Here is a 40,485-nt window from a genome sequence, read left to right as displayed (position 1 = left end):
TCCAAGGTGATGTGAACCTGAGATGAATCGCATTGCGCCGTTCTCAACGGCGGCATCGTCGATCGCGAGCCAGACGGTAACAGTCTTGGAAGGGGAGAGGGGCCAGTAACCGGCATCTTGATGCCAACCGACAGTTTTCGGATCGTGCGGCATTTTGCAGAAGTAGTGCGCGCCCCAACCGATAACATCCTCGCCGATCAAGTCTTTCACACAGGCGACGATCTTTGGGTGCGTGAGAAGGTCATAGACCTTTCCGTATTTCATGTGTGCGGAGATAATCGAGTAACTGCTTCCGCCTTCTGCCATGACGCTTGCTAACAGGGTATCAAAGTATTGACGGTGTTCACCGATTTCGTCTTCATCGAAAATCGGGATCCCTTTGACATTCTGGGTTAACACCTTTGGATGTTCGGTGACGCTTGGATAAAATTGGAGATCGCGCCCCATTTCGGCGAGTTGTTCCCATGTCGGCATAATTTTGTCAGTTTTATAGGTTACACCTTGATTCGACATTGTTGCTCCACCTCGCTTAAATTCTGATTGTATCTTACCATAAGTATAACGAAAATGGTATAATATATTGTTGTATTCACTGACGAGGTTAACCATACCGAGTCGGTATAGACATCATATTTATAGGACTCATAGAAACAGACTACATTTTGAAAGTGAGATTAATTAATGGCGCACGCCTATACCCCGGGTCTGAAGGTTACCGAGCGGATGACAATTCAGAAAGAACGCCGGCTTCCGCTTCAAGGCGAGGTTCTCGTTGAAGCCGGTACGACGGTTCAGGCAGAGGACGTCGTTGCGAAGGCAGATTTGCCGGGCAACGTCCAACTGCTGAATGTTGCCAACCTGCTCAGTGTCTCCGCAGAAGAAGTTATAGAATATATGCTCAAACCTGTCGGTGAAGCTATTGCCAAAGATGAGATTATTGCCACGACCAAAGGGTTGTTTGGGCTTTTCAAATCGCAGGCGCGTTCACCGATTGACGGCACAATCGAAGCCGTGTCCGATGTCACAGGACAGGTTATCCTCCGCGAACCACCGATTCCTGTGGAAGTCAAAGCCTACACAGATGGCACAGTAACGGAGATTGCTCCAAACGAGGGTGTCACAGTAGAGACTTACGGCACCTACATCCAAGGCATCTTCGGGGTTGGCGGCGAAACAGTCGGGAATTTGACTCTCGCTGTTTCTTCTCCGAGTGATGAGCTGACTGTCGGACAGATTCTGCCTGAGCATCAGGGGGATATTCTGGTCGGTGGTTCACTGGTCACGACTGAGGCAATCCAGGAAGCGGTTCAGCAGGGAGTGAAAGGCATTATTGCTGGAGGGATTGACGACGCGGATCTGCGGGAACTTCTCGGCTATGAACTCGGTGTTGCGATTACGGGGTCTGAGGAGATCGGGATTACGCTGGTTATCACGGAAGGGTTCGGAAGCATCGCGATGGCGGAGCAGACGTTTACACTTCTAAAAGCGCGGGAGGGCATGAAAACCTCTATCAACGGTGCAACGCAGATTCGTGCTGGGGTCGTCCGTCCGGAGATAGTGATTCCGTTGGTATCAGAGGGTGTAGAAACGGTGGAAGAGGGGAAGACTGAAAGCATGGAGGGCATTTTGGAGGTTGGCAGCTCGGTCCGCATCATTCGGGAGCCGTATTTCGGCAAATTAGGACGCGTCACGGAACTGCCAGTGGAACTTCAGAACTTGGAGACAGAGGCACAGGTGCGGGTGTTGCGTGTCGAACTCGAAGATGGTCACCAGATCACTTTACCCCGCGCGAACGTTGAAGCGATTGAAGGATAGTTATCAGATCGCGAGCGGTTCTCAACTGGACTGGTTTTCATACCACTTGACGTTGCCGGTGCTGAGACCGCTGGCGACGATGTCCAGTCTGCCGTTCCCGTTCATGTCCAGGACGTGCATCTGTCCGACACCTAAACCGCCATCGTCGATTGTCTCTTTGCTCCACCGATTTTGTGCCAGATCCTCTGGACGGTAGAGATGTAAACTCGTGCCTTCGCCGTTGTAGCCACAGATAATCTCAAGCACCCCATCATCATCAACGTCAACAGCGGCGAGGGAGTGCCCTCTGTTGAGTGTGTCGTCAATGAGAAAGCGGTGCCACGGATCGGTTCGTAGATCTCCAGTGGCTTTATACCAGACGAGATTGTTCCCGTGCCACGGCTCAATCGCTAAAATCTCGTTGATACCGTCGCCATCAATGTCAGCGGCGAATGTATCGCTACACTCGCGGTCGCTGATGACCCATTTACCCCAATCGTCTGTCATGGGTGCAACAGGCGGTTCATACCAGATTAATCCTTCCGAGCAACTAATCAGGACATCATCACGTCCATCTTGGTCAACGTCATTGATACTCAAACCGTGGTTGATGTGGAGGGAATCATCAAGGAGGTGGGATTGCCAAGAGGTAGCTTCACGCGGGGTATCCGACAATTCATAGCACCAGAGGGAACCGGGACTATGCCATTCGCCGGGCTTACCGTCCTCACCGCGAATCGATGCAACGATGAGAAAGGGACTCGATGTTGATGCGTTCTTGGAGAGGTTTGCGAGTGCGATACGGTGGATAAAAGGGACATCGGCGATGCGATAACTTTTCCAGTTCTGTCCGTCTTGTGCAGGTGCTTCAAGCCATTGGAGGTATCCACCTGCGGCGTTGACGCCGCGATTGAAGCCACTTCCGACAATGAGGTCAGGCGCGCCGTTACCGGTGAGATCGTAAGGCGCGATGGTGATGTGTCCGCTTCCCTGATCGGTGACGAGATGCCTTTGCCAATGGGGTGCCTCGTACCAAGCGATAATGGGTTCGCCTGTAGAGCCAGCGATGATGTCGAGTTGCCCGTCTCCGTTTATATCGGCGACTGCGAGCCCATAAACGCTATTGAAGGTGTTGTCCAGTTGATATCCTCTGAATTTCACGGTAACTAACCTCCTCGTATGATGGCACACGGTGTATTTTCTAAGGATTGCGGAAAAACCTGAGTATCCCAGGCTCTATCTCATACCCGACGCTCGACCAGAATGCAGTCGCCCACGGATACTTCTCTTCTACGAGTGCTGTGATGCGTTTCGCTCCCTGTTTTGTTAAACATTTCTCGCCTTCCTCAACTAAGGCTCGTCCAATGCCACGCCGTCGGTAGCCAGGATGAACTGCGATCCGATACATGTTCCCTCGCCACCCATCGAAAGTAGCGATTAAGGAACCCACAATACGTTGATCTGCTTCAGCAACGAGGACCGACGCGAGACTGTCTATTGCAGCTCGGATGTCTGTGATAGTATCTGTGATACTCGGAGATGTTCCAGCAGCCTGCCACAATATGAGAAGTGCCTCCGCTTCATCTGGAAGGCACTCTCGTATGAAGAAAGTATCTGTTCCGTTGGATAAATCCATCTGATCGGTGCCTTTGAAAACCGCACCTACTTTGGCTGGGGAAAGTCTCTTCTACTCGTCAAGCCAGCTCATCATGCTGCGCAGATTTTTGCCGACCTCCTCAATCTGCAATTCCTCTTCTTGTCGGCGAAGTGCACCGAGTACGGGTTGATTCGCTTCATTCTCCAAGACCCACTCACGTGCGAAGACACCACCTTGAACGTCCTTCAAGATTTGGCGCATCTTTTCCCGGACGCTATCATCAATAACCTGGGGACCGCGTGTCAGGTCGCCGTATTCGGCGGTGTTGCTGACATCGTTCCGCATCTTGCTCAATCCACCTGTGTAGATTAGGTCTACAATCAGTTTCAATTCGTGCAAACATTCAAAATAAGCCATCTCAGGCTGGTAACCCGCTTCAACGAGTGTATCAAAAGCGGCTTTGATGAGTGCGGCGGTTCCACCGCACAGGACAGCTTGCTCACCGAAGAGATCGGTTTCGGTTTCCTCACGGAACGTGGTTTCGATGACACCCGCACGTGTGCCGCCGATGCCTCTTGCATACGCGAGTGCGACATCGCGTGCGAGACCTGTGGTATCTTGATGTATAGCGATGAGACACGGCACGCCACCACCGCCTTCAAATACCTCGCGGACAAGGGATCCAGGTCCCTTTGGGGCAATCATTGCGACATCGATGTCACTGGCAGGTACAATCTGTCCAAAATGGACGCTGAACCCGTGTGAGACGAGGAGCATATTTCCCGATTCCATGTTCGGAGCAATCTGATCGCGATAGACGGCTGCATGTCGCTCATCAGGGATGAGAATCTGAACGATGTCTGCCATTGCGGCGGCTTCTTCAACGGTTTTGACGGTCAAGCCTTCGGCTTCCGCTCGCGCTTTTGAGCGGCTGCCTTCGTATAATCCGACGACAACGTTTGCTCCGCTGTCTTTGAGGTTTAGGGATTGCGCGCGTCCTTGCGCGCCATAACCAACTACAGCGACAGTGCGCTCTTTCAATAAATCAAAATTGGCATCACTATCGTAATAAATCGTTGCCATTTTTCTAATTTTCCTTGCGGTTCGTTTTGGAAGGTTTGCGTAGGACCGTTTCCTTCCGTATATCCGCCTGCGTGTATTTGCTTGGGTGTTTCTGCGTATTGTTGCAGGCTACAATTTGAGTTTAGGGGTTTGTTCTTAACCAGGAACCTGCGCGTAATGGAATGGAGCGCAGCCCATAGGTCCATAAATTAAAATTCGGAGCCACGGAGCATCGCTATTTTACCGGTGCGTGCTAACTCAAGGATACCGTATGTATTGAAAATATCAATCGCTGCTTTCAATTTACCCTCATCACCTGTAATTTCAAGGACAAGTGAAGCGGGTTTCATATCAATAACCCGACCCCGGAAAACTTCCGCGACTTGTAGAATCTCGGTGCGTTTTTGAGGATCATCGGTAGCAATCTTGATGAGGACAAGTTCTCGCTCAACATGGGTGTCGGTGGATAGGTCTGTTACCTCAATAACGTCAATAAGTCTGTTGAGATGATGGTAAATCTGTTCAATAATTTGGGCATCGCCGTGCGTGACAAGGGTTATCTGCGAAATGCTCCTGTCATGGGTCTCGGCGACATTGAGACTGTCGATGTTAAAGCCCCGCCCACTGAAGAGGCCTGCAACACGTGCGAGGACTCCAAATCGGTTTTCGACCAAAACGGAAAAAATATGTCGTTCTTCTGAATTCATTTTTTTATAGTTGTCAGTTGTCGGTTGTCAGTTGTCGGTTACAAGAGGGCATTGTTAAACGATCCTCTCTTGACTGAAAACTGAAAGGTTTTTCGGAGAAAAACCGCATTCTGCGCAAGCCTATAAAGGCTTTTGGGACAATGCGAAGCAAACTGACAACCATTCCTCTAAGATAACCCGCGGATAACATCTCCGAGTCCAGCTCCCGCTGGCACCATCGGGAACACATTCTCTTCTTCATCAACAATGAAGTCAATGACGACGGGACCATCGGTAATCCCTTGTGCTTTCTGGAGTGCCGGCACAACATCTTCGGTGTGTTCAACCCTTAAGCCTGTGGCACCGAATGCTTGTGCGAGTAAGGCGAAATCTGGATTATCGTGATAATCGACAGCGGAATAGCGTTTGCCGTGGAACAATTCCTGCCATTGGCGGACCATTCCCAAGTACATATTGTTGATAATGAAAATCTTGAGTGGCAGCTTCATGGTAACCGCAGGCACCAATTCTTGGATCGTCATGATATAGGAGCCATCGCCGTTGATGTTGACGACGGTTTTGTCCGGACATCCAAGTTGCGCACCGATTGCGGCGGGGAGACTGAAGCCCATCGTCCCGAGACCGCCGGAGTTGAGCCACTGCCGGGGTTCGGTGAATTTGAAGTATTGCGCTGCCCACATCTGGTGCTGTCCGACATCCGCCACAACAATCGAATCACTGAAATGTTCATAAATCTGCTCAATGACGTATTGCGGCATCACTTTATCGGCTTTTTGCTCGTATTCAAATGGGTACTTCTGCTTCCATTCCTGAATCTGATCGCGCCACGGGTCGATATCCGCTATGCCGACCTGTTTATTCAGTTCGGTCAGGACATTTTTTGCGTCACCAACGATAGGAACGTCTACTGGGACATTTTTCCCGATACACGACGCGTCGATATCAATGTGGATTTTCTTCGCGTTCGGTGCGAATTTAGTGAGATCCCCCGTAACGCGGTCATCGAACCTTGCACCGATAGCAATAACAAGGTCTGCATCAGTAAACGCGTAATTTGCGCAGCAAGATCCATGCATTCCGGGCATTTCCATCGCCAAAGGATGTGTTTCGGGGAATGCACCAAGCCCCATCAATGTAACAGTAATCGGGATCTGGGTTTTGAGCGTGAGTTGTCGCAGTTCTTCAGTGGCATTGGCGAGTACGACACCGCCACCGGCATACAGCATCGGGCGTTTTGCTTCCTTAATCAGTGCCGCTGCCTTAGCAATTTGCGCTGGATCGCCGTCAACTTGCGGTTTGTAACTGCGGATGTCCACCGTTTCTGGATATTGAAACAGTGCTTCATGCATCTGGGCATCTTTAGCGATGTCAATAACGACGGGACCAGGTTTCCCCGTCTTCGCGATGTGAAACGCCTCAGCGACGACATCTGCGACCTCGTCGCTATTTTTGATGAGATAACTATGCTTACAGACCGGACGCGTTACACCGATAATATCGCATTCTTGGAAGGCATCGCTGCCGATATAGTGGGTGAACACCTGTCCGGTGATCGCGACCATTGGAATCGAATCCATATAGGCGGTTGCGATACCGGTTACGAGATTCGTTGCGCCGGGACCAGAGGTTGCGAGTGCGACCCCGACGTCCCCAGTGACGCGTGCGTAGCCATCGGCGGCATGGGAAGCCCCTTGTTCATGCCGCATCGGAATCAATTTGATTTCAATCGGCATCGCCGCGCCACCGTTCACACCAAAAATATATTCGACACCTTCCCGTTTGAGACTGTCAACAAGGATTTGCGCTCCTGAAAGTTCCATGCCAATTTTCCTCATAAGTGATAGGGTCGAGGGGTGTGGACCCCGTTCCCTATAGGGTAGGGAATAGTTGAAATTAAAAAACCTTCTCGTTCCAATTTTGGAGACGAGAAGGACATTTACAGTGACCTTACCGTGGTACCACTCCAATTCTCTTTCTCATTTTCATTCAAGTTATCGGGCAGACAAAGCCCTGTTACAATGAGAAAAAGCACTCTTTGGGATGCGTTAACGGGCATCACACCGACCCATCCTACTGAAGTCCTACAGACTTGTTCAGATAAGCAGCTCGGGGGCGACCTTCAGCCGTGGGAACTTGAGGAGACCTTTCAGCCTATGAATCTCCTTCTCTCGCAAGCCCGGATGACTTACTCCTCCCCTTCAACGCTTTTTGAGGGTAATCTATTTAATATTTTAATTGTGCACGCTGCTTTGATAGAGCGTCGCGAACGTGCAAAAAAGAATCATATTTATACTTTAAGTATAACACATCTAAAGAGAAAAGTCAAGAAATTTAATTGTGCCCTGCAATTTCGCTTTGGGGAATAAATTGGTTAGAACTGCTCCTAAATGGATAGCAATCAACTGTGTGGGAGACATTTTAAATATTTCTTATAAGCAATTCGAGTTGTTTAACTTATTGACAAAACTATCATAATATGATAGTATATACATGCCTTAACAGAAAAAATTAATGAATTCTGGAGGATAAAATTAATGGCTCAAAAATACAAAGCCGTTTACTTTCCTGAGTATCCGGCGGAAACACCTAAGAAAAAATCGCTAACCTTAGCCTTTGGTAAGGAAACAGATGAAATTTATGAATGTATTAAAGGGCTTTCCAGTGCTGAACTGCGCCAATTATTAGGAGACGACTATCAAACTCTTGTAGCGAACGCTAAAGCCGACAATTTACCCTTAAATGCCTATTGTCTTCGTCAGTTGGAGCATTCCATAAATCTCATTCGGGAACCCGCTGTCCAACTTCAACTGCCAGGGATCGAGACAAAAACGGAACTATTTGATCCAGTGACTGTGACTTTTAAGCAAGGACGAAAAGAGCCCTTTGCCCGATGGTATCCGTACTTAGAGGGATACTCAACTCAATTTGTGGAAACTATACTGGAAAGATATGCCCCAGATGCCCAGACCATCCTTGATCCATTTGCGGGAACAGGAACAACCGCCTTTACTGCATCACAACTCAACAAAACTGCCTATTTCTGTGAAATAAATCCAGTTTTGCAGTTTATGAGTTTAACAAAAATACGAGTCAGGCAGTTAAAATTATCTCAACGTTTCGCATTGGCTGAAGCACTTGCCCAAGCCAAAGTTCCACTCAAAGAACTTGAAAAATATTCGCAAAATTATACCTTACACCAAGCCTACATACAAACCTTTGGTGATAGTTTATTTTTTGATGGTCCGGTTTATGATCAAGTTTTACGGATTCGCTCATGGATTGATGAAGTTGCTCTTGAAAATCCAATCTTAGCCGATCTGATCACAGTTGCAACCCTATCAGCACTTGTTCCCGCATCTCGGATGAAGCGATCAGGTGATTTGAGATACAAAACGGCGAGAGAACTTGAGCGGCAAACAATGCCACTCATTGAAGGGTTGTGCCAAAACATCAATCAGATGGTTCAAGATATTCAAAACGATGTTGACGGTCTGAAAACTGAACCACTACTTGTATGTGAAAACGCTCGCTCGTTAGATACTATATCGTCTCTTGGCATTGATACCGTAATAACAAGCCCGCCTTATGTCAACGGAACAAACTATTTTCGCAACACAAAGATAGAATTATGGTTTTTGCGTTGCTTAAAAGAAAAGGAAGACTTAACAAGATTTCGTGCGGTATCCTTGACTGCAGGCATCAATGACGTAACCGTCTCTAAAACCCCTACCCAATTGCACCCGGATGTTCAAAAAACTGTCTCTCAACTCGAACAAAATGCTTACGACTCCCGCATTCCTCGCATGATTGCCAGTTATTTTAGCGAGATAACGGGGATATTCCGAGGCATTTGTCGTCACTTAACTCCTGATGCAACAGTCGCAATTGATATCGGAGATTCCTGTTACGCGGGTATTCATGTTCCGGTAGACGAATTATTGTCAGTATGCCTGCAAGAACTCGGTCTTGTTCCAACAGATTCTGTAACACTTAGAAAACGTAAATCCAGACGTGGAATGTTACTCAAACAATCACTGCTTGTTTTCAAGCACGCCTCCAAGCAGGAAGGAAAAACTTCCAAAAGACAAACCGTGGGGTGGCGTGCTGAATGGGATATATTCAAACAAAATCTACCTCATCAGAAAACCCCCTTTATAAAAAGAAACTGGGGACATGTCCGACACTCATTATGTTCCTATCCAGGCAAGTTAAAACCTGCCATCGCATATCATTTGGTACAAACATTTGTTCCAGAAGATGGACGAGTTTTAGATCCATTCGCGGGTGTTGGCACAATCCCTTTTGAGGCAACACTATCCGGCAAACAAGCCTACGGTTTTGAAATAAGCCCCGCTGCCTTTACCATCGCGAGTGCGAAAGTTCAACAACCCATGGAACACGGATGCACAACAGTCATTGAAGCAGTAGAGGCTTTTATCAACCGCCACTCAGTTACAGGCACTGAGATCACCGAAGCGAATCATCTGGGGTTCAACGGGAAAATAGCCGAATATTATGAGTCCTACACGTTGAGAGAAGTTCTTTTGGCGCGACGGTACTTTCAAATGCATCCGCCAGAAACCCCTGAAGAGCAATTTGTGTTTGCTTCATTGCTCCATATTTTACACGGCAATCGTCCATACGCCTTGAGTCGTCGTTCGCATCCGCTTACCCCCTACAAACCCACTGGTCCTTATGAATATCGTCCATTAATCAGTCAACTATGTGCAAAAGTTCAGCGAGGTCTGGCTGGGGATTTGCCTATGAATTTTAAACCGGGAAAGATATTTTTTCAAGATGCAACAAGTTGGTGGCCTAGAGAGGTAGATCGACTGGATGCAATTATCACATCTCCACCTTTCTTTGATAGTACCCGATTCTACTCTGCAAATTGGTTGCGGTTATGGTTTTCAGGTTGGACTGCTCGCGATTTCAAAACACGACCATCAGTTTTTATTGATGAAAAACAAAAAAGTAGTTTTGATGTATATATCCCAATTCTTCGTCAAGCAAAAGAACGACTTAAATCTAATGGTGTAGTTGTTTTGCATCTGGGCAAAAGTGTTAAGTGTGATATGGCGGATCATTTACAGAAACTTGGTAAATGGTGGTTTCGATCAGTGGATCTTTTCGATGAAAGCGTTGCTCACTGTGAATCCCATGGTATCCGGGACAAAGGAACCGTTACGTCTCATCAGTATCTTGTTCTGTATTAACATCTGTTTTTTGATGAATTACTCGCTGATATTCCTGATTCGCTTGACGGATCCAAGCAGACGAGATGGTTGTCGAATGCTGAAAAAAATCGAAATTTTCGTACTCCAAAATTCGGTTGCGTAACTTGATAATTTCTTCCATATAGACGGCATATTTTGTCAAGAGTTGATCGACCTGCTCAGATGTCTTCAGGCGTTCAATTGCTTCAGGATTATAATGTGGTTGACCAGCGAGTGTGTCGTACTGAATACCTGTCAGGACAGCGAGAGCCCGTAACTCATCATCTGAGTAATAGGATGAAGGCCACTTCCCCGATTTTTCGCTGTTATGTTCTCGGCATAGCAATGTTGCGTTTTCGGTGGTCAGGGGCCACAAAAAAACGGCGGGAAGTGTATGATCAAGCGGACGTTCTTTAGCATCATCAGCTCTTCGGAGATCCTTTTGGCATTTGAAACAACGATAGTTAAAACGTTTATAGATTTCTTCCCTCTTAATTTTCGTGCTTTCAGAGAGATTCAGATACATCCGTCGCTTTTGCGAGGCTTCGCGGTGTTGATCTGTTAAACGAGTTTTATTTTTAATCGAATTGTAAACTGCTTTGCATAGTCTGCACTCACCTTGACGACCCGATTTCCGGGCACTATGTTTGTCAAATAAATCAAGTGGTTTAATTGTATTACAGACGATGCAATACTTATATTCCTGTGCTTCCTCAATGTAGTCATCGTGCAGAATAGTAAACGTGCCTTCCTCAATAATAGAATTGTCTCTCTGATCTTCCAATTTGTACGCATAGAATTGAGTTTCATCGCCTGATAGCATAACCATTCCACAACTCGGACAAGCAATTTCAAAGTCAGCACCAATTTCATCTTTGCGAATGAAAATAAATTCCAAGCACTCGCTATTCAAACATTGGAAGCCTTTAAAAACCACATCTCCCATTCCGCGAACATGTTCTGCGCGAATTTGATTCGTTTTAACAACCTTTGTGTACGGTTTACGTCTCGGCATTTTACCCTCACGATTCTATCGTTCCACAATGTTGAATGTCCAACACTATTTCATGTTAATGGTCCTGTCGTCTTGATGCCTCATTAGCATAAAAATAATCTAAAGAGCAGTTTTTCGTGATAAGTCGAAAACTCTGAGTCTCTAATGATTTCATTGGGAGTTACATTTCGCGTGGTAAGGAGTAAGCAAAATATAGTGGAGTGTGTTTGGGACTTTAGGGAGTAGAGGGTAGGTTTGAAAAGTGCTTCGCTCCTACCCCTACCAACATTTAAAACGTGTTCGGAAAGTTAGGCGTTCGCTATATAAAGTTCGTTGACTCGATTCCAGTTAATAACATTTGTCCACGCCTCAACGTAAGCTGGACGTAAATTCTGATATTTCAGATAGTACGCATGTTCCCAGACATCGATTCCCAGAAGCGGGGTATGTCCCTGCATAATCGGACTGTCCTGATTCGCCGTGGAGTAGATTTCCAAGCCATTGTCGCCGAGGACGAGCCATGCCCAACCGGAACCAAACCGTGTGGTTGCAGCAGTAACAAATTGCTCTTTTGCCGCTTCAAGTGATCCGAAGGTAGAGGTTATCGCAGCTGCGATTTCTCCGCCGGGGTCACCACCGTTAGGACTCATGATGGACCAGAAAAGCGAATGATTGGCGTGTCCACCGCCGTTGTTGATGACGGCTTGGCGTTTGTCTTCCGGCACCTGATCGAGGTTACTGAGCAACTCGTGAATATCCATATCAGCGACAGCACCGAGTCCCTCTAAGGCAGCGTTGAGATTCGTAACATAACCTTGGTGATGTTTACCGTGATGGATTTCCATCGTTTGTTTATCAATATGGGGTTCCAAAGCATCATGCGCGTAAGGCAATGCTGGTAATGTATGTGCCATTTTTAAAAATAGCCTCCTAATTTATTTTTTCACTTGCGCTTGCGAGTCTGCGCGCCAAGGGGCGTGCAAGCAGTGTACTTTAAAAATCAAAAAGAGTATAACAGATTTGGTAGAAGTGTGCAAGTTTTTTCTGAAAGGTTTTTTAATGATACCTTGCGGATCGGTGAGATGGGTGTTTTCGTTTGAAGGGTGGAAACGAAAAGCGGAATGTTAGTCATCCGACTGAGGTGTTTCAGAGATTACCCCGACACGGCAGACACGCTTATAACGACAGTAATTGCAGGGTTCTGTCTTATTTTTCGGAGTGATTGGTGTATCGCCTTCTTCTTCAGAATCTACGAAGGTCTCAACGCGCGTGATGAGCGGGAAGGTGCCTTTAGATATACTGTCAACGTACTGTTGAACATAGCCACTGACGCGCTCAAGCCGGTCATCGAAGGTTTCATCCGCTAACAGCTGACCACTTTTATTCACTGATTTCCAGTCCGTACCATTGTAAGCATTGTAGGCAATTCCATTCTCTGATTCCGTTCCGATACCGAGTTCAACTTTACATTGATCCAATCTGATTTTATGATAGAGACCTGCTGCTGGCTCTAATTCTGCTCCACCGTACATTTCCAACAATTTCTTCGCCGTTTGTAGGTAGATGGGGAGTTGAAGGCTCCGTCCGCTAACGATCTCCGGCATTCTGACGGTGGAGCTTCCAGTTTTATAGTCAATAATATTAAATGTGCCATTACCTATATCAATGCGGTCTATTACGCCGTTCATCAGCACGTCTCCGATAGGGATCGGATCATCACAACTGAGTTCCGAATCTCTGGGTCTACTTTCTCGCTTACCTTTTTCTCCAAAATTAACTTCAAAGTAGCGTGGTAAGACAGATAAATCGTATGTTCGTTCGGCTTCGAGCCATTTACGCAGCGCAACGCGAAGTTTCTCTATGTCAATCCTCCAAAAGAGGTTGTTCTCGACAATAGGCTTCTCTTTTCGCTCGTTGCGCTGTTCTGTAGCTTTATGATTCAGCAGTTCATTTAACTGCGCTTCTGCGTCTCTAAAGGTTACCTCTCCACATTGTCCAATAGGCGGTCTTTTTTGGTTGCGACGGTTATTGTAAAATTCAAAGATGACATCATGGAGTAATGATCCTTTTTCAAGACCGGATAATTCATTTTCTGTTTCGTCTTCTTGAATTCTGAATTTCAAAACTGTGTTGACAAAATACTGAAATGGGCACTTGGCATAAGTTTCCAATTCTGTGACGGAATAGATCCGCTGCCGCTGATTTTCCAAATGCTTCTGGTTTATAGGAGAAAGCGTTTTAGCCGTTAAAATTCCTTCATAAGCCAGATGATCATGCGTCTTTTCTCGACTTTTTTCAACCTGAACGACATGGTTTATGAGGGGACGCATCTCTGCGATTTCAGCAGGAAATTCTTTAGTGGAGGGCGTAGGTGTTGTCCATACGTGGTCACCATACCCACTGAGGAAGCCGGGTACACTACCTCGCGAAGGATTTGAAACCTTCATTTCTTCAACAGTGGCGATTGCCTTTAATTGATCAAGAAAGGGAGAGGGAATTAAATTCGCTTCTCCTTCACGTTTGGGAGTAAGAAGATAAAGTCGTTCCCGAAAAGACTTGAGGACTCGATAGAATGTGAATCGGTTGTCTTGTAACTGTTCATCTTCGTTTCGATAAGGATTTTCTGGGAGCAGCGGATCTGGACGGTAATTTTCTGGGAACCTACCCTCTACAAAATCTCCCAAAAAGACGGTATCAAACTCCAGACTTCTGAGTTCATTATTATATGCTAAATTTGTGAGTTCACTCAGTGGGAAAATCTTAACGGTTTCTTCACTTGCCGATGCACTATTTTGATAATGCGTATGCTTCGCGATATATTTGAGTTTATTAATATAATCTTCAAGTTTATATGACTTATTTTTTTCAGATTTTAACATATCACAAAGCCCATTAACTATTTTTATGAACTGCTGAAATGCCTGTACCTCACCTTCGACAATTTTTCTGTTTTTCAGTAGCATTGGGTTTAAAATTTTTGAAATAGTTTCCGCAGATTTGAAAAAATTGTCAATATGATTCTTAAAATCGTCAGGATGATAATTTACCAAAAATAGTTCAGGCTTAACATCAGAAAAATATGTGTTGCCGAGAGGAACTTGCCGCGGCGTAAGAAAAGAAAAGATTTCTTTGACAACTTCTGATTTCGTCAATGGAATACTTTCAACGAGTGAATATGGGATGCCATAAGTGGGGAAAACTTCTGCAATGCGTTTTTCGTAATTACCTATATTGTAGAACACAATACAGGTTTCACTCAGTTTACAGTCAGCGTTTAAGATATGTTGCTGAATGAGATGAGCGATCTGCTCTACCTCTTCGGATCGATCCGTTGGTTCTAAAACCTTAATCTTATCTGTTAGATTCGTTTTGTGATCCGGGACAGCATTCGTTCTGAATAGATTCTCAGCGAAATGTTGATGTTGATCGGAGTCCCGTTCATAGTTGGTATCAATGTGAGCATTTGTATCTTTAAATTGTGATACGAGGTCAATAATATTTTTATAAAGAGCTTTATTGTCTTCAACACAATCCGTGCGAAACCACATCTCAAAATCAGATATTTCGGCAATGTGTTTCAGGAGTTTAATATCAGCTTTTGAAATTAAAGTAAAACCTTCAACAATAACAAGGTTAACGCTGGGAAATGTGCGTTTGATGAACTGTTCTTTGAGATTGTTTGCCAGGTAGTGGTGTTTTCCCTTCTCATCTATCCATTGTTTTCCAAGTCTCGCCTCATAATCGCTATAAATACGAGCAAGTTCTACCTGGGTTGGGTCGTCTTCTACAAAGTTGGGTTCAGCCTCTCCTTGATCTCTAAGGTGATTTATTGTATCCAAGATAAGGGAGAGTGTACTATCGGGGATGGTAGTATTTTGAATTGGACGAAAGGTGTTATATTGGTAGGTATCAATATTGTTAGTGCTTGGGTCTACTATTTCGTGAAGCCAAAGGTGTTGGATCCCTGATAGGATATGTTGTTTTGGTGATTGTGTTTGACTGTATAACCTTTGAATGAAATCTTTGCTGGTATACACGGGCAAATTAGAAACTGCCCGGTTTGGATGATAGCCGACCAATTCGCGCTGACGTTTTAAACGCGCGGAATCGGTCGGTACAATGATGATGAAGGAATTTGCTTCATCGTTCTGAATGCGGGTTTTAAGAATATGTTCTATATCCTGCATCTGTTTACATCGGGGTGTTTTACTTGGTGTTTTCCCCAAAAACCTCCTGCTGTTGTGACGATTACCTGACCTGTGTACCGAGCGGCATTTCTGTTTCAAGGGTTGCCAAAACGACAGCCTCACCGCTCCCGGCGAGAACCATACCGTGCGATTCAATACCACGAATTGTCGCGGGTTCTAAATTCGCGACAATTATTACCTGTTTACCTACCAAGGCATCAGGTTTATAGTGTTCGGCAATTCCAGCGACCAATTGTCGTTTTTCAGTACCGAGATCTACCTGCAATTTGAGGAGTCGATCAGCCCCTTCGATCGGTTCGGCACTGAGGATACGCGCCACCCGCAGATCCAATTTTTGGAAATCAGCAAAAGAAACAAGGCTTGACGTTTCTTTTGCCTTTTTCTGTTTGGGTTGCGCTGCTTCTTTTGGCTGCGGTTGTTTCTGTTTTTTTACATCGACACGAGGGAAGATAGGTTCCCCTCTGCTGACTGTCAATCCTACAGGTAAACGTCCCCACTCTGCGATGGTATCAAATTCCACTAAACCGATCTGTTTCTGAATCTTCTCAGCCGTGTCCGGGACAAAAGGCGAAATCAGGACAGAAATGAACCGCAGTGCTTCTAAACTATTGTAGAGGATCGTGCCCATTCTCGGTTTCGTCTCAGGTTTTGCGAGTGTCCAGACCTGCGTCTGTTGAACATACCGATTGATGCGTCTGACAAATTCCCAGATAGTTTCCAATGCTGCGTCAAACGCGAACACGCTTATGTGCTCGTCTAATTTCTCGACTGTCGTTTGCGCCATCGCTGTGATTTCATCATCAAATTCACCGGGGGTTGTGGGTCCGGGAATCTCATCAAAGTTCTTATTCACTAAACCGAGAACACGATTGAGCAGGTTACCGAGATCATTCGCGAGATCTGCGTTGTAGCGTGCGTGCAAACGAGCGGGACGATAATCGCCATCGTTTCCGAAACTAAACTCGCGCAGAAGGTAATAACGGAACGCATCCAACCCGTAGGTTTCGATGTCCGTGTCCAGATCAACGAAAATACCTCGCGTTTTACTCAACGCCTCACCGTCTTTCGTCAAAAAACCGTGTGCGATGATTTGCTTCGGAAGTGGCAGGTCTACAGCCATCAACATTGCGGGCCAGATTAGCGCATGGAAACGGGTGATGTCCTTCCCCATCATGTGGACATCAGCGGGCCAGAAAGTGCGATACTGCTCGCTATCGGTTTCATAACCGAGTGCTGTCATATAATTCATCAATGCTTCAATCCAGACGTAGACGATATGCTCAGGATCGAACGGCAAAGAAATTCCCCACGAGACGGAGGAACGAGAGATGCTTATATCTTCCAATCCAGAGTTAAGGACGCTCAGGAGCTCATTGCGCCGAGCTGCGGGGTAGACAAAGTCTGGATTCTCATGGAAATGCGCGAGTAAACGATCTTGATACTTGGAGAGTCGAAAGAAATAGTTATCTTCTTCGAGCCACTCCAAGGACAATTTATGAATTGGACAGATCTTTTCGTCTGTCAACTCTTTTTCAGGAAAAAACCGTTCGCAGGGGAGGCAATAGTATCCTTCATAAGTCCCTTTGTAGACATCCCCACTATCGTAGAGGGCGGTGAGGAATTTCTCCGCGCCGCGCTTGTGCATATCGCTGGTCGTACGCATGAAAATGTCGTGCGAGATATTTAACCGTTTCCAAAATTTGATAAATGTAGGTGCTATTTTATCGCAATAATCTTGCGGCGTAAGTCCTGCCTTTTCAGCAGCTTTATGTATCTTTGCGCCGTGCTCATCAACACCGGTCAAAAAGAACACCTCATTGCCTTTGAGTCGGTGATAGCGTGCCAAAGTATCTGCGACAATGGTGCTATAACCGTGTCCTGCATGCGGTTCATCATTGACGTAGTAGATGGGTGTGGTGACATAAAATGCGCGCATTGTATTTCCTTTTCGAGGCTCTCAGTTAGGGTTCATTAGTTAATTTTTAAAAATTATACCACGAGAAAACCTACCTGTCAATTTGTCTTTCTCCGTTATTCTTTACGAGATTCAAACGTCATACATTGGTGAGGCGCTAATAGTGTCTGAATATTGGCAACGGAATTGAAAACTTAACGCTGGGTTACCTAATTGTCGGTGATCTAAGGGGCGATGGATCACACGCATACAAACTTGTTCCTTTAAGATGTTTTGAGTAATTTTAAACACATTACCTCTAAAGCTAAAGTAGCGTTTGTATTTGTGTTTTCAAGAAGGGATTTGGTTTCAAAAATGGTTTGGATGGCTTGTTGTATACGCAAGCGAGAATAATAGGGGACAATCGCTCGGAGTTCCTCAACGGAATAAATGTGTGTTATCAATTCCCTGGGCGCGCCTTGTTGTAAAAAGAGGAGGTCTCTATACCATGTGACTAACTCACCTAAAGTTTCAGGTTTATTTTTAAAATCTTCGGCAAGTCTGAAAGCGGCTAATCGATCCGTCTCTCTGAGGATTTCCGGCACTTTTTCTGTGAGTGAATCGCCATTTTCAAGCTGCGTGAGTGCTTTTCCAATGGATCCTCCCGATGCGATTGCGAGTGCTGTTGCTTGCTTTGGGACTACAGAGAACCTCTCCACTAAAATTTCTGCTAATTCTTGTGTCGGCATCGGGTGGAACTGGAGAATTTGGCATCGGGAACGTGTTGTTGGAAGGAGTGCTTGGATATTTGACGTGAGTAAAATTAAAACGGATGACGCGGGCGGTTCTTCCAGCGTCTTGAGTAGGCAGTTTTCAGCCTCTGGATTCATCCGATCCACGTCTGTCAAAATGTAGATTTTCCGACTTGCTTCGAGTGGCTCGTAGATAACTTGTCTTTGCAACTCTCGAATCTGTCCTATTTTCAGCAGGCTACCCTCAGGACGAATGAACTGTAGATCAGGATGGTTTCCCGAATCTGCCTTTCGACAGGCGAGACATGTACCACACACCATCGGAGGTTGTGCTTCTTGTTGACAGAAGATTAATTGCGCAAAATAATGGGCGACTGTCTCCTTTCCGACTCCCGCTGGTCCAACGAAAAGATATGCCCCGGCAATACGTCCGGATGCGACGGTGTGCTGGAGTTGCTCAATAATCTGCTGATGCCCAATAATCGGATTCTGCACTTTTTCCTCCGAGACGAGAGAAACCATTGTGACTTAAACCCATGTGTAGTCTTGATATTCGGCTAAGACCTCAGCGTGAATAACATCTGGCGACTGTGTCGCGTCTATCAGTTTGATGCGATGTGGGTTCGCCTTCGCGACGGATAGGTATCCTGTGCGAACCTTTCGGTGAGATTCCAACGATTCTTTGTCCAGACGGTCGCGAACGATCGCTGCGTGTTGTTGGCGTGATACCCCTATCTCTGGAGGTAGGTCGAGGATAAAGGTGATATCAGGGGTTAAGCCGCCAGTCGCAATACGATTTAATTGGTGAATAAACGAAAGATCAATGCCGCCGCGATAGCCTTGATACGCCACAGTGGCATCAATAAACCGATCACAGATGACAGTCCGGTTTGCGTCTAACGCTGGACGTATCCGTTCGTCTACGTGCTGGGCGCGTGCGGCAGCAATGAGAAGCAGTTCTGTCATCGGGGTTATGTTGTCTGATGCCAGAAAGATGTCGCGTATCCGTTCAGAAATATGTGTGCCGCCAGGTTCACGGGTGTGTACAACGTCCGGTCCCAGCGCGGTTGCCAAACGTTCTGATTGCGTCGTCTTTCCTGCTCCTTCTATGCCTTCAAATGTAATAAAAATTCCGCGTTTTAATTTTTCCTTGCGGAGGAATGACGAGGGTTTCATGTTTGAGGTGCCTTCTTAAATCCGCCTTTCGCTTCGTTACAGGCTACGATTAGACAAGAATCTGCGCGTTTTTAATTTTCCTTGCGGAGAAACGACGTTAGAGAAAAAGTACCCACATCGGGCTTTCCCCGACTGTATAGTTGCCAATCGGTGCCAATGCTCCGATTTCTCGATTGATGCGGTAGGTAGCGAGTTTACCTGACCCCTGGCCACCGACAAAGAGAAGGGAGCCGGTTGCGTCAATGTTGAAAACGCGCGGCGTCGGTTCGGTTAACCGATGCCCGACAACACTGAGTTTACCGCTCTCTTCGTCGATTGCGAATGCTGCGATGCTGTCATGCCCTCGATTGGAAACATAAAGAAATGTCCCCTGTGGATCGATGTGAATCTGAGCACAGGTATTATCCGCATCGAAATCTGCGGGGAGTGTAGACAGATCTTCCTGTAAATCCACCAAGATTCCTGGGTGTTCTCCTCCTTCTTGAAGCGTGTATGCGGAGACACTCGATCCTTGTTCATTTGAGGCATAGAGGATCGGTTTGTTTGGATGAAAACAGAAATGCCGGGGTCCAATCGGAGCACCCGGATTGAGATTCCCAACGGGGTTTTGTGTGAGGCCCCCTGTTTCCTCATCGAATTGGAACTGATAGATAGCGTTTCGAGGCACAGTATGCGGTACAAAGGCAAATCGGTTTGAAGCGTCCGTTTCGATGCAGTGTGCGTGTATATCGGTCTCAACGGTCTGAAGCGGCTCACCTTGGACGGTTTTATCGTCGCCGATAGTATGCACAGTAACCTTGCCAGCACCGTAATAGGCGGAAAGCAAAAAACTCCCGGTTTTGTCGGTTGCAATATAACACGTATCTGCGTTCAACTGGACTGTCCGCAAAAGTGAAAGGTGTTTGGTCTTTTCGTCAATGCGGAAACTTGCGATTTCCCGACTGGATCGCAGTCCAGCATAGAGATAGTTACCACACGGTGAGAGTGCTAACGGACCGGGGGAACCGCTGACTCCGATGTTTTCCTGAAGTTCAATGTCGCCGCTGGAAACATCCAATGTGTAAATGGCGATTCTATTTTCTCCTGCTATGGAGAGATAGACATGCGTTTGCATATTTTTAATTTTCCTTGCGGAGAAACGAAGTGCGTCTAAACTATCAACTGCGTTTCTCAAGGGTCGCCTGCGCCGTTGTTGCAGGCTTGCGGTTGTGTTTACGCGAAAACCTGCTGCGCGTAAGCATAGCGGAGCGCAGTCAAGTGCCCATAAATTAAAAACTGAAAATACCAGCGGCACCCATGCCCCCACCGATGCACATTGTTACCAGGCCGTATCGGTGATTTTGCCGCCGCATTTCGTTAATCAAACTTACGGTGAGCTTGGCACCTGTGCAACCGAGTGGATGTCCCAAGGCGACTGCGCCCCCATTGACGTTTACCTTTTCGGGTGGCAATTGTGCTTCTTGGATTACGGTGAGGGCTTGCACGGCGAATGCTTCATTTAACTCTATGACATCTATATCGGCTAAAGTTAACCCGGCAGTCGCGAGTGCCTTCGGAATCGCAGGAACAGGTCCGATTCCCATGATTTCGGGCGAGACGCCTGCTGTAGCATAACTGACGAAACGGGCTAAGGGATTGTAACCCTCGGTTTCCGCTCGCGCCTCGGACATCAAAACAACGGCAGCAGCACCATCACTCATTTGGGAGGCATTGCCGGCTGTCACAGTGCCATCTGCATGAAAAACAGGTTTCAGAGATGCCAATGCTTCTGGCGACGTATCTCGGCGGGGTCCTTCATCCGTATCAAACACAGAACAGGTAGTTGCGGACGTATTTTCTGAATTGAAATGCGTTTCTTCTATTGTCAGCGGCACGATTTCTTCTGTGAATTTACCCGCATCAATCGCTGCGACCGCCTTGCGATGACTCTGGTATGCATAAGCGTCTTGTGTGTTGCGAGATATATTATACTTTCGCGCCAGGTTTTCAGCGGTCAATCCCATGCTGAGGTAGGCATCGGGGGCGTGTTCTATGAGCGTAGGGTTCGGTGATAGATTGACCCCAAACGGCACCTGACTCATACTTTCTACTCCACCAGCAACCACTACTTCGGCACGCCCGGATAGAATCTGCTCCGCACCCATTGCTATCGTCTCTAAACCAGAGGCACAGAATCGATTGATTGTCAGAGCGGGGACGGTAACAGGAAACCCTGCGCGTAAACTGGCGATACGGGCGACGTTGTAACCCTGTGGTCCCTCATGTGTGGCACATCCGATGATGACATCGTCTACGGCATCCAGATCAAGGCGTGGAAGTTTCTCAACCGCTCCGCGGAGAGTAGCCGCAGCGAGTTCATCTGGACGTGTGTTCTTGAGTGTCCCTCTCCCTGCTCTGCCTACGGCTGTCCGTGCTGCAGATACGATAACCACATCTGGTGTCGTTGCCATTACTTTTTACCTCTCTGGAGCGTTGCTTCTATTCTCGCGTGGGTTTCCGCCGCTCCACAAAGACTGAGGAATACTTCATGCTCCAAGTCGAGCAGGTATTGTTCGGTGACGAATTGTGGCGTTGAAAGTTTACCACCACAGAGGACGTAAGCCAATTGATTGGCAAGCTGCTGGGTATAGTCGTCGATAGTTCCGGCTTCGCGAAGGAGATGTGTTTGTAGGTCGAGCCGAGCGATTCCTTCTTCACCGAGCACAAGTATCTGCTGTGGTTCCGGTGGACGATAATCTGCTTTGTGCAGTGAGAGCACAAGTCGTTTGGCATCCTCGAAATGCGCCTCTGGATCTAATGAAACCGGATCAGTGCGTTGAAGGTAACCGAGTTCCACTGCATCCGTCGCGTTTTGTGAAACCTTTGATTCACGAAGCGTATCAAAAGCCTTATTCACATAGGGAAAGAGCGTCTGAATCGGTGCAGTCGGAGACTGTCCTTTGAGACATCGAAATGCCATCTCTTTAGTGCCACCACCCCCCGGAATGAGTCCCACGCGGAGTTCAACGAGACCGATGGAACTTTCAGTAAAAGCTTGTACTGCATCAGCACCGAATGCGAGTTCGCAACCCCCACCGAGTGCCATACCGGCTGTTGCTGCGACGACCGGCTTTGATGCTGTCCGAAGCCGTGTGCAAACGGTTTGTAGGTTCCGGAGCGTTGTCGAAATAGCATCCCAATCTTTGTTTTTCGCACGCTCCAACAGGAGAATAAGGTTGAGTCCCACCGAAAAATTCTTCGCTTCTGTGGCGACAATCATACCTGTCCAATTGGTTTCTACCTCATCCAACGCGGCATCAAACATCTCCAGCATTCCGTCCCCGATGATGTTCAACTTGCTATGGAGCTCAAGCCGGACGATGCCATTGCCGATGTCTATCAGACTCGTATCTGCATTGGAGATGATAGGTTTAGGGGCTGTCATTTTTTCAGGTGGACCTCTCAATAATTTACCTTAGAGGAGTTCCCAAACTGCCTGCCAACTGAAGGCTACGCATCGAAATGGTAGACAATTTCGTCGAATTGGTCTGCTGCGAAGGTGAATAGGAAAACCAAATTCTCGGTGCGTGTACAACGGAGCGAATGTTTCGCATTAGTGGGTATAAAGACGGATGCCCCGGGACTGAGTGATGCCTCTTGATCGCCTACTGTTATATACCCGTAACCGCTGATGACGTAGTATGTCTCCGCTGGGGCATGGTGATGAAGCGGGAGAAGGGTACCTGGTGTCATTTCTGCTATTCCGGTAGAGAGTTGACTGCTGGGTCCGCGTTCACCCGATATGAGAATTTTCCAACGCACTGGACTCTTGGCAGCGAGGTCTGGGTCGTTCCAAGTTTCCCAGTCAAGTTCTGCTTGATGGAGGATGATGGGTTTCTGTTTACTCATGAGACACATTCTAACAAATCAGTGGAGATTTTACAACATTTTTTCAAGTTAAATGGACATGGAGTCAGGTTCTATAAAAAGGAAAAGGACAGGCACAGAGACCTGCCCTTATGAATAGGAGTAAACTGACTTCTATCCCGTGACGGCACCTTCAGAAGCGGAAGATACTGAATTGGCATACTTTGCCATGACGCCGCGAGCATAGCGCGGCTCAGGGGGTGTCCATTGCTCAAAGCGCTCTTGGATTTCAGCGTCGGAGAGATTAACGTCGAGGCATCGTTCTTTGGCGTCAATCACGATTTCATCTCCCTCTTGGAGGATAGCGATGGGACCCCCTTTCGCGGCTTCGGGGGCGACATGGCAGATCATGAAACCGTGTGTCGCGCCAGAGAATCTACCGTCGGTTAGAAGAGCGACATCTTCACTTAAGCCAGCACCAACGATGGCTGCCGTTACGCCTAACATTTCACGCATACCGGGACCGCCGGTGGGTCCTTCATAACGGATAACGACGACATCCCCGGGTTGGATCTGTCCGCCTTTGATAGCGGCAAAGGTATCCTCTTCACGATTAAAAATACGGGCGGGACCCCGATGGAGCGTTTTATCCTGACCTGCCAACTTAATAACGCACCCATCTGGTGCAAGATTACCTCTCAAGATGGCAAAACCGCCAGTTGGCTTGAGCGGGGTATTGACGGGTCTGACGACTTGCTGTCCTTCAGTTTCGGTGGCTGCGCCTGCCTCTTCGCCAATGGATTTCCCCGTGACAGTGAGTTCATCAGTGTGGAGCAAACCTGCTTCTGCCAAGCGTTTTGCCAAGAATGGAATGCCGCCAGCCTCATAAAGATCGGTTGCGACAAACTGACCACCGGGCTTCAGGTCAGCCAATACGGGTGTTTTTTGACTAATGGTGTGAAAATCCTCAAGCGTCAACGGAATCTGTGCCTCGTGCGCGATAGCGAGTAGATGGAGAACCCCATTGGTAGAACCACCGGTCGCGGCGACTGAGGTGATCGCATTCTCAAGTGACTTGCGGGTGATAATCTGACTCGGTCTCCGGTCAGCAGCGAGCATGTCCATAACGAGTTGTCCGGCTCTGTATGCTTCTTGGTCTTTGTCGTCTACGACAGCTGGAACGCTCCCACTTCCCATCGGAGCAATGCCTAACATTTCAACGGCTGTTGCCATGGTGTTGGCAGTAAATTGGCCGCCGCATGCCCCGGGACCTGGACACCCTTTACTAATCAAGTCATCGAGTTCTTCGACAGTTATTGTACCCTCCGCATGCTGTCCGACCGCTTCAAACACATCTTGGATGGTGACATCTCGTCCCTGAAATTTGCCCGGCATGATCGACCCGCCGTAGAGCGTGAGCGATGGAATATCTAACCGTGCAAGTGCCATGACAGTACCCGGGACGGTCTTATCGCATCCACACAGGGCAACGACAGCATCGAACATGTTACCGATGGAAACCAACTCGATCGAGTCGGCAATGATTTCCCGGCTGATAAGCGAAGTTTTCATGCCCTCGGTGCCCATCGTGATGCCGTCAGAGATACTGACGGTATTGAATTCAAGTGGTGTTCCACCTGCAGCGCGTATCCCCTCTTTAACCTTAGCGGCAAGCCGTCTCAGGTGAAAGTTACAAGGACCTATTTCGATCCAAGTATTCGCAACCCCGATAATCGGTTTGTCAAGATCGTCAGGTGATAATCCACCATCACCGAACATGAGCATGGTGCGTGCGGCGGCGCGATCGGGTCCGTCGGTAATCGCATAACTTCGGGGTTTCAACTTATTGGACATTTTTTTCTGTTCTCCTACAAAAGGTAAATTGGCTTCCCTACAACACCGGAATTTAGAAATCGCAACTACATTGCAAATTCATAGATAAGTTCTCTCTCTGGCGCATCTTTGAGTCGTAAAATAATGGTGCCTGCTTTCTGTCGGTAAGCCTCCTGATATAGTGTTTTGATTGGGGTAAGATCGAAGCGATAATCTTCAGTTGGCCGCGCTTCACAGGTATCTCTGTTAGCATTGTGAATAATATAAGCCCTAAGTTGTACAGGAAAAGATTCAAGAAACGAATCCGAGGCAACAAGAGTGAATTGATGATTTTTACACCCTCCGCTGTAGGATACATTAATGGTCAGCATATCGCCCGTTATCGTAGCATCATTGAAAGCAAAACTATCGTTTGCAAACTTATCGTCCACATCACCGATGATTAAATCCCCCATATAGGGTTCTTCTACGCCAACACCATCAACAGAAGACAATGACGTAACATTTTTCTTAAGATCCTGTTGACATCCTATTGCAAAGAGGATCAGTAGACTCAAGCCGAATCCTATAAAGTTTTTTAGCAATTGCATATTATGAACATCCAACAGAAATTGCGAGCACAGAAAGATACCGATCCAACGTAGTTAAGCTCTTGAACTGCGTCAGAGCGTCTCTCATGCGTTGTCTATTTACCTATATGCCCAACCAACTGCTAAACACACCGCCGTATTTCGCGATGAGACCAGCGAACACGACTGACACCATGGACATCAACTTAATCAGGATGTTAAGCGACGGACCAGAGGTATCTTTGAACGGATCTCCGACAGTATCACCAACAACGGTGGCTTTGTGTTGTTCTGAGCCCTTTTCACCGTATTCATCTTTGTGTTTGCCTTCTTCAATGAACTTTTTAGCATTATCCCACGCACCCCCGGCATTTGCCATCATAATTGCGAGAACGAAACCGGTCGCCAAGCCACCTGCCAGCAAACCTAATACGCCAGCAACATCAAAAATCAAGCCGACTGCGACAGGGACAACGATAGCGATGAGCGATGGAAAGACCATCTCTCGTTGTGCGCCAACGGTTGAAATTTCGACACATCGCGCGTAATCCGGTTTCTCTTCACCGCGCATAATACCCGGTTTCTCACGAAATTGACGGCGGACCTCTTCTACCATGGCACCAGCGGCACGTCCAACGGCTTTCATCGTCAACGCACAGAAATAGAACGCCATCACCGCACCGATGAACAATCCGATGAGGACTTGCGGGTTCATCAGGGTAACGTCGTAGTAATCCATAAATTGACTGACCGAAACCTTGAGTGTATCAACACTGCCCTCGCCGGGTATGACGAGTGTGTCCTTATGTGCTAAATGGACTAATCCGTATCGAATTTCTTCCAAATAGGCGGCCAGGAGCGCGAGGGCTGTCAGTGCTGCCGATCCAATGGCAAATCCCTTACCAGTTGCGGCTGTTGTGTTACCGAGTGCATCTAACTGATCGGTCCGTTCTCGAACACTTTTATCAAGTTTTGCCATTTCGGCGTTTCCGCCAGCGTTGTCTGCAATCGGTCCGTATGCATCTGTGGCGAGGGTGATCCCAAGGGTCGCCAACATACCGACAGCGGCAATGCCGACGCCATATAACCCCATCAGCGGTTCGGTCGCCCCACCGGGGAGGTAATAACTAACGGCGACTGCGGCGACAATGGTTATAACCGGAATTGCCGTTGATTCCATACCGACAGCAATACCTTCAATAATTACTGTTGCGGGTCCGGTCTGTGCCTGCTTCGCAATGGCACGGGTCGGTGCATAATCGTGAGAGGTAAAGACCTCAGTGACTTTCCCTATAATCAAACCTGCCACAAGCCCGGCGACTATCGCTCCCCAAATCTGCCACATGTTAGGGAGTCCCAGATAGATAAGGACAGGGAGCGAGACGACAGCGATGCCTACAGCACTTCCGTTGATACCGAAGTTCAGGGAACCCATCAACTGTTTCATCGTCGCGCCCTCTTTCGTGCGCACCATATAGATACCTAAAATGGAAAGAACGACGCCGATGCCAGCGATGATCATGGGTGCAGAAAGATATTTAAGTTGGAGTGCAATGTTATTGTGATCTCTGGCAGCAATGGCTGCGACACCGAGGGCGGCTGTTGCTAAGATGGAGCCTGCATAGGATTCGTAGAGATCGGCTCCCATGCCTGCGACATCGCCAACGTTATCGCCGACGTTATCCGCGATGGCTGCGGGGTTACGCGGATCATCCTCTGAAAGTCCAACTTCAACTTTCCCAACCAGATCGGCCCCAACGTCCGCCGCTTTGGTATAGATACCACCACCCACACGAGCGAAGAGTGCCTGCGTTGAGGCACCCATACCGAAACTGAGCATAATTACAGTAATCTGTGGCAGCGGATTTACTTCTAAAAATCCGGGTAATATCTTGGGGAATAGGTAATAGAGGATAAGAAACCATCCGGTGATATCAAGAAGGGCAAATCCAACAACTATTAATCCCATCACTGCTCCAGCACGGAACGCGACCTTCAAGCCTGCATTGAGTCCTTCCATGGCGGCACTTGTCGTGCGGGCGGAAGCGTTGGTTGCGGTCTTCATACCAAGGAAACCGCAGAGCCCTGAGAAAAAGCCACCTGTGAGAAAGGCAAACGGTATGACTTTATTTTGGGCATCAAGGACAAAAGCCATGAATATGAAGATGAGACAGAGCACAACAAAAACAATGCCCACTACTTTGTATTGTTGCCTGAGATATGCCATCGCGCCTTCACGCACGGATTGTGCGATCTCGCGCATCGTTTCATTGCCCTCATTCTGTTTCATCACAGTGCGGTAGAAGTGGTATGCGAAACCTAAAGCGATGAGTGCGCCAATCGGGGCAATCCACCATATCGGCGGTACAGTCGGTACGGTGTCTGTTTGGGCAAAAGCCACGGTGGCTAAATTTAGAACGGGCAGGGATATCAGAAATGTCTTCCAATTTAGCCACCGTCTCTTGCAAGCGATGTCACGCATTAAAAACCTCTCTTTTTTATTTTTAATTTTCCTTGCGGTTTGGTGAAGTAGGTTTGAGCATTGAAATTCCTTTCCGTGCAGTCGCCCTCCAGTTCATTACGGGCTTACGATCTTTCGCTAAGAAAGAGGAATACCAATACGATCTATTGCTGAAGAATTTGATTTAAATATTTCAAGTGCCTGACCAACGAGGTAAAGCGAGCCTGTAACACAGATTAAATCTGTCGGCGATGCGGCGGATAACGCCTTTATGATTGCTTCTTCTGGCGTTGGGCACAGGGTAATTTTCCTACACGTATTCTCCCAAGCACTCTTTAACGCCTCCACGGGTATCACACGCGGGTTGTTTCGGACTTGTGTCGCAATCACGAAATCTGCTGTCTGTGAAATAACATTCCCAATTGCTGCAAGATGCTTATCCTTCATTAAACTAACGATAAAAGTCACCTGACTATAACGAAAACTGTGACGAAGAGTATCGCAGAGCCCCTTCATTGAGGCAGGAGAATGCGCACCATCAAGGATAACAATTGGCGAAGACCTAATTCGTTGAATTCTGCCCTGCCACTGCACGTTCTTAAATCCGGCATAAACACCGGCTTTCGGAATTATGTATCCTTCCTGTTTTAGGCACTCAATCGCTGCAACAGCAGTTGTTGCGTTTATAAACTGATGGTGCCCAAGAAGCGGTATAGTCAGCTGGGGATAATGCTCTGAATCCGTTTCCACGTCAAATTGCTGTGCTGTAGGTAAACCCTCGGCATTTTGGATGAGACGCGGGGCTGATACACATGAATCCTGTTCTGCCCTTTGGAAGATTGGTTTGCAAGATGCGTCAAGGACTTTGAGTTCAACGATCGGCGCCTTGCGCTTGCTTGCCACTTCCTCAAATACTGCTCGCGCTTCCGGGTGTTGCGGGGCGAGTGCCAACGGACGTTCCTGTTTTATGATTTCGGCTTTCTCTCTGGCTATCTCAGTATGTGTTTCTCCCAATATCGCAGTGTGCTCTAACCCGATCGGTGTAATAACGGACACAACTGGCGTAACAACGTTCGTTGCATCGAGTCTACCACCTAAACCGACTTCAATAACAGCAAAGTCTGTGCCTTTGTCGGCAAAATAGGAAAATGCAAGCGCGGTGTATATTTCAAAAAATGAGACACGTCCGAATTCAGAAGCGGAAACAGCCTCAATTGCAGGCTTGAGTTTCTCAATATAGAAAGCAACGTCTGACTTTGAAATTAACTCACCATCAATACGACACCGTTCTCGCGGTGTAATGAGATGCGGGGATGTAAACAAACCCGTTTTATAGCCTGCATGCGTAAGCACTGATGCTGTGAGTGCGGCAGTAGAACCTTTTCCTTTGCTCCCCGCGATATGGACAACCTGCAGTCTATCGTGTGGGTTACCGAGCAGCTCCAGCAAGAGGGAGATTCTGTCTAAGTTGTAAAGCCGTGCCTGCCGTGAAAAATCAGGACTCCTTTCATAGTCAATAAACTCTTCAATATAGGCGAGTGCCGCTTTGTAGTTCATAGTTTTCGGTTCGCCTGCTGTGCAGGCTTTCAGTTGTCGGTTGCCTCGCAGTGAGAGTTACAAGGGATTTTTGTTAAACGGAAACCTCTTAACTGATAGCTGACAACTGCTAACTGACACTATTTTAGGTATTCATAAATCGGAAATTGTGCACAGAGTTCGTTGACTTTCTCTCGGATTTGTCGTTTGATAGAGGCTTTTTGCCTATTTTCGAGCGTCTCTGCGATGAAGTCGGCAACGAGGACCATTTCATCCTCTTTCATCCCACGTGTTGTAATCATCGGCGTTCCGAGGCGTAGACCGCTTGTCGTTCTGGGTTTCCTTTTGTCGAAAGGAATGGTATTTTTATTTACAATAATTCCGGCATCTTCCAGATGGTCGGCGGCTTGTCTTCCACTGAGTTTCTCATACTTGGAAGTAAGGTCTATCAGCATGAGGTGATTGTCGGTACCTCCGCTCACCAACCGGAAACCGTTTTCAATTAACCGTGCAGCGAGTGCCTTCGCATTTTTTACGATCTGTGCCTGATATGTCTTAAAAGCGGGTTCGCTCGCTTCTTTGAAGGCAACAGCTCTGGCGGCAATTGTATGGAGGAAGGGTCCACCTTGTAAGCCGGGAAAAACAGCGCGATCGATCTTGTCCGCATATTCGGCTTTACACATAACCATGGCACCACGAGGACCGCGTAAAGTCTTGTGTGTTGTTGTGGTAATTACATCACTGTAAGGAACAGGGTCGGGATGAGCACCACCAGCGATAAGACCCGCAATATGGGCTATATCCGCGAGCAAGTATGCGTCTACGGAATCAGCAACCTGTCGCCATGCTGCAAAGTCGAAGTGTCGAGGATAAGCTGTCGCGCCGACAACGATGAGTTTGGGACGGTGTTCTGCGGCGAGACGGGCAATCTCCTCCATGTCGATTCGTTCGGTTTCGGCATTCACCCCGTATGCAGCGATATTGTAATAGTCTGCCGAGAAGTTGACACCTGCACCATGGGTGAGATGCCCGCCTTGACTGAGGGACATACCGAGAATTGTGTCACCCGGTTCGAGAAGCGCGTGGTAGACCGCCATGTTCGCTTGACTGCCAGCGTGCGGTTGGACGTTGATATGCTCGGCACCGAAGAGTGTCTTGGCACGCGCAATTGCAAGCGACTCGACATCGTCCATAAATTGGCATCCGTTATAGTAACGCTCACCCGGATAGCCCTCGGCGTATTTATTGGCGAGGATACTACCTTGGATTTCCATAACTGCGCGGCTGGCGTAGTTCTCGGACGGGATCAGCATCAGAGAATCTTGCTGACGTTTCAGATCATTGGCGGTGATTTCAACAATTTGCGGATCGACTTCACTTAATAATTTGTTCATCAATATCTTCAGGGTGGAGACCTCTACCTTTGGGTAGGGAAGGAAACCCTGTCTCCTTTCTTAATAAAGGCAGGCTTTATTTTATCTCGTGCCTGTGAACGAAATCTACAGTACCCGTTACTCATATCGCTATGGGTTCCGGAGACTTGTGATCAGTGGTGTAACTTGTGGAGTGAACGTTTGATGAACGCTTTGCACAAACCCCTACCTTTAGGTGCGGGTACTGACTTTCCTTCACCGTTTAGAATTAAAATGGTGTTATATTGTAAAAGTTAAATTTTAACACAAATTTACCGTAAATTCAAATTTTTCGTAATTTTTGCGAAGTTTGGAAAAACGGGTTCCTTGTAGTTTTCAAGCATCGGCTTTTTATTAGAAACCCGATGTGACCTTTTCACGGAAAGATATAAAAGTTGCGGGATGGACGCTCCATGTCTTTATCTTTCGTGTAAAACCGCTTCGGTTTTCTTCAAAGAATACCAAATTTCCAAACACTTCGTTAGAACTGTTTATAGTGAAGTATACAGTTAACAATACACCGGCAAGGTAGCAAACTCCACTATCAGGAGAATCATCGGGTATATCTGATTTCAGTTGCACACACTTTGATAATGTGCTAATCTAATACGGAATAAAATGTCTTAAGGGTTCTCCTATAGCCTCAATCCGTAATGTAAGGTCTTGATGAAAGGATCGATGTGTATCTCTGGAATAGATTTTTCTATAATAAATTTTTGCTTGTGAACTGTGCCAAAAAGTTCATAATCCTACTTGCACTACTTCTCGTGTGGGGATGCGATTCGCAACAGAAAAAGCAGACACAGCAGCCGAGGGCACAGCAGGCAGCAGCCCCTGAAGCAACGGAACCTATCCCCTCACCTCGTGCTGAAGACTGGCACATGTTCATGCACAATCTTGGCTTTTCTGGGATGAGTCCAGACAAAAGCATTACACCACCATTGGAACTGCTATGGCAATTCAAAACAGGTGGACCCCTCCATGCTTCACCTGTGGTCGCGAATGGCATTTTGTATATCGGATCGACAGATGGTAAGTTGTATGCCTTGGACGCGAAACAGTGGGGAATCAGGTGGGTTTTTGACGCGGGGGATGCCATCCGCTATTCCGCAGCGGTGCTCGGGAATCGGGTCTACTTTAGCGCGAGGAACAACAAGGTTTACGCATTAGACGCGAAAACAGGCGAGAAGTTGTGGGAGTTCAAGTCGAAAGGTTGGATGGACGCGCCGCCAATTGTTGTGGAGAACAGGGTTTACATCGGTGCGTTCCCGTCAAAAATCTACCTCTTGAACGCGAGGACAGGTGCCCTTGAAGCGATGCGTGAACGGACGATCCACATCCGCGGTGTCGAATACGGATGTGCTAAGGGGGTGTTTCGTCCTATATTTCCAGAACACAACGCGGATTTGTGGCGCGACCACACAAATGGCAGTGAGAGTTATCCTGTGACAGCGAATGGTGTCGTCTATATTGGTGCTCGTAATGGACAACTCCACGCCTTCGATGCGGCATCCAAGGCTGAAACTTGGACATATCAGCTCGGTGGTTCTGTGGACGCCGCCCCCGCAATTTCCGATGGTGTTCTCTATGCTGCATCTGGCGATGGCAATGTCTACGCCTTTGCAAACGCAACAGAAACCATCCATGAAAAGGAGAGTCAACGGCAAGGGACTGTGGCACATGACGCAGCACCTGTGTATACAAGAAAAGGCGGTGCTACAACCACCACAGGCGAAGGCACATCCGTGTTGTTACAACTCAACGACGGAGTGCGTTTGCCGATTCTACGAGTTTCGGACGGATGGTATGAAGTTGAACTTCCGAACGGTGTCCGAGGATGGATGGATAAGTTTGCCTTCGGCGAGTTTAAAGACATAGATGGTATCATGTTCAATACGACTTTCTGTCGTCCAGAAGATCATTCGACGACTGATCCGTATAGGGTGCAATTGATTGAAGGTGCTGAGTTTCCGCGCTGGAGTCCGGATGGAGAGTTCATCGCATTTTTGAAAAGAGAAAATTTGGATGGCAGATATTGGCGTGCAAATGAACTGTGGATTATGGATCGGAAGGGAGAACGGGCACGAAAGTTCTACACTGGAGACTTTTACAATCCGTATGTCTCTTGGTCGCTTGACAGTAGGCTTGTTGCATTTGAAGTGGACGAAAACGGTGAGCGCTTTATTTATACAGTCGATTGGAAATTCGGACGAATCAGACAGTTAGTTCGCGGAGATGGACCTGCCTTTTCACCGAAATCTAACCGTTTAGTGTTCAGAAGACGCGAAAAGGGAATGGATATCGTCTACCGAATTAACAGCGATGGTAGCGGTTTAGGGGCTATTGCCCGCGTACCAATTGAACGTCGGCAGCGTACCTATACCTATCTGTCAGCACCATCTTGGGCGCCCGATGGCACCCGTGTTGCTTTCGGTGTAAACAGTTCAAGATATGTTGGCGTCCGCATCCAAGACATAGAAGGGCAACGTATAAAAGAGATCCTGACGCAGCATCAACAGGTTCATCAACTGAACTGGTCGGAGGATAGCACCCAGTTGGCGTATGTCTTATCCGGCAGTAACCGTCCCGGGCAATTGCTTGATAAGCAGCTGCACTTATCGGAGACGGTTTCTACTTTAACGCAGAGCCAGATTTTGAAACACACATCTCCTGCGTGGTCGCCAACAGGTAAACAGTTAGCGTATATGGAACGTGAGGACTGTGCAGGCATCCGCTGGAAGATCTGGGTTTATGACCTTGATAGTGGTGAGAAATTTCCTATCGCTCGCACACCGATGAAGTTGACATCGGTCGTCTGGATGCCAGATGGTAAGCATCTCTGCTTGTGGCAAACATCAGATTACTTGCGCGATAACGCCTATAAACCAGCACTGACGAAGGGCTGGATTGTGTCTGTTGATATTCCTTAGAACGCTGCCTCAAATAAAGCCACCATATCCTCCTCTGTGCACACCCTCGGATTGAATTTATGGCAATGATCAAGCATTGCGTCCGCGCCGAGTTTCGGAATTTTTCCCCGGTCCAAACCAGCTTCTCCGAGTCCAGTGGGCATATTCAATTCTGTGTTGTATGCCCTGATTTTATCAATGGCAGCATGCCCCGCTTCCTCAATGTCCATTTTACTGGTGTCTATACCTAAGGCACGCGCGATTTCAGCGTATTTCTCGTTCGCATGAGAAAAGTTGAATTCCATGACAGGTGGGAGGAGAATCGCGTTTGCTACGCCATGGGGTATGGGGGCATCTGTAGAGAGTTGGTGCGCCAGCGAATGGACCGCGCCAAGCCCCTTCTGAAATGAAAATGCTGCCATGCATGACCCCAAAAGCATTTCCCCGCGTGCGGTTACATCTTCACCATTGTAATAGACCTGTTGAATATTTGCGCTCAACATTCTGAGTGCCTGTAGTGCGACCCCCTCAGCAATAGGGTGGTACTTCGTCGCCACATACGCCTCGATGCCGTGTGTGATGGCATCCATACCTGTCGCAGCAGTAAGGGCAGGTGGCATGCCAAGGGTTATTCCCGGATCGAGGAGTGCGATGTTCGACATGTTGAAGGGTGTAACGATTGCGCGCTTGCGCCATCGATCGGTTGTCTGTAGGGATGTATCCGTAATGATTGAGCCTTGTGACACCTCACTGCCCGTGCCAGCAGTCGTCGGCACACATATTAGCGGCGGCATATCGCCTCGGATTCGATCGATGCCACCAACGTCAGCGTAATATGGAGCGAGGTTGGAAACCTCGCCAGCGGGTGGTTCATGGGTCGTTAAGAGACGGATGGCTTTGGCGGCATCCATCACGCTTCCGCCGCCGACAGCGATGACGACATCACACGCCTCGGCTTTGTAGGCTTCTACACCGTGTGTAACGCTGATGTCCGTCGGGTTCGGTTCAATATCTGAATATGTGACATGCGATAAACCGACTGTGTCCAACGCCTCTACTGCTTTCGCAAGAATGCCAGCGTTGATAACGCCAGCATCGCTTACTAAGAATGGTTTTTTGCCATCAAATGCCTTGACGTGTTCGCCTAAGTTTTGAATGGTCCCATCGCCAAATTCAATTCGCGAGGGTAAAAAATAATTTTGCATCTGTTGTCAGTTCCTATAATTTGTCTCGTATCACTTCAACCAAAGCATCTAAGTTCGTGTGCCTGAAGAATTCAGATAAGCGTTTCTGCCTGAGTTCCTTCGGCAGTAAAATGAATGTTGGAAAACGCTCCTCTGTAAGTGTAAGGACCTTTCTGTATGCCCGACTCGTCGCGTATCCGACTGCAAGCACATAGTTGTGTCCATATTTTTCCAAGTAGTTGACCAGACGTGTCGCGCCTTGTTCAATCTGGGATTTGTTTTTAGGGGAGAGCTGAAAATCGTAGCGGACAACAGCATCCTCTGTTTCAAATTCTTCAGGAACGGGACCGTAAAGTCCAGAGAGCGTTATTTTGTGGATACACTCCTGTCCTTCGCCGAAAGCGGTTTGAAATCTGTTTGCAATCATCGTGTGCGTCCGGGACAGTGAGTAAGGTTTCTTTCCAGCACAGGGGATCACAAGTAGGATTTCTTTACCATCGGGCACCTTATAATCACAGGGTACTCGAAAATCATCTGGGGTATATGCCAGCGAAACCGTTTGAGTGTTACGATCTCCATGGATAGTTTGGCTTCTATTCTCAGTGTTTCCGTGATTGCCTGAGAAGAGTTCCAATTGATTTAAGTTCTGCTGCGTGTGCTTTGCTTTCATACGCGTGGGGGTCTGAATTAACGTTCGAGCCAATCGGGTAGCGAGTGTCTTATCATTATCGGAAAGCCATGCCGTTGCCCGTCTTAAGCCGCGGAAGTTCTGGTATTTAGCGAGGTGCCGGACTAAACCTTCAAGGGCATCGTCTGCCGCGATTGCAGTACGCATTTCATCAAGAATATCGGCTTCCGTCTGGAAGTTGTGAAGCCCAATCGCGGCGTAGTACTCGCTCTTAAACTTGCCTGTGGAGGTGGCTCTGTAACTCTGTTTATCCATGAACGCCTGCTGAATTTCCTGCAGCGGATATGCCTCGCAGATGTAACAGTCACAGTCTGTTTCATCCATCTCCATAATCCTGAGTTTCTTCTGGGTGTGCGGTTGTGAATATGTGAGACTCCGAGACGTGTGAATATAGCCAGAACTATCGAACGTGTCAACACCTATGTAAGCGAGGAGTGGCGTGAGCACGCCTGAAACACCAAAAGCGTGAATAGGTGTCGTCTCCCGTCGATCCTCTGGAACGGCTTGGACAACACCGTTAACCAGCTCCATCACTTCCGAATCGTCCCGACCACGTAAAGGCACAAGTGATCCCACAGCCAACCCGAATGAGGATAATATACCACTCATTTGAGCAAAGAGTTGACTCACATAGTCCGAGATGTCCTCCCCGGATTGACCATGACAGCAGGTATAAAGATAAGGCACCGTCCGGATTTCGCTTGTATTTGTTGTCAAGCGTTCTGCCACTCGGACTGCGTTTGTGAGACTCTGTTTCATCCGCTCTTCAGCTTCTGGACGTGCTAAGTTGGGCGGGAGCGGGTAATCCAAAGAGGCGACTATATCACCTTCAAAGCCTAATTGGAGATCGAGGATATCGTCCGCCTCTGTTTCCTTGTGAATTCCAAATTCTTTCAGATCCATACCGGTGTTGTAAAGGAGTTTGAAGCCACCGGAATCTAAGAAAAAGGTGCCTTCATATACACCATTCTGTTCACGGTAATGCTTGCGCATTGACTTCCCACGCCAATTGTCAAGGTATCGTCCGGTGAGTGGGAAATCGAGAAAATGTAAGATCTGAGACAGCATAGGTGTCTGTCGCTGCATCAGAATCTTTAGAATATATTTCCAGACACCACCGCCACGTGTGCTCGTACCCGTCAGAAAGTTAATCACAGGATATAGCACTGGCGTTTCAAGTGTTCTATTGTTAGTACTCAACCTGAGTTCACCTATCCGTCCATGTGGTGTTGAGGTAACTGTATGGTAGGTAGGAATGGGGGATTCGGTTTGGGAGTGCCTTGGCATACTTTTCTTGTAACTTTCAGGTTTCCAAAACCCGCTATAAATAATCTAAACTTTCTGAATAAAGTGAACGCGAGGTGTCAAAACCTCGCGCTTTAATATATAATAACCCAAGTTGCCACCTATTCATAGACATAGCACCCCTACGGGGTGCGGTTGCTTACATAAGCCATTTTCTATAGACATAGCACCCCTACGGGGTGAAAAAGCACCCGAGAATCATCTTAAAACGTTCAAAACTCATTCGCAGCAACTTGGGTTATAATAGTGTTTGAAAACTACTTCACGGATTTAAGATGTCCCCAAGTCGTCGCGAGTTTGCTTTTTGCGTCGACCGGTAACGAGGGACCATCAGGTCCGTAAACGACGACATCATCATACTTAGCAACCGTGCTCCATGTGGCTAAGCCTATTCTCCCAACACCACCCTCAGTGTCATCGTCAACGGTTGCGACTTCTTCATCGTTGAGAATGACCGTGTAACTATCGGGGGTATTGACAATCTTGATGTTATACCAATCCTTATCTTTAATGGTGTGAGCACTATTGGCACCGGCTTTGCCGCCCCAAGATTCAACTTGTGAGCGTGAGTTTCCCCATCCGCCGAGATTCCACCAGTATTCCAACGAGGGTTTGAGCTTCTCCATACGTGGCGGATGATCCTCAAGAGCCTGTCCGCGTGCTTGCATCAAACCTTGGCAACGGAACATAATCAGGAACCCCTCGGCACCACTGACTTTGCTCCCTCTCACTTCAAAGGTGTAATCACTCCAGTCGTCCTCCCAGAATTCATCGGCGACGACACTCATACAGTTAGGGGTATTTTGGAGTTGATGGTATTCATCGTCCTTGAGTTCCCATTCCCCAAAAAGGGCGACCCATTTCTTTTCGGATTCTTTCGGATCGTCGAAATTATCCTCAAAATAGGTCTGCGACATCGCAAGCGCGGCAATGCCGAGCGTAATTATACAAATAGTGATGAACAGGTTACGGCTGTTCATAATAGAATTCTCCTTTTAGTTGTATTTCGTGTAGCATAGGCTGTTAGCCTGTGCTTCTCTTTTGCCTTCTTCCGTAGCATGGTTTCCTGTTAGGCTGTGCATATAAGTGAGTTTATGCGTTTTCCATTCTGCCGACTCCCAATCCAGATATTACCCAACATCTCCACTAAAATAATCAGAATCGACTCGCTTGATTTCGTAATTTTTTACTGTAGAAACCCCCACGTTGTGATCAATCATTAATTGGGTAAGTCGCTTTCCATCAATGAGAATAATTTTGAAACCTGCAGCATCGTACGCTTTGGCATCCTTGGTAAAATTCGACGTTGTGATAAAAATCCCTTTGTTTGCTCCTTTTCCCGCCAAAGCCCCTGCAAAACCAGCAATTTGAGGGGATCCTACATTACTGTCCCACCGTTTCGCTTGAACATAAACTACATCAAGTCCGAGTCTATCTTGGTTAATAATACCATCAATTCCACCATCACCACTGCGTCCTACGGCTTCGGCATCTTCTCTTGAACCACCGTATCCCATTTCAACAAGAAGATCAATGACAAGGTTTTCAAAAAAAGTAGGTGAATTTGCTTTAATTTGCTGAAGTAAGTCTTCAGCTACTTTTTCTCTAATATGTTGATAAATCCCTTCAATATCTCCATCAGAGGGGGATCGTGGAGGGGGCGGGCCGGAGAGGACATAAGGTTTCCCCCTTCCTTCTGGTTGTTTTAATGTTCCCTCCTTTAAGAGTCTTTCAAATTCAGGGCCAACTACTTCATAATGAAAAAGGCCAAGATATCGCTCACCCCTCTTTGTCTGTGCCTTTTTTTCTTCACCAGATAACCCAAATTTCCCTGCCAGTTTTTCCGTTGCCTCTTTTATGGTGATTCCGTGGGTTGGATAATCCAGTTTAAGAATTTCCTGTTTGACCGCTTCAGAAGTTGGTAGTTCTATTTCATATTTTTCTCCTGTGGTTGGATCTACTGCCATTCTTTTTTTCCTTTTCATACGATTCCCTCTTCCCTACTAAAGTTTGGACGATTCAGAGGCACAGGCTAACAGCCTATGCTACAATGCCTTTTATCGAACTCGTCTGCTCTTCACTGCTGTTGGTATTCGCTTTCAAGGTAGACACTTTCATCTTCCTCATCAAATACCAGCGTGATTGGATCGACAGGCTCGTCTTCAATGAGGTCCAATTGCCAGTCGGCTATAGCGTCGCTACACAAATATTCTGTTTCGTTCTCGTGGATTTCTATAACTCTAAAGTTAACGATTGGATCAACATAACCGTAGCGATGCAATGCACGTGCCATCGCACACTCAAAGGGCTCCTCAGGGTCGCATAATGCGCTATCTTGGGGTTCAACCTTTATTCTACCTAATTTGATTTCCATTCTCCTCCCTGAAAAAAACAGTTTCCGCTATAAGCTGCACACCGTAACAGGTTATACGGCAATTGCACAGGCTAACAGCCTATACTACAACGACAATAATTCCATTTCCATTTTTCCCATGTATCCACTAAACCTGCTTTTACGGGATTATTGAGAACATAGGTGATAATCCGTTGCCATTCGTTTGCATCCCGAATAATGTGATCATAACTTTCGCGCTGCCAAAATGCACCCGTCCGGTCTAATAGACTATTAGCTTTGCGAGCTGTATACCCTTTAAGGGACTGCATAATGGAAGAAAGTGAATTGTAGCACAAGTCCTTCGTTTGTGCTGTATTTTTCGTCGGATTAACAACCTCTCTTCTGGAAGATGGCATTGTGAGTGGTGTGAATACAACATGGACATGATTTGACATGATGCAATAGGCATCCAAGCAATACACCTTTCCGTCTCGGTAATGCAGACTTTCCGCCACTGCTTTAGCAATTTGATCATCTTTGAGCCATACAGGTCCGCTTCCGGCGCTATCTAAGGTTTTTTCAAATTTTCGGAACCATTGTCGATTCCATTTCAGGTGTTTATTTTTTTCCTCACAATGTCTCTGTTGTGTTGACGCGGACCCGGAGTCATTTTGCAACCTGAGAAGTCTTGATTTTTCTTTGTCAAATCGTAATTTTTCCGTTCTCCATTGCGCTAATATATGCTGTGGTATAGCTCCTGCAAGCTGGAATGTCACAAAGAAAGTTGCCCCCGGTGTCTGTATATGAGGCAAATTACGACGATAAAACGATTTAAGCTCATCTTGACTCATCTCGCTGGTGTCCGTTGTAGCATAGCCTGTTAGGCTGTGCAAGTTGTTATATCCGCAATCTGTTAGCCTATGCCTTCTCTTGTACTGCCACCGGAAATTCGGGCCACTCTCTAAACCAAGATTGTGCTACAATACAATCTTACTGAAAGGAGAATT

At 47.2% G+C, this 40,485-nt stretch carries 30 protein-coding genes and 1 other annotated feature; of the genes, 3 read left to right on the top strand and 27 right to left on the bottom strand.

The genetic code is table 11. From position 1 onward, the window contains the following. The coding region (locus J4G07_07860) for a phytanoyl-CoA dioxygenase family protein (GenBank protein ID MCE2413902.1) at positions 1 to 513 on the bottom strand (513 nt) is incomplete at its 3' end. 168 nt (positions 514 to 681) lie between these two features. Here J4G07_07860 and J4G07_07855 point away from each other — a divergent pair. Further along, entirely contained in the window at positions 682 to 1,815 is a 1,134-nt protein-coding gene (locus tag J4G07_07855) for a hypothetical protein (protein MCE2413901.1), read from the top strand. Between the two features lie 21 nt (positions 1,816 to 1,836). On the opposite strand, the gene J4G07_07850 is transcribed toward J4G07_07855, so the two are convergent. The 5 genes from J4G07_07850 to ilvB all read right to left on the bottom strand — a co-directional run bounded on the left by J4G07_07850 (position 1,837) and on the right by ilvB (position 6,980). Continuing rightward, entirely contained in the window at positions 1,837 to 2,955 is a 1,119-nt protein-coding gene (locus J4G07_07850) for a VCBS repeat-containing protein (protein MCE2413900.1), read from the bottom strand. A 40-nt stretch (positions 2,956 to 2,995) separates the two neighbouring features. After that, entirely contained in the window at positions 2,996 to 3,430 is a 435-nt protein-coding gene (locus tag J4G07_07845; protein MCE2413899.1) for a GNAT family N-acetyltransferase, read from the bottom strand. A 51-nt stretch (positions 3,431 to 3,481) separates the two neighbouring features. Beyond that, a complete protein-coding gene (gene ilvC, locus J4G07_07840) occupies positions 3,482 to 4,474 on the bottom strand; it encodes a ketol-acid reductoisomerase (protein ID MCE2413898.1) in 993 nt (330 codons plus the stop codon). Between the two features lie 188 nt (positions 4,475 to 4,662). Then, a complete protein-coding gene (gene ilvN, locus J4G07_07835) occupies positions 4,663 to 5,160 on the bottom strand; it encodes an acetolactate synthase small subunit (GenBank protein MCE2413897.1) in 498 nt (165 codons plus the stop codon). A gap of 167 nt (positions 5,161 to 5,327) precedes the next feature. After that, the gene (gene ilvB / locus J4G07_07830; protein ID MCE2413896.1) at positions 5,328 to 6,980 is read right to left on the bottom strand and encodes a biosynthetic-type acetolactate synthase large subunit; all 1,653 of its coding nucleotides are present in this window, start codon (positions 6,978 to 6,980) and stop codon (positions 5,328 to 5,330) included. Positions 6,981 to 7,076: 96 nt separating this feature from the next. Continuing rightward, positions 7,077 to 7,371 (bottom strand) — a binding site (T-box leader). 323 nt (positions 7,372 to 7,694) lie between these two features. Between ilvB and J4G07_07825 the strand changes: the two genes are divergently transcribed. Continuing rightward, entirely contained in the window at positions 7,695 to 10,376 is a 2,682-nt protein-coding gene (locus tag J4G07_07825) for a hypothetical protein (protein ID MCE2413895.1), read from the top strand. Here the strand turns inward: J4G07_07825 and J4G07_07820 are convergent. From J4G07_07820 to J4G07_07750, 15 genes are all read right to left on the bottom strand, one after another. Continuing rightward, positions 10,345 to 11,391, bottom strand: coding sequence for a hypothetical protein (locus J4G07_07820; GenBank protein ID MCE2413894.1), 1,047 nt, complete (start codon positions 11,389 to 11,391; stop codon positions 10,345 to 10,347). The genes J4G07_07825 and J4G07_07820 overlap by 32 nt on opposite strands. Before the next feature lie 287 nt (positions 11,392 to 11,678). Further along, positions 11,679 to 12,284 (bottom strand): superoxide dismutase, encoded by a 606-nt coding sequence (locus J4G07_07815; protein ID MCE2413893.1) that lies wholly within the window; start codon positions 12,282 to 12,284, stop codon positions 11,679 to 11,681. Positions 12,285 to 12,494: 210 nt separating this feature from the next. Next, entirely contained in the window at positions 12,495 to 15,557 is a 3,063-nt protein-coding gene (locus J4G07_07810) for a PD-(D/E)XK nuclease family protein (protein ID MCE2413892.1), read from the bottom strand. 61 nt (positions 15,558 to 15,618) lie between these two features. Next, the gene (gene metG / locus J4G07_07805) at positions 15,619 to 17,514 is read right to left on the bottom strand and encodes a methionine--tRNA ligase (protein MCE2413891.1); all 1,896 of its coding nucleotides are present in this window, start codon (positions 17,512 to 17,514) and stop codon (positions 15,619 to 15,621) included. Between the two features lie 242 nt (positions 17,515 to 17,756). Then, positions 17,757 to 18,719, bottom strand: coding sequence for a DNA polymerase III subunit delta' (gene holB / locus J4G07_07800; GenBank protein MCE2413890.1), 963 nt, complete (start codon positions 18,717 to 18,719; stop codon positions 17,757 to 17,759). Positions 18,720 to 18,752: 33 nt separating this feature from the next. Further along, complete coding sequence (locus J4G07_07795) at positions 18,753 to 19,400, bottom strand: dTMP kinase (protein ID MCE2413889.1); 648 nt, start codon at positions 19,398 to 19,400, stop codon at positions 18,753 to 18,755. 97 nt (positions 19,401 to 19,497) lie between these two features. Further along, positions 19,498 to 20,514, bottom strand: a complete 1,017-nt coding sequence (locus J4G07_07790) for a lactonase family protein (GenBank protein MCE2413888.1) — start codon at positions 20,512 to 20,514, stop codon at positions 19,498 to 19,500. 154 nt (positions 20,515 to 20,668) lie between these two features. Further along, positions 20,669 to 21,850, bottom strand: coding sequence for a thiolase family protein (locus J4G07_07785; GenBank protein MCE2413887.1), 1,182 nt, complete (start codon positions 21,848 to 21,850; stop codon positions 20,669 to 20,671). Next, on the bottom strand, positions 21,850 to 22,824 hold the full coding sequence (locus J4G07_07780; protein ID MCE2413886.1) for an enoyl-CoA hydratase/isomerase family protein: 975 nt from the start codon (positions 22,822 to 22,824) through the stop codon (positions 21,850 to 21,852). The genes J4G07_07785 and J4G07_07780 overlap by 1 nt, the downstream gene beginning before the upstream one ends. 65 nt (positions 22,825 to 22,889) lie before the next feature. Beyond that, positions 22,890 to 23,288, bottom strand: coding sequence for a cupin domain-containing protein (locus tag J4G07_07775; GenBank protein ID MCE2413885.1), 399 nt, complete (start codon positions 23,286 to 23,288; stop codon positions 22,890 to 22,892). 132 nt (positions 23,289 to 23,420) lie between these two features. Then, the gene (gene ilvD, locus J4G07_07770; protein MCE2413884.1) at positions 23,421 to 25,100 is read right to left on the bottom strand and encodes a dihydroxy-acid dehydratase; all 1,680 of its coding nucleotides are present in this window, start codon (positions 25,098 to 25,100) and stop codon (positions 23,421 to 23,423) included. Between the two features lie 65 nt (positions 25,101 to 25,165). Continuing rightward, positions 25,166 to 25,669, bottom strand: a complete 504-nt coding sequence (locus J4G07_07765) for a hypothetical protein (GenBank protein MCE2413883.1) — start codon at positions 25,667 to 25,669, stop codon at positions 25,166 to 25,168. A 103-nt stretch (positions 25,670 to 25,772) separates the two neighbouring features. Further along, positions 25,773 to 28,130 (bottom strand): sodium-translocating pyrophosphatase, encoded by a 2,358-nt coding sequence (locus tag J4G07_07760; GenBank protein ID MCE2413882.1) that lies wholly within the window; start codon positions 28,128 to 28,130, stop codon positions 25,773 to 25,775. Between the two features lie 117 nt (positions 28,131 to 28,247). Then, entirely contained in the window at positions 28,248 to 29,666 is a 1,419-nt protein-coding gene (locus J4G07_07755) for a bifunctional folylpolyglutamate synthase/dihydrofolate synthase (GenBank protein ID MCE2413881.1), read from the bottom strand. Between the two features lie 119 nt (positions 29,667 to 29,785). Further along, complete coding sequence (locus J4G07_07750) at positions 29,786 to 31,039, bottom strand: serine hydroxymethyltransferase (protein MCE2413880.1); 1,254 nt, start codon at positions 31,037 to 31,039, stop codon at positions 29,786 to 29,788. Between the two features lie 698 nt (positions 31,040 to 31,737). On the opposite strand from J4G07_07750, the gene J4G07_07745 reads away from it, so the two are divergent. Further along, a complete protein-coding gene (locus J4G07_07745) occupies positions 31,738 to 33,987 on the top strand; it encodes a PQQ-binding-like beta-propeller repeat protein (GenBank protein ID MCE2413879.1) in 2,250 nt (749 codons plus the stop codon). Here the strand turns inward: J4G07_07745 and J4G07_07740 are convergent. The 6 genes from J4G07_07740 to J4G07_07715 form a co-directional block, all read right to left on the bottom strand. Further along, the gene (locus J4G07_07740; GenBank protein MCE2413878.1) at positions 33,984 to 35,171 is read right to left on the bottom strand and encodes an iron-containing alcohol dehydrogenase; all 1,188 of its coding nucleotides are present in this window, start codon (positions 35,169 to 35,171) and stop codon (positions 33,984 to 33,986) included. The genes J4G07_07745 and J4G07_07740 overlap by 4 nt on opposite strands. Before the next feature lie 13 nt (positions 35,172 to 35,184). Then, positions 35,185 to 37,038: a tRNA-guanine transglycosylase gene (locus tag J4G07_07735; GenBank protein ID MCE2413877.1), complete on the bottom strand. Its 1,854-nt coding sequence runs from the start codon at positions 37,036 to 37,038 to the stop codon at positions 35,185 to 35,187. 362 nt (positions 37,039 to 37,400) lie between these two features. After that, the gene (locus J4G07_07730) at positions 37,401 to 38,123 is read right to left on the bottom strand and encodes a DUF1080 domain-containing protein (protein ID MCE2413876.1); all 723 of its coding nucleotides are present in this window, start codon (positions 38,121 to 38,123) and stop codon (positions 37,401 to 37,403) included. Positions 38,124 to 38,273: 150 nt separating this feature from the next. Continuing rightward, the gene (locus tag J4G07_07725) at positions 38,274 to 39,128 is read right to left on the bottom strand and encodes a restriction endonuclease (GenBank protein MCE2413875.1); all 855 of its coding nucleotides are present in this window, start codon (positions 39,126 to 39,128) and stop codon (positions 38,274 to 38,276) included. A gap of 92 nt (positions 39,129 to 39,220) precedes the next feature. Next, entirely contained in the window at positions 39,221 to 39,517 is a 297-nt protein-coding gene (locus tag J4G07_07720) for a hypothetical protein (protein ID MCE2413874.1), read from the bottom strand. A gap of 71 nt (positions 39,518 to 39,588) precedes the next feature. Next, positions 39,589 to 40,329 carry a hypothetical protein gene (locus tag J4G07_07715; GenBank protein MCE2413873.1) on the bottom strand — a complete coding sequence of 247 codons (741 nt, stop codon included), beginning with the start codon at positions 40,327 to 40,329 and terminating at the stop codon, positions 39,589 to 39,591. Positions 40,330 to 40,485 lie beyond the last annotated feature (156 nt).

The sequence above is a fragment of the Candidatus Poribacteria bacterium genome, assembly GCA_021295715.1.
GTDB lineage: Bacteria > Poribacteria > WGA-4E > WGA-4E > WGA-3G > WGA-3G.
This window is presented reverse-complemented; position numbering and strand designations above follow the sequence as displayed.

Excerpts from the sequence above, each read along its gene's own strand:
- J4G07_07825 (MCE2413895.1), top strand. The coding sequence starts at position 7,695 with ATGGCTCAAAAATACAAAGCCGTTTACTTTCCTGAGTATCCGGCGGAA.
- J4G07_07750 (MCE2413880.1), bottom strand. The coding sequence starts at position 31,039 with ATGAACAAATTATTAAGTGAAGTCGATCCGCAAATTGTTGAAATCACC.
- ilvB (MCE2413896.1), bottom strand. The coding sequence starts at position 6,980 with ATGGAACTTTCAGGAGCGCAAATCCTTGTTGACAGTCTCAAACGGGAA.
- J4G07_07775 (MCE2413885.1), bottom strand. The coding sequence starts at position 23,288 with ATGAGTAAACAGAAACCCATCATCCTCCATCAAGCAGAACTTGACTGG.
- ilvD (MCE2413884.1), bottom strand. The coding sequence starts at position 25,100 with ATGTCCAATAAGTTGAAACCCCGAAGTTATGCGATTACCGACGGACCC.
- J4G07_07725 (MCE2413875.1), bottom strand. The coding sequence starts at position 39,128 with ATGAAAAGGAAAAAAAGAATGGCAGTAGATCCAACCACAGGAGAAAAA.
- ilvN (MCE2413897.1), bottom strand. The coding sequence starts at position 5,160 with ATGAATTCAGAAGAACGACATATTTTTTCCGTTTTGGTCGAAAACCGA.
- J4G07_07730 (MCE2413876.1), bottom strand. The coding sequence starts at position 38,123 with ATGAACAGCCGTAACCTGTTCATCACTATTTGTATAATTACGCTCGGC.
- metG (MCE2413891.1), bottom strand. The coding sequence starts at position 17,514 with ATGCGCGCATTTTATGTCACCACACCCATCTACTACGTCAATGATGAA.
- J4G07_07810 (MCE2413892.1), bottom strand. The coding sequence starts at position 15,557 with ATGCAGGATATAGAACATATTCTTAAAACCCGCATTCAGAACGATGAA.
- J4G07_07845 (MCE2413899.1), bottom strand. The coding sequence starts at position 3,430 with ATGGATTTATCCAACGGAACAGATACTTTCTTCATACGAGAGTGCCTT.
- J4G07_07815 (MCE2413893.1), bottom strand. The coding sequence starts at position 12,284 with ATGGCACATACATTACCAGCATTGCCTTACGCGCATGATGCTTTGGAA.
- J4G07_07780 (MCE2413886.1), bottom strand. The coding sequence starts at position 22,824 with ATGACAGCCCCTAAACCTATCATCTCCAATGCAGATACGAGTCTGATA.
- J4G07_07790 (MCE2413888.1), bottom strand. The coding sequence starts at position 20,514 with ATGCAAACGCATGTCTATCTCTCCATAGCAGGAGAAAATAGAATCGCC.
- J4G07_07760 (MCE2413882.1), bottom strand. The coding sequence starts at position 28,130 with ATGCGTGACATCGCTTGCAAGAGACGGTGGCTAAATTGGAAGACATTT.
- J4G07_07720 (MCE2413874.1), bottom strand. The coding sequence starts at position 39,517 with ATGGAAATCAAATTAGGTAGAATAAAGGTTGAACCCCAAGATAGCGCA.
- ilvC (MCE2413898.1), bottom strand. The coding sequence starts at position 4,474 with ATGGCAACGATTTATTACGATAGTGATGCCAATTTTGATTTATTGAAA.
- J4G07_07755 (MCE2413881.1), bottom strand. The coding sequence starts at position 29,666 with ATGAACTACAAAGCGGCACTCGCCTATATTGAAGAGTTTATTGACTAT.
- J4G07_07740 (MCE2413878.1), bottom strand. The coding sequence starts at position 35,171 with ATGCAAAATTATTTTTTACCCTCGCGAATTGAATTTGGCGATGGGACC.
- J4G07_07765 (MCE2413883.1), bottom strand. The coding sequence starts at position 25,669 with ATGCAATTGCTAAAAAACTTTATAGGATTCGGCTTGAGTCTACTGATC.
- J4G07_07715 (MCE2413873.1), bottom strand. The coding sequence starts at position 40,329 with ATGAGTCAAGATGAGCTTAAATCGTTTTATCGTCGTAATTTGCCTCAT.
- J4G07_07855 (MCE2413901.1), top strand. The coding sequence starts at position 682 with ATGGCGCACGCCTATACCCCGGGTCTGAAGGTTACCGAGCGGATGACA.
- J4G07_07820 (MCE2413894.1), bottom strand. The coding sequence starts at position 11,391 with ATGCCGAGACGTAAACCGTACACAAAGGTTGTTAAAACGAATCAAATT.
- J4G07_07795 (MCE2413889.1), bottom strand. The coding sequence starts at position 19,400 with ATGAAACCCTCGTCATTCCTCCGCAAGGAAAAATTAAAACGCGGAATT.
- J4G07_07785 (MCE2413887.1), bottom strand. The coding sequence starts at position 21,850 with ATGGCAACGACACCAGATGTGGTTATCGTATCTGCAGCACGGACAGCC.